Genomic DNA, 41,389 nt, shown 5'->3' on the forward strand with positions numbered 1-41,389 from the left:
AGCTATTTTAGGTAATTGGTAATTGGTAATTGGTAATTGGTAATTTTTAAAGACGCTTTCCTAGCAACTATCAACTGTCCCCAGTCACCAGTCACCAGTCCCCAGTCACCAGTCACCAGTCCCCATCAAGTGCTTTGAGTTGCAAGGGTAGAACGCGGATTGGTAAATCTCTCTTTCGTTAACTTAGGTTGTGCAGGTGGAACAGTAGCGTTTAAAATTTCCATGTTAAATCTGTAGCCAACGTTACGAATGGTTTGGATTAAACTGGGTTGACGCGGATCAAGTTCCACCTTTTTCCGCAATGATAAAACGTGAGTATCAATAGTCCGGGGATTATCAATAGCATCTGGCCAAGCACGACGCAGTAACTCTGACCTACTCAAAGGTACTCCACCCGCCTGGGCTAAAACATAAAGTAAACTAAATTCCTGGGGTGTTAAATCAATAAATTCCCCTTGAAAACGGACTCGGCGCTGTACTAAATCAATTTGTAAACTGCCATAATCCAAATAAGCTGGTGCAGTTGGTATGCGTTTACGGCGAATTAGTGCTTCTACCCGCGCCAAAAATTCCTGCATTCCAAAAGGTTTGCTTAAATAATCATCTGCTCCCGCTTTTAAACCGGCGACAATATCCGCTTCATTATTGCGAGCAGATAACATGAGAATTAAAGGCTGATCCTGACGATTTAACCAATGGCAAAATTCGATACCGTCACCATCTGATAAGTCCGCATCGAGAATAACCAGGGTTGGCTGATGGCTTAAAAACACTTCCCTTGCTTGATAAATACTGGCGGCTTGATGTACTCTGTATTCCAGTTGTTGCAAGTGCCAACCTAGCAACGACCTCAGATGGGGATTCCCCTCAACAATTTCAATACAAACCGATCCCACAGTTGCAAGACCCCTTAGCGTCGATGATTTTCAAATTAACAATCTCAGGCTCAAGGTTTTGTAGTTTTTGTTACTTCAGTTGATATTATCTTTACATTTGCTCAAAGAAAACCTTGCAAGAAATTTAGATAAATTTAATTTTGGACGTGGTTATAAAGATTCTGTTTGTGCTTATGTCTGAGAATTAACCAAAATTTCCTTTGCTTGACCATCCAACTTAAAAAGTATAGTAAACTGGAAAAACAAACCTGCAAAATCTATCTATTGAGTGAGAGGCTAAGTTACAAGGACAATTTTAGATAACAATCCTACAATCAAATTTTGTAAATAGGATTTGTTCATGCTTACAGCTTTGGGGGGTCTGACCCAACGTCTAAATATTAACTTTGGGTTAATACTAAAGAAGGAAGTCATACTTCTCTTTCAAGCGTGAATCATATACAATTCTCATTTTTTAGAGATTAACACAGCAGTTATGCTCCAAGACACACAAACCATTCGCTATTACCAAAAACTGACTGACGCCTTCGTCGAGTTATGGAATCGCGGTTATCGTATGGATGATATGCGGATGTATTTGGATGGATTTTTAGCCGCACTGCGACAAAGTAACGCTATAGAACCCTATCTGATCCACCGTTTAGAGGAAGAAGCAAACCGTTACTTATACGATGGCTCAAACTTTGCAATGGTGCAACCAGAACCAGAGCGGCAGCACGGATATTACTAAACCACCCTAGAGGGTTTTTAGTTACTTACCTCCATTATCGTCGCTGATCATAGCATAATTTTTGCCTTGGTCAACTGTATCCGATGGTATGATATTTGTTGTAAATAATTTATTGACTGTATTGAAAAAGTTTATCCCCTTGGCATTATGCGGCTAAGGGGATTTTTGGTAAGAGGCAGGGGGTAGGGGATCAGAGGGGTAGGTTTTTAATATTATCTGTTGAGGCAGGATCTGGAAGACAAGGAGGGAAAGTAGACAAGGAAGATTTTATGCGAGTTAATTTTTATAATTTTTTTGTCAGAAAATTAAACAATCATAATTCTGAACTTCTGAACTCCTTAAAAAAATGGGCAATGAGTTAATCACCCATCACCCATTAATCAAACTACAATTTCTCTGCTGCCTCAGTAACAATTACGCTTGCTTGTGTATTCGCAACTTTTGCTGCTTGCAAAATCGGAGTATTCGCAACAGAATTATTAGCTAAAGTAAACAAAGGATTTGACAAAATACCGGATATAGTTGTAGCAATTAAAGTTGCTATCAACCCAACTTGTAAAGGTCTAAAACCAGGTAAATTCCAACGTACTTGAGGATAATTCTTCACTACGTCAGACATTTCTTGTGGTTCTTTGACTACCATCATTTTCACTACACGAATGTAGTAATAAATGGAAACAACGCTAGTCACTAAACCTAGCAATACTAACCAATAAAGGCCAGCTTGCCAACCTGCCCAAAATAGGTAAATCTTCCCGAAAAACCCTGCTAATGGGGGAATACCACCCAAGGATAAGAGAGAAATACTTAAACCTAGTGTAAGCAGTGGGTCTTTTTGATACAAACCTGAATATTCGGTAATTTGATCTGTACCTGTCCGCAGGGAGAAGAGAATAACGCAGATAAAACCGCACAGGTTCATAAACAGGTAAACTAGCAAGTAAAAAATCATGCTGGAATAACCTGCATCTGTACCAGCGATTAAGCCAATCATCACAAAGCCAGCTTGGGCAATGGATGAATAAGCTAACATCCGTTTCATGCTGGTTTGAGCCAGGGCAACCACGTTACCCAAAATCATACTCAAGACTGCCAGGGCGGTGAAAACAAATCTCCACTCGTCTGCAACGACGGGGAAAACTACGGTTAACAAGCGGATAGCTAAAGCAAAACCGGCTGCTTTAGAACCGACGGATAGAAAAGCGATTACTGGGGTGGGAGCGCCTTCATAAACGTCTGGTGTCCACTGGTGGAAGGGTGCAGCGGAGATTTTAAAACCCACACCAGCAATAACGAAAACAAGAGCAATGACTAACCCTAGAGATTGACCTACATTTGCTGTAGCGATACCGTTAGCGATCGCACTCAGTTCCGTTTGTCCACCGGATAAACCATACAACAATGATACACCGTATAAAAATACGGCTGTGCTGGAAGCTCCAATTAACAAGTATTTCAGCGCCGCTTCATTAGAACGGGGGTCACGCTTGGTATAACCTGTTAACAAATAAGAGGAAATACTCAGGGTTTCTAGGGAGATGAAAATCATCACCAACTCACTAGCACCGGAGACAAACATTCCTCCCAAGGTAGCTGTTAATAAAATAGCGATAAATTCGGCTAGAGCAGTACCACTTTGCTCTACATAGCGAATAGACATCAAGACGGTGACAGCGGCAGATAGAGCAATGATACCGCGAAAGACAATACTCAAATCATCAGCGTTAAAGCCACCAGTAAAACCGATAGGATTGGTAGAATCCCATTGAAAGTATAGGGCGACAATCGCGGCGAATAAACCAGCGATCGCCAGATATCCGATCCAGCGAGAAGATGTGCGCCCCAAAATCAAATCCACAATCAAAACCCCCAAGAGGGTGAGAATCACAATTCCCTCTGGTAGAATAGTTCCCGCATTCAACTGGGATGCAATATTAGCAAAATCCATGAGATGTATAGGTTTTGGTGATTAGAGATTAAGGCTAACTGAGTTCATTCTATCTATAGTTCTTCACCAAAATTGCATTTATCAATTGATAATTGACAATTGACAATTGACAATTGTTTTATTCCAGGTTTAAAACCTCTCCCCTTACCCGGTAAAAAAAAGAAAAAAATGTCAGTCCTAACCAATAAAAACAAACAGTCCAGTAATCTACTGAACTGCCAAAATTGTGATAAATATATAACAGTTAACAGTTAACGGTTAACAGTTAACTGTTAATAGCCACCGCTATTTTTGCCCCAATTACCACCACTACGACCACCTTTCTCCTCTTTTGGTCGAGCCTTATTAACTTTCATTACACGCCCCATCCATTCAGCACCGTCTAAAGCTTGAATAGCTGCTTCTTCCTCGGCAGCGGTTTCCATTTCTACAAAACCAAAGCCTCGTACACGGTCAGTTTCCCGATCTGTGGGTAACTGAACTCGTTTAACAGTACCGTAGTCAGCAAATACTTTACTCAGGTCTTCTTGTGTGACCTTGTAGGATAGGTTCCCTACGTAGATTGACATGAAACTCTCCAGAATCCATTGATGCAGAGATGTCTATCCGCCGAGCCGCTTGAACTTGAAATTATTGCTAACCGCAAGCACCGTATCGTCGAATTTATTTCTCTAATTCTCCCCTATGCTAACATATTTGCCAGATAGGCAAGGCTTAATCTGGTTATTATGGTTATTTATGATGAAATATGGTAAATATCACAAGCACTTATGATAATCAATAAAGTTTGTAACAGACTGGGGTGAATTGATGGTACTGATTCGCCAATTATGCCTCAGATAAGTTAAAGATGGAAATACCAGGTAATTGATTTTTGGCAGTTGCTTGTTTAAATCTCCAAAGCAGCACTGCACCTGAAGTTGAGAGCAATTTTCCCCTTTTGGGGCAATTTGTGTCAGGATAAAATCACTGCTTAGGCGTGATATTTGATCTTGACATCTCGCCAAAATTATCTCAACTTGACTGTTTAGCTTCACAGCTATTCTTTTTTTTTGAAATTTCCATGTCAACTCTCGTCATCGTCGAATCTCCAACCAAAGCTCGCACCATTCGCAACTACCTGCCAAAAGACTATCAGGTAGAAGCTTCAATGGGTCACGTCCGTGACCTACCCCAGTCAGCTAGTGAAATTCCTGCTGCTGTCAAAGGGGAAAAATGGGCGCAGCTTGGGGTAAATATAGAAGCCGACTTTGAACCGGTGTATGTTGTCCCCAAAGATAAAAAGAAAGTTGTCACCCAGTTAAAAGATGCCCTAAAAAATGCCGATGAATTAATATTGGCAACTGACGAAGACCGGGAAGGCGAAAGCATCAGTTGGCACTTATACCAATTGCTGAAACCCAAAGTGCCGACAAAGCGCATGGTGTTTCATGAAATTACCCAGGACGCGATTAAAAAAGCTTTAAAACAATGCCGCGAAATTGATGAACAAGTAGTTCGCGCCCAAGAAACCAGACGCATTTTAGATCGACTGGTCGGATATACCCTATCACCTTTGCTGTGGAAAAAAATCGCCTGGGGACTTTCTGCGGGTCGAGTGCAGTCTGTGGCGGTGCGGTTGTTGGTAAATAAGGAACGTCAACGCCGAGCTTTTCATGAAGGTACATATTGGGATTTAAAAGCCAGTCTCTTATATGAAAAAACATCATTTAGCGCCCAATTAATTACCCTGGGAGGCACGAAAATTGCCACAGGTAGCGATTTTGACCCCGCAACCGGACAAATAGCTGCTGGACGCAATGTGGTGCTATTAAATGAGGAACAAGCTTTAGCACTTCAGGAGCGTTGGCAGGGCAAAACCTGGACTGTGGCCGATATGGAAGAACGTCCAGTCACTCGTAAACCCGCACCACCCTTTACCACTTCGACACTGCAACAAGAATCTAACCGTAAACTGCGTCTTTCCGCACGGGATACAATGCGAATTGCTCAAAATTTGTACGAGCAAGGGTATATTACCTATATGCGGACTGATTCGGTGCATTTGTCAGATCAGGCGATCGCCGCTGCTCGCAGTTGTGTAGAACAAAAGTACGGTAAGGAATATCTCAGCCCCCAACCCCGACAATACACTACCAAATCTAAAGGCGCACAAGAAGCACACGAAGCCATCCGCCCTGCTGGTAGCACTTTCCGCACTCCCCAAGAAACTGGTTTAAGCGGACGAGAATTTGCAGTTTATGATTTAATTTGGAAGCGTACCGTTGCTTCACAAATGGCTGACTCTCGCCAAACTCAAATTACTGTACAATTGCAAGTTGAAGATGCGGGTTTTCGTTCCTCTGGTAAGCGGATAGATTTTCCTGGTTATCTCCGCGCCTACGTCGAAGGGTCCGATGATCCAGAAGCAGCATTAGAAGACCAAGAGGTAATTTTACCAGCCCTGAAAGTTGGCGATCATCCTACCTGTGCAGAACTAGAAGCAATAGGACATGAAACCCAACCCCCCGCTAGATATACTGAAGCAAGTTTGGTAAAAACCTTGGAAAGTGAAGGTATTGGTCGTCCTAGTACCTACGCCAGCATTATTGGTACAATCATCGACAAAGGTTATGCTCAGTTGGTGAATAATGCTTTAATTCCTACTTTTACAGCCTTTGCTGTCACCGACTTACTAGAAAAACACTTCCCCGATATTGTTGACCCAGGCTTCACCTCGAAAATGGAGCAAACCCTGGATGATATTGCTACAGGTGAAGCTCAATGGCTACCCTATCTCCAGAAATTTTATCTCGGAGAACAAGGTTTAGAAACCTTGGTGAAAGAACAGGAAAATCAAATTGATCCCACTAAAGCTAAAACTGTAGAATTAGAAAACTTAGATGCAAAAGTCCGCATTGGTAAATTTGGTCCTTACATTGAAGTAGATAATGGTGATGGAGTGGTGACAGCTTCCATTCCTAAAGACCTCACACCCGCTGATTTAGATCCCAAACAGGTAGAAGTCCTGCTCAGACAAAAAACAGTAGGACCTGATCAAGTGGGAAGACATCCCGAAACAGGTGAACCAATTTATGTGAAGATTGGCACCTATGGACCTTATTTACAGTTGGGTGACAAAACCGAGGAAAACCCCAAACCTAAACAAGCTTCCCTTCCCAAAGGAGTCACACCAGAAAATCTGACTTTAGAGATGGCTGTGGGTGTGTTGGCACTCCCCCGACTCTTGGGCGAACATCCACAAACAGGGGCAAAAATTAAAGCTAGTTTAGGAAGATTTGGACCTTATGTAGTTCATGATCAGGGTAAAGAAGGTAAAGATTACCGTTCTTTAAAAGCAACTGATGATGTATTGACAATTTCCCTGGAACGTGCATTAGAGTTATTCGCAGAACCAAAAAAGGGGCGCAGTTCTAGCAGCAGTAAATCTAAAGCCGCTTTAAGAGAATTGGGGATACATCCCGATGATGATGCACCTGTAAATATTTACGAAGGTCCCTATGGTCATTATATTAAGCACGGCAAAACTAATGTAGGTCTACCGGAAGGTAAGACAGTAGAAAATATTACCCTGTCAGAAGCATTAGAATTGTTGCAAGCTAAAGCATCTACTAAATCTACACGCAAAACCACTAGCAAAACCAGTAAAACAACTACTGCTAAAACTAAATCAACTACCACTAAATCATCTACCAGTAGCAGCAAGAAAAAACAAGCATCAAATTAGAGACTAAAGGGATGGGAAATTACGAAATTTTACCTCTTACCCATTCCCTGATCATTGTGATAATCTAATAAGTAAGGAAGGACACAAAACCAAATTTTCACTTGGTTTAAGTCTGGAAACACAGGAATCTATCAACTTGATAAGAAACGAAAAAAGCTACAAATAGCCAGTTTCTATGATTCTGTTAGTTAAATTTGAGGTAGTATCTCAGGAGCGTTCAGTTAAATGGACTATATAGACAAGGTACTGGAAAAGCTGAAAGAATTAGCGCGGAAGCTAGTTGAAGCGTTACTGGGTCCCGAAGCTGAACCCGAACCGGAACTAATTCCGATTCCTGTGAATGAACGCTCCCGTCGTCGCTAATGACCTGAAGATATTGGAGTGAACTTTGCTGCCTTTAAGTATTTTAGTGCTGCACGGTCCAAACCTCAACTTGTTAGGACAGCGAGAGCCGGATATTTACGGTTCTCTCACCCTAGAGGAAATTAACCGCCTGTTAGCAGCAGAAGCTATAAAATTAGAGGCGAAAGTTGCGCCTTTGCAGTCCAATCATGAAGGTGTTTTGCTAGATGCCATTCACGGAGCATTAGGACAACACCAGGGAATTGTGATTAATGCCGGGGCATATACCCATACGAGTGTAGCTTTACGAGATGCGATCGCTGCTGTAAATTTACCCACAGTAGAGGTACATCTAAGCAACATTTACCGCCGAGAGGATTTTCGTCATCATTCTTATATTGCCCCAGTGGTAATAGGCCAAATTAGTGGCTTTGGTGTCCAAAGTTATTTGTTGGGTTTACAGGCATTGGTGAATCATTTAAGACTCAAAAATTAACAGGAGTCAGCAGCGGAATTTCTGTTTTTATCTTCCCAATCACCAATCACCAGTCACCAGTCACCAATTATGCGTTATTCTCTCGTCAATCGGGTTAGAGGTATTTTCCTGGGAGCATTGTTAGGAGAAATTTTAGCTACTCAGAATGTTAGTGATTTAGGGGAAATTGCGGTTCTGGGTAGTAAAAGTTTAATTAAATTAGGTAAATTAGATGCAGAAGACTGGTTAAAGTGTTACAAACAAGCATCCTTGGATGTAGAAAATACTGATGATGCTTGGGGAAAAATAATTTTAGCCACCTTGCCAGTAGCAATTTTTTTTCACGAAGATACTGTTAAACTTAAATATAACCTGCTGCAATTATTACAAATTTGGGATGCCAACCCAGTAGTGAGAGATGCAGCTTTAGTTTTAGGATATGCGATCGCCAAATCTCTGACAGAAAAACTTGATCCTGTCACACTCATTCCCGAAACGATGGATTTTTTGGGAGAAAGCAAAACATTATTACTACAAAATTTATTAAAAGTCAATACTTTATTAGAGCAAGGAGCAGGATTAGCACAAGCGCAAACTGAATTTAGTAAGCAAGACAAACTCAGTAACAATATTGCCTTAGCCTTTTACTGCTTTTTAAGTACCTTAGAAGATTTCCGATTGACAGTTTTGCGAGCTAAGAGCAATTTAAGAGAGCAAAACTCTTGGTGTTGTGCTTTGGCAGGAGCTTTATCAGGGGCATATAACAGTACAGAAGGGATTCCTGTGAATTGGCAAGTCCTATTATCCAACTTTAATCAGCCAATATGGGGAATGAGTAGCTGTTATGTGATGTTAGAATTAGCTGATACTCTTGTAGCAGTCTGGTCAGGTGTGTATAATATTAGTCCAAATATCCAGGAGTTGACAAAAGAAGGATGTCAGATAAATTGGGAATTGGCTTCACTTTCCGTTTTTGCAGCACCTGGTGTAATTCGCCCGCGTTGAAAAATCAAAAGTAAAAGGTATTGGGTTTTATTTGTCAAAAAATCACTCACAATGAAAACGCAGCGATTTTTGCAGTCCTTGGCCAAGCAATTGAGACAATGGCGGCGACAGTACAAAGTGTTATGCCGGAAAAGAAAGTGGCTTGGTTCGGTGAGCAGTTCCCAAAATCAAAGCCGTCATCAAAAACTTTTCAGGACTATTATCAAAAATCTACTGCTGTATTTATTACCTACCAGTGAAGAAGGTGGACATCTACAAGGTAGAAAAGCTCCTCAATCAACACCAAAATCCTGGAAACGTAATCATGGTATTTATGCCGTTGTTTTCAACTGGGTACACCAACAGCGTTATACGGTGATTTTATTCATTGCTGTGGTATCTTTAACAGGTGTTATAGGTCATGAATTATACAACCAGCCCCAGATGAAAATCGGGACTTTTGCCCCACAAACATTTATTGCTCCCTATTCTGCCAGTATTGAAGACCGAGAACAAACAGAAGCAGAACGCAAAGCAGCACAGGAAAAATCTCACCCTGTGTTGATGATCAATACCCAGAAAAATGAGCAAATTAAAGAAAATTTGCGCCAACTGCTGGAAGATGGCGATGAAATTCGTGATATCACTGAACCTTTTCCTTTTTTCGATGTTTCTATCTTGCCTATTCCCACCCAGCAATATCTTCGTTCTTGTTTAGAATCGGAATGGGAACAGCTAAAACAAGCTTTAGAAAAGCATCAAAAAGAAAATAAGTCAATGCCTAAGTTCAGGACAGCAGACAGACATCAATTTTCTCGGTCTGTGCCTAGTCCTGGATCAACATTATCAACAAATGCAACTACTAAGGAAAGCAAAACTAGCAAAAATAATTTTGACCAGACACTAGCAGAACTAAAAGCTTACAGTGTCACTAACTCAGAAAAAAATCTGTCTTTACTGTTTGCCCAAATATCTCAAGTGAGAGAAAAATATGGTCAAGCTATTGCCAAACTGTTACAGATGGAGGCGGAACGAAAAAAACCAGTATATGGGCAAACTGGGTTTTTGGATCTGTCAGATGACGACTGGAAAATAGCAAAAACGGGAATCGGACAAAGTGCAGAAAGGATACTTGCTCAAGGCATAGCTCCAGGATTACCCCCTAGTATCTTACAGGATGCAGTGAGTCTACAAGTACAAATTTCTGTACCAGGTGAAGGAGAATCCTTAGCCACTAAAGTATTGTTGGTTGTATTACGACCAAATCTGCAAACAGATGCAGAAAAAACCCAACAACAGGCAAAACTGGCCGCAGAGCAAGTTCCATCTGTGATCAAAAAGGTGAGACGAGGAGAAGTGATTGTCAAGAAAGGTGAAAAGATTACACAATGGACATTTGATGTCCTGGATTATTATCACCTGAATCGCCGAGAGGTGAATTGGCTGGGTTTGATGGGTTTAGCCAGTTTGGTGAGTGCGGCTATAGGTGTTTTTGTTTGGGCTGAAAGGCGGGTTGGTAGTCATTTGCGAGCCAGCGATCGCCTGTTGATATTATTACTCACTTTGAGTATTCCTAGTGTCTTGGCAATTGGTATACCCTATGCTACCTGGATCGCCATTGGTTTATTGTTAGGAAGCTTTTACGGCGCTGCTTTGGGAGTGACAGTTGTGGGCTTATTGTCGCTAATATTACCAATCAGCATAGAAATTAGTAAGATTGGTCTGGTAGCTGGTGCTTCTGGCGGAATTTTAAGTAGTTATTTAGCTCAAAGGTTCAAATCCCGCGAAGAATTGGCATTATTAGGTATTGTTATTGCTTTAACTCAAGGTAGTATTTATTTAATCCTGAATTTACTGGCTGGTGCTGCATTCGTTTCTGCTTGGTATACGGTTCTGCAAGATGCGCTGTTATTCGGTTTATCTGGTTTGGCTTGGAGTATTATCGCCTTGGGTTTAAGTCCGTATTTAGAAAAGTTGTTTGATTTAATTACACCCATCCGCTTGGCAGAACTAGCTAACCCTAACCGTCTTTTGTTAAAGCGCCTGGCTACGGAAACTCCGGGAACTTTCCAACATACTTTATTTGTGGCCACTTTGGCGGAAACTGCCGCAAAAAAACTACGCTGTAATGTTGAATTGGTTAGGGCTGGTACATTATACCATGATATTGGCAAAATGCACGACCCTTTAGGATTTATTGAAAATCAAATGGGTGGACCAAATAAACATGAAACAGAAATTAAAGATCCTTGGAAAAGTGCAGCAATTATTAAAAAGCACGTAACTGAGGGTTTAATGATGGCGAAAAAGCATAGTTTACCGACTGCAATTCAAGCTTTTATTCCTGAACATCAAGGAACAATGGCGATCGCCTATTTTTATCACCAAGCCCAACAAATTGCTAAAGATAACCCTAGTATTATAGTAGATAAAGCTGATTTTTGCTATGATGGACCAATTCCTCAATCTAGAGAAACAGGAATTGTCATGTTAGCGGATTCCTGTGAAGCAGCGTTGCGAAGTTTGAAAGATGCCACAGCAGAACAAGCATTAAATATGTTGAATAATATTATTCGTGGTAAATGGCAAGAAGGGCAATTAGTAGATTCTGGTTTGACTAGAGAGGAAATGTCAAAGATTGCTTTAATCTTTGTGGAAGTTTGGCAACAATTTCATCATAAACGGATTGCATATCCTAAGTCAAAAGCTAGTAATGATAATTGATAATTGATAATTGATAATTGATAATTGGTAATAAAAATCTATCAAAAGAAAGACATAAAAAATAAAAAAAAACAGATAATTTCTTATCAAAAGAAAGATGCAGAAATAATGCGTCAGAGGTTGAAATAAAGATATAGCCGTTGACAGGATGGTTAGGACATCAATTGATAATGATAATAATGAAACTCCCACTACAAGATGACAACCACAGGGGGTTTCCCCCTACTGACTGACTCCTGCTATACATTCTCAAAACCTACTTATTGACGTGGAATGAATAATAATATGGCATTTTTATCTATTGATGAACTCAAAATATTAGTAGAAAATCCCCAATCTCCATCTGTATCTATATATATGCCTACGCAAAAAGCAGGGGCAGAAATTCGCCAAAATCCTATTCGCTTCAGAAATTTAATGCGGTCAGCAGAAGAACGTTTAGAAGCAATGGGTATCAGACATACCGAAGTTCTTGATTTTCTGCAACCTGCTAGAGAATTAGATAGGGGTGATTTTTGGGAACACCAAAATCAAGGATTAGTAATTTTTATTTCCCAAAATTTCTTGCGCTACTATTGTTTACCAATTGAATTTCCGGAATTAGTTGTAGTTGATGAACAATTTCACCTCAAGCCATTACTGCATTTTATTAACAATGATGGAAAATTTTATGTTTTGGCTTTGAGTCAAAAAGATGTAAAATTGTTTGCAGGTACAGGGCATAGTTTGAAAGAAGTGGAAGTAGAAAATATGCCACATCGTCTAGAAGAAACTCTTCTAGAAGACGAGTTACAAAAAGGTGTTCAGCACAGAATTGGTACACCCAGAGGAAGAACCTCTGCTGCTCAACATCCAGGTTCATTTCATGGACAAGGTAGCCCTGATCGAGAGAAACATGAAGATGATATTTTACAATTTTTTTACGCTGTTGATGAAGCATTACATGAAAAATTAAGGGATGAAAAAGCGCCCTTAGTGTTAGCAGGAGTAGAATATTTATTCCCGATTTACCAAGCGGCAAATACCTATCCCTATTTCCTAGACGAAAGCATTAATGGCAATCCAGAACTTCTCAATTTACAACAATTACATGATGAAGCTTGGCGAATTGTTGCACCTTCATTTCAACAAAATAAAAAAGCAGCAATAGAACTTTATGAACAATTAGCTGGTGAAGAAACAGGAAAAGCTGTTAGTGATATTAAAGAAATTATTCCGGCGGCTTTTTATCACCGAGTTGATTCTTTATTAGTATCTATAGATGAGCAGAAATGGGGAAAATTTGACCCTGAAAATACGACTGTGGATTTGCACACCGAACCAGAACCAGATGATCAAGATATGTTAGATTTTGCGGCTGTGCATACACTATTAAATGGTGGCAAAGTTTATACTCTTGAATCAGAAGAAATGCCAAATGGGGCAAAAGTGGCGGCAATTTTGAGATATTAAAGTGTAAGCATTCAGCCGTCAGCAAGAAAGAAGAAAACCATCAAAAACCATCAATTGTCCATTGATAAATTGCCGTCATTAACACTGGTGTAATTTGACAAAAATAATACCCAATACTTAGATCCCCGACTTCTTTAAGAAGTCAGGGATCTATATTGTTTATCGGTACAAATACAGGTAATCTAAGAAAGGTTGAATTTACCTTAATAGCTATCCTATGACAGCAAAATCTCCTCGCACGGGCAAAATAACCGCAGCCACACATAAAACTCTCTGAAACTCTCTTTCCTTCGTGTACTTTGCGTTCTTTGCGGTTCAATCATAGAGCAATTTCCGGTGTAATGAGGTAGACTATGGGCAGACTGCCACAAAAGTTTTATTATGATGATTTGTACCTCATAACAATGAAATCTGCTGTATCAAGCAATAGGATAATTTTCTATTTTGATATAAAAATCAACTTACACATTTTGGATAATCCCGATAATTACCATGATAAACGAATATTCAATTAGTGAACTTGTCAAACAACAACGTACCTATTTTGCTACAAATCAAACTCAAGAAATTGATTTTCGTCAGCAACAACTTGTCGTCCTGAAACAATTAATAATTAATCATGAACCAGAAATTATTCAAGCATTACAAGCAGATTTACATAAACCAGAATTAGAAGCTATTACTTCAGAAATTATTTTAACAACTAAAGAAATTGAATTTGCTATCAAGAACTTAAAAAAATGGACTAAACCCAAAAAAGTAGGAGTTCCTTGGCAACTATTACCAGCTTCAGCCAAAATTCAACCAGAACCCCTGGGAATAGTGTTAATTATTGGTGCTTGGAATTATCCATTTCAGTTAGTAATTGTACCGTTAATTGGTGCGATCGCAGCGGGAAATTGTGCCATTCTCAAACCTTCAGAAATTGCCACCCATACCTCTAAACTCATAGCTGAACTGATTCCTAAATATTTTCCTGAAGAATATATTGCTGTAGTGGAAGGAGGTATAGAAACCAGTCAAAAACTACTCACAGAAAAATTCGATCATATCTTTTTTACAGGTAGCACTCATGTAGGTAAAATCATCATGGCTGCTGCTGCCAAAAATCTCACACCCGTAACATTAGAATTAGGTGGAAAAAACCCCTGCATTGTTGATGTTGATATTCATTTAGAACATACAGCTAGAAGAATTATTTGGGGTAAATTTATCAATGCTGGACAAACTTGTATTGCTCCAAATTATATCTTAGTCGATAAAAGAATCAAAGATAAATTATTAGTTAATTTAGAAAAATGCCTCAAAGAATTTTATGGTGAGCATCCAGAAACCAGCCCAGATTATGCCAGGATAATTAATCAAAACAACTTTGATAGATTGGTTAATTTATTGCAAGATGGTGAAATTATCATTGGTGGAAAAACCAAAGCAAGTGAATTATATATTGCTCCCACAATTATTAATAATGTTTCCTTTACAGATCCGATCATGCAGGAAGAAATTTTTGGTCCCATCCTGCCAATAATTGAATATACAGATATTGAAGAAGCTATCACTGGGATTAATTCTCAACCAAAACCCTTAACTTTATACTTATTTTCTCAAAACAAAAATCTACAACAGAAAATTTTACAAACAACATCCTCTGGTGCAGTTTGTCTTAATGAAACAGTCATTCATTTTACTGTCCCATCCTTACCATTTGGTGGTGTAGGTAATAGTGGGATTGGTAGTTATCATGGTAAAGCTAGTTTTGATACTTTTTCCCATTACAAAAGTGTTCTTAAAAATCCCTTTTGGTTAGACATAAAATTAAGATATCCTCCCTACAAAGGCAAATTGTCAATATTAAAGCAACTTCTTAAATTCTGAACTATAGCAGGAGTCAGAAGAATTTTAGATTTTAGATTTTAGATTGGATTCATGAAATACAATCCAAAATCCAAAATCCAAAATCCAAAATTGTATCCCCAGTCACCAGTCACCCCTAATTACTATACCTTTCTTGCGCCCAAGGTTCACCCCGACGGTGATAACCGTTTTGTTCCCAAAAACCTAATTCTTCCTGTTCTAAAAACTCTAAACCATTGATCCACTTTGCACTTTTCCAAGCATAAAGATGGGGAACAACTAGCCGCATCGGTCCACCATGTTCTGCGGGTAATGGTTCATCAAATAATTTAATAGCAAAGAAATTTTCTTCTCTGACAAAATCTTGAATACTAATATTTGTGGTGTAACCACCATAGCAATGTTCCATAATATGAGCAGCTTTGGGATCTACTTCCAGCAAACTCATAAAATCTGTCACTTTAATCCCAGTCCATTTAACATCAAGTTTTGTCCAATGGGTGACACAATGAAAATCGGCTGTAAATTCATATTGGGGTAATGCTAGAAAATCTGACCATTTAAACACAGTCGGTTTTACCAAACCCCAAACGCGAAACTCCCATTCCTCAATACTGACTTGGGGAGTTGCACCATAAGTTAAAACCGGAAAACCTTTAGCTAAATGTTGGCCAGGAGGAACTTTTGCACTTTCTTCTGGACTTGGTTTCTGAAAAAATTTCATTAGACATCTCCAGAAAAGAAATTATGGAACCTATTTATGGGGGCAGGTCGAAGCATTTGAGATATTTAGATGTCTGATTTTTCCGTTAAATTATCGCCCAAATGCTTCGCCCCTACAACTTATGACAAATTAATACATTCTATTTTGGAGAGCTTGTCCTAAGTTGACAATTTACTAGACAAACCTATACAAGTACATACAAAACTACAAGTATTTGACGTATACATGGAATAAGTTGACTAAAAAATTAGGCAAAATGTGTCAGAATTAAATAATAAAGTATAGTGTTGACATCAGCAAATGCTTTTATCCATCAAAACACAACTCAAGTTAAATAAAACTCAAGAAATATTAATGGCTAAACACGCTGGTATAGCAAGGTTTACCTATAATTGGGGTTTAGCTACTTGGGCTTCTTTGCATAAAGATGGATTAAAGCCAAACAAATACATCCTCAAAAAATTCTTTAATAATCATGTAAAACCTGAATTGGCATGGATTAAAGAAAAGGGTATTTGCCAGAAAATCACTCAATACGCCTTTGATAGTTTAGGTGAGGCTTTCCAGAGATTTTTTAAAGGACAGTCTAAATATCCTAACTTCAAAAAGAAAGGGAAAAATGATAGTTTTACAATTGATGCTGGTGGTAAACCAATTCCTGTAGGTGGTATATCAATAAAACTACCAACAATTGGATGGGTAAAAACTTATGAAGGATTACCTCATACTACTTGCAAAAGCATTACTATTTCTAGAACTGCCGATAGTTGGTATATAGCCTTTTCTTATGAACAAGAATGTCAGCCAACTATTAAAAAACATGATGCTGTTGGTGTTGATTTGGGAATAAAGGAACTAGCTACACTAAGCACTGGTGTTACTTTCCCTAACCCTAAACACTATAAACAGAATTTAGCTAAACTGCAAAGATTATCCAAAGTCTATTGCAGAAAGGCTTCATGTTCAAATAATAAACATAAAGCTAAAATTAAACTAGCTAGACATCACGCAAGAATAGCAAACCTGAGAAAAGACACTCTTCATAAACTTACTACTTACTTATGCAAAAACCACGCCAAGATAGTAGTAGAAGATTTAAATGTTTCAGGGATGTTGTCAAATCATAAATTAGCTCAAGCAATAGCTGATTGTGGATTTTATGAGTTTAAGCGTCAGCTAGAATATAAAGCTAAAAAATTTGGGTGTGATAGCCTGCGTGGCGAAGCCATAATTATAATTGCTGATAGATTTTATCCATCAAGTAAAACCTGTTCTCGTTGTGGGCATAAAAAAGAAAATCTTTCTTTATCCGAAAGAATTTATTACTGCGAGAACTGCGGTTTTGAAATAGATAGGGATCTAAACGCTGCAATTAATTTATCGCGTCTGGCTAAGGCGTGAAAGTCTACTGAGGGATAACTGCTCCCATGCTCCCGTTGAAGTAGAAAGTAAAGTCTAGTTTTGTCTAGGTTTTATATAGCAGGTTAACCGCCGCAACTATGACTGTTATCAAGAAGGTTTAGCTGGTATTCCTGGGGTGTCCTTGTTTCCTGTGAATCAGGCTGAAAAGCATAATTATCAGTATATTGTTTTGGAGATAGAGGAGGAACAAAGCAAAGTTAGCCGAGATTTGTTAGTTAAAATTCTCCATGCTGAGAATGTGATTGCGAGGAGGTATTTTTATCCTGGTTGTCATCGTATGGAACCTTATAGATCGTATTTCCCCCATGGGGGTTGTCTATAAAATCTTTAAGTCAATTATCCCCAATGAATCGAAAAAAGTTTTTGCTTGTGACTAGTACTTTGCCGGGTAATTTTGGTGTTGGACCAATAATATTACGTGATCTTCTCAGAGAAATTAAAAATTGTGACTTCTCTATTTTGGGACTGATGCTGCCAAATTTTAGTCCAGAGACTAATGAAGAAAGTTTTGTTGAGCAACCTGAGTTAAAAATCTTCACCTGGAAAGTGCCACGAAATGATTTTTGGCATAGATTTGTACTTATCAGAGTAATTAGGAAAATACTAAACTTCATATCTAATATTCTCGCGACGAGACAGTGCTTAGTTCAAGCTAATCACTACTACTCATCTCACCAATTCAATGGAGTTATTGTTGTTCTAGATGACTACAAAACAATCCTGACAGGATGGAGATTGAGTCGTAGATGGAGAGTGCCTTTATATGTCTATATTTGGGACGATCCCGATTGTGTTTTGAGTTCATCCCAGGTGAACCAGTGGTTAAAGCGCTATGCTTTGTATAATTTTGCAGTGACTCTCAAAATGGCTGGCAAAGGAGCCGTTGTCTCTGAAAATATGCAAAAAGATTATCATAGAGTTTATGGTTTAGACAGCCTAATTGTTCGTCATGGAATTAGTTTGAAGTATTATAATCTTCCAGAAAACAGGGGAGTTACTCAAAAGACTGCTGATGGCGAAATTGTGATTGGGTTTGCTGGTACTCTTTACGCTATTTCCGCATGGGAAGCTCTCATAGAAGCATTAAATCATCTTAACTGGAAAGTGGACAATCATGATGTCCGAATTCGAGTTTTAGGATATTCATTCAAGTTTACGGCTACATTTCCTCAAAGAATTGAGTTTTTGGGCTACCATAGTCCTGAAAATACAATAGAAATTTTGAGAAAATCGACGATCAATTATCTCCCATATCCCTTTGAGCCAAGTTTATATAAGTTTTCGCGGTATTCCTTTCCCACTAAACTGAGCAGTTATGTTGCTTCTGGTGCGCCAATTATGGTTCATGCACCAGAATACTCTGAACTCTTCTCATTCTCACAAAAGAATTCCATGGGGATTACAACATCTAGCCTAGACAGTTCAATTTTAGCAGAATTGGTCTATGGATTTTTAACATCCAACACTGCTGTTGCAAAAGCCCGGGAGGTTGTTAATCAAGTTGCCAAAGATGAACTAAGTTACAATAAGTTTATTGATAATTTTAGACAATTTCTAGATTAATTTATTAATTAAATTAAGCGATATTTATATGTGTGGCATATCTGGAATCTTAACATTTAATTCAACTCCAGTTGAAAGAGGCGAAATTGAACTGCTCAATTCTGCACAGTCCCATAGAGGTCCAGATGGGGAAGGAATATTTATACTTGGAAACATAGCTCTTGGACACCGCCGGCTCTCAATTATTGACCCTAAACATGGTACTCAACCCATGTGCAATGAAAATCGCTCAGTTTGGTTAGTAGCTAATGGTGAGATATATAACTTTTATCATTTAAAAAAACAACTTGAACAATGTGGACATAAATTCAAGTCAGAATGCGATGTAGAAGTCATTTTGCATGGTTATGAAGAATGGGGAAAATCCGTAGTAGAAAAATTACGAGGAATGTTTGCTTTCGCTATTTGGGATAGCTCAACACAAGAGATTTTTCTGGCCAGAGATAGGCTGGGTATCAAGCCCCTATGTTATTCTTTAAGCAAGAATAGACTAGTTTTTGCTTCAGAACTACAAGCTTTAAGACAATTAAATACTTTTAATTCTGAAATTGATTTAGAAGCACTTGATTTATATTTACACTTGCAGTATATTCCCCCTCCTCAATCAATTTATAAATCAATTAAAAAGTTGCCTCCAGCTCATACTTTAACTGTTTCTGCTAATGGGGAAATATCTGATTTTCACTGCTATTGGCAAATGCAATGGCAACCTGACCACTCCAAAACTGAGGATGAATGGATTGAAATTTTGGATTCCGCGTTAAATGATGCGGTTAAATCTCATCTTGTATCTGATGTTCCCTTTGGTGCATTTCTTTCGGGGGGGGTTGACTCTAGTACTATTGTTGGCTACATGAGTCGCAACTTAAATCAACCAGTACGTTCATTCACCATTGGATTTAACACTGGTGATTGTGATGAGCGAGAGTTTGCCCGAAAAGCAGCCCACACCATTGGGTCTCAAAACTTTGAGACAGTGCTTGAACTAAATGTACTAAACCTGTTACCTCAAGTAGTGAAGCACTTTGGTGAACCCTTTGGAGATAGCTCATCAGTTTGTGCATGGATGGTAGCGCAAATTGCATCTGAGAAAGTCCCCATGATTTTATCTGGTGATGGAGGAGATGAAATATTTGCTGGCTACTCATATTTCCCCAAACTGGTGGCTAATTTTCCTGAATTGAGTAGATTTAACAGATTCAAACGTTATTTTGGTAATCAACTCCGCTCTTTTGGCTTTCTAACCCCACTTCCAGATTTGGCAACCGAATGGTACTCACGGTCACCATTTTTCAATGATGCTCGACGTTTAAGAATATGGAAGCCTGATTATCGATATTTAATAGAGTCAACTAGGAATTGGAACCAAACCAACTTTAATCGATCACAAAGTTCCAACACTTTAGATCGAGTTCAAGAAATGGATATTAATACTTACTTGACTGCTGATAACTTAACCAAAGTTGATATAACAAGTATGGCACATGGGTTAGAAGTTCGCGTTCCCTTGCTAGACCATTTGTTAGTTGAGACAGTTACCAAAATTCCTTGGTACTATCGATTGGGTTGGTTAGCCAATACTGGGGATAGTGATTCAATAACTAATTCATCAATTGTTGCCAAGAAAATGACTTCCTGCCCTCCCAAAAATGCGAGTTCTGCTTCCTGGTGCGGCAAATATATTCTCAAGAAAGCGTCCATGAGGTTTTATGATTGGAATTTTTTAAATAGGCCCAAAAAAGGATTTTCCATTCCTATAGATCAATGGTTTTTAGACCGTAACACAAGAGAAATGTTGCGTGAAGTTCTCTTGTCTCAGGAAACTGGGTTGAGTGAGTGGTTTAATACACAAGAAATTGAGCTACTAATTAATGAACACGGAACCTTAGAGAATCACGGTCACCGCTTGTGGTCTTTATTATTTTTATCTGAATGGAAACGGTCACATTAATCGGGGGTTATCAGGACTTACGCAAAAAGGAACGAAAGTAGGGGTAATTCATGAATTACCCCTACGCAAGAATAAGGTTTTTAGTCATATCTTGCGTAAGTCCTAGTTAGGGCTTGCTGAATAAACTCAAAACCTTGATAAATCAAGGGTTTCAGGTGGAAAATCAGGAAATCAGTGCAGGATTTTTCAGGGGTATACTCCTAAAAGCGTGCATTTTCCGGGTGAAATTTCAAAGAATTGGTTACTAACAGATCACCCAAACTCTTGCCTATTCCCTATTCCCTATTCCCTGCCTTAACGAACAGAATTTTTCAGCAAACCCTAGTTATGTTAAAAGGCGTTATGTTAAAAATTGCCATTATTCACGCATCCGATTTTGGGGGGGGGGCTGAACGAAGTGTTGTTTCACTCCATCGTAACCTCCAGAGACTAAATCACAAATCTCAATTATATGTGGGTTATCAGTTAACCTCAGAACCCTCGACAATTCAAATTCCCTATGTGCGAGGTGTATGGGGAGGGCGTCGATTGGCTCGCTCCCTGGAAAAGCATTATGGTTGGCAAGATATTTACAATCCGAGTTTTCGTAATTTAGTGAACTTGATTGATTTAGACACAGATGTTGTTCACTTCAATTCTTTGTGGGGATCAGGAGGCTTTGCTGACTTAGGAGCATTGCCTTCTATTACCCGAAAATGGACTGGTATTATCACTCTGCGAGAAAATTGGTTATTGACAGGACATTGTGCTTATTTTTTTGAATGCAACCGGTGGAGGATAGGTTGTGGAAATTGCCCAGATCTTTCTTTGCAACCAGCAATACCTGTTGACGGAACAAGATTTAACTGGCAACGAAAACAAAGGATAATTAAAAACTCAAATGTAAATATTGTTGTTATTTCAGATTGGCTGAAACGGCAAGCTGAAGCTAGTCCGATTTTAAATAATAAGCCCATTCATCGGATTTATAATGGTATTGATCTAAAAGTCTTTAAACCAGTAACTAGTGCAGAAAAAACCAGCTTGCGTGACCAATTGCAAATTCCAAATTCTAAATTTGCCATTTTACTAGCTGGTCAAACAGTAGAAGGTATCAATCAAGGTATTGCAACCCGATATGCAGTTGATGCTTTAAACCAATTATCATCTGACTTAGTTTTTCCTGTCGTTTTAGGACGCTCTGCTAATCGGGTGTTAAACATGATTCATCATCCAGGAATTGCCGTCCCATTCCAAGATGAACCCCAAAATATGGCACAGTATTTCCAGGCATGTGATTTAACCTTAGTTACTTCGGAAGTAGAGGCATTCGGTAGAATTGCCGCTGAGTCTCAAGCCTGCGGAACACCAGTAGTTAGTTTTGATTCCGGTGGATTACCGGAGGTGGTGTTGGATAAAATTGGAGGCAGAATTGTACCCAGAAGCGATGTCAAGGGATTGATACGGGCAATTGATTATTTTTACTCCAACCCTTCAGTCCGTGATCAGTGCAGCATACAAGGTATTGCTCACGTTAGAGCTAATTTTGATGAATTGGATATAGCAAACCAGTATGCAAATCTTTATCAACAGATCAAAAATGGAGAATTTGGATGATGGAGTCACCTACCTCTAATCTTCCCAGGGTTGCCGTAATTATCCCCGCCTTTAATGCTGCTAAGTACTTGCGTCGCGCAGTGGAATCAGTCTGGCGCACTGGTTATCCATCCATTGAAGTTGCCATTGTCGATGACGGGTCTACTGATGAAACTTCTAAAATTGCTGAAGAGATTTGCGCTGAAGCTCCAAAGCAATGTACCTTGTATCGGCATCCAAACGGTGGAAACCATGGGGTGTCGGCTTCAAGGAATCTAGGTATTGCTAGAACAACTGGAGAGTGGGTTGCTTTCTTAGATGCCGATGACACTTATACAAATACCCGGTTTGACTGTTTACACGTTGACAAACCAAACAATCAGACAAATCATTTATCTAACCATCACCTATCCAATGTGGATGGTTTTTACGGAGTAGCCGCAATCGTTTTAGATGAGGACTCTTACCCCCCAGATGAGAATTTCTGGCGTCAGAATAATTTGTTTGGTATTTCTACACCTTTATGTGGCATCCAATTATTAAAACATCTACTTACTGGAGTTACCTGGCCCATAAGTGCCATTACTGTGCGTCGTAGTCTTTTGGAAAAAACTGGAGGATTTGACATCAGTAAGAATATTGCAGAAGACTGTGATTTATGGTTCAGAGTGGTAACAGTTGGTAAAATCATGCCAGACAATTTATCTAGCCCTATCAGCTACTATCATCGCCATTCATCCAATACCTACCACTACAAGATAGAACACCGTCTAGCCATGGTGAATGCGATGTTAGACTCATGGCATTGGGCTAAGTCTATTGGTGTCCACCCGGACTATGTTCGAGTTTTTTCTGATTGTGTGCCTGATTATGCTTACAATTCTATTGTGGCGGCACGAGAAGCGGATCGACCAGACGTGGCTTGGTCAATTTTGGGTCTCATGGCAATGTCTAGGAAACTAGGTTTTTTCCTAAAAATTAGAACCCTAAAACAATGGCGAGCTTTAATCTTGAGTACCCAGGTAGGTGATTTTTTCGCAAGCCGGAAATGAGGCTGGTTTTAGAGAAGGAAAATAGGTAAAACTGTTACTGCATAAGGCTTGCTTTCTAGTAATTCAAGCCTAAAGTGTACAACAAAATACAAGCTACTGAAAGATCGCAAGAGAGCTAAAGTTTTGTATAAAAATCAGTTTATTGTTTCTAACAAAGAATATAGGATATCATAAAAAAATGAATCGCCTACCCAAGTCTTTAAAAGACTACTTAGAGTTATCTATATTTGCAAGATACTATAAAACTGCTTTATCTAAGTATTTTTCAAATAAAGAAATACCTAAGATTGCTTTCGTTAAGCAAGACGTACAAGACGATCTTTACTGTTGTGCCTCTAATTCTTCCGTAGCGCAATTAATTAGCTCTACACTTTTAAGATCAGGACCAGTTGCTCTATTTTCAAAATTTAATGCTGATTTTTACATTGTTCACACTGAGCCAGAACAAGAATGTAATATCTGGAAAGAAAAATGCACTATTCTTGAATGGTGCCCCATAGAGTATTTCGAGTACTTTCGCCATCATGTTCCTGGAAGAGGCTATGGACAAAAGAATTTCTCAATATCAGTTTATGATATAAAATGGGAAGACTATGATATAGTAATAAGTCTGGATATATGTATTCCCACTCAGTTAATTAAAAAATATCCCGCCATAGTTTGGTGCTGCTATATAAAAGAAATTAAAACTCCCTCTTATGCAAAATCACTAATAAAGCCGATTGCAGGATATGATCTATTCCTAAATCATTCTTTTTGTTTAGAGTTGGATCGATTAAGATATCCATCGCATGTCATCGAGTTTCCTTATCACTTGCAATATTTTGGTTGCTTTCATGAAATTTTCTCTTTACCTGACATAGGTCAAAAGCGCTCTGGTATTTTTTTGGATCATCATTCTGCTGTTGCTTTTTCCGATGAAGAATTAGAAAAACTGGCTCAGTTTGGTTCCTTGTCCAGCACCGGGTTGATAAAAGCTCAAAAAATCAATTCGATGCACACCATTCCAAATCGTACCATGGATAAGAAATTCTTATCTAAATTAGTGCGGAGTAAGTTCTTCATAAAGTGTGGAGGAAGAAATGTATTAGGGACTGCATCTGTAGAAGCTATTTCTGCCGGCTGTATAGCACTTAGTATAACCGGACAGCATGGACAAAATTCAATCTTCAATGAGTATACTAGTGCCACCTCCTTGAATGAGCTTGTGAAAAAAATCAAGGATTTAGAGAATAACCCTCACTTGTATCAACGTGAAGTTGAGCGACAACGAAAATTAATCGATTATTTATGTTATTATCGCCCATCATTTCACCTCTTTAAGATGGCAAAAAAAATCATTAAGAACAGACACGGTTATAATTGATATTGACCATGTAGTGCCGGCAGTTACCCATTAGGAAACATTATAGTCCTTGCACCACAAGTGTTGAATGTTAATTTGGGTTTCGCTGTAACACTATCATTTATGTTAGTCTACCCCAACCACAAAAACCATGAAAATCCTACCTAACCTAAAAAAACTAAGCACTAAATATCGATATCTCAAAAGAAAATTTGATATTTTTCTTGAAAAGAATGTTAGTTATCGTCATGACTATAATTTGAAAGTTATTCGACAAGAACTTAACTCAATATCTTCCTTTAATGAACTGTATAACTTCTCCCAAAAACATTTTGGTTTAATTCAAATAAAGTCTGAAATTGGAAGCTTTCTAGATTTTGCTTTGCAGAGACAGCCGAAAATCGTCTTAGAAATAGGACTTAAAAATGCAGGAAACTCATTCCTTTTTTTACATTACCTTGATAATGTTGAAGACTTAATCTGTATCGACATAAAATTAAATAACCTTGGAAAATTGAATTGTCTCAAGAAGAACAGTCAGAAAATTTTATTTATAGAAGGTAGTTCTCAATCAGATTTTTCGATAAAAAAAGTTGTTCAAAAATTGAACGGTCGGTTTATTGATCTGCTTTTTATAGATGGAGACCACTCATATGACGGGGTAAAAAATGACTTTTATGCCTATCAACACTTGGTTAAAGATGGCGGTATAATAGTATTTCATGATATTGTCTCTGACAAAAATGAGAGTGAATATGAACAATCTTCTTTTCGTGAGTCCTTGATTTACTCTGGTGGTGTGCCTAAATTTTGGAATGAAATCAAGGATCATTATCAACATAAGGAGTTTATTGAGAATCCTGAACAGCGTGGTTTTGGGATTGGTGCCCTTATTAAAGATAGACTTTTAACTCCTTAGAAGTTCCCTGAAAATTATTTCAATCGATAAATTCAAAGAAAACTCGCAGGCTTTACTTACTTTGATTTTAAGTTTATGTACTTTTTGGTTAATGTTTTATTTTCGTCTTGAGTATGAACAATTTTTTCGTAATTATTACTACTATTCAGTCTCCTACTTCTGCAATGCGCTGTCTTAACCAGAAATTAACAGTAGAAGGTGCGCAACTTATCGTTATCGGTGACCAAAAAGGACCTTCTGAGTACAATTTGCCAGCTACTCAGTTTTGGAATCTAGATTTACAACTTAGCTCACCTTATACCTTGGCCCAACAACTTCCAACAGGTCACTATACCCGTAAAAATCTTGGTTATTTGGAGGCAATTCGTCAAGGAGCAGACTGTATCTATGAAACCGATGACGACAATGCGCCCTTACCCTCTTGGGATCTTCGCAGTCAACAGGTAGAAGCCCACACAGTTAACCAATCGGGCTGGGTGAATGTCTACCGTTACTTTAGTAATGACCGCATTTGGCCTAGAGGTTTTCCCCTAGATTGTTTAATTGAGTCTTTCGCTAACCATATTCCACTACAGATACAGCCTAAACTGGTTCAAGCCCCAATTCAACAAGGCCTAGCCAATGGCTCCCCAGATGTAGACGCAATCTGGCGATTGGTGCTAGATCAGCCTTTTACATTTGAAAACAAACCGAGTATTTATCTTCCACCTAGTTCCTGGTGTCCATTCAATAGTCAGAGTACATGGTGGTGGCCAGTTGCTTACCCCTTAATGTACCTTCCCAGTTATTGCTCTTTTCGCATGACCGATATCTGGCGAAGCTTTATTGCTCAACGTTGCCTCTGGGAGTTGGGATATGGTATTGTTTTCCATCCTCCTGAAGTTGAGCAAGAGCGTAATGCTCATAATTTAATGAAAGATTTTGAAGATGAGGTTTCAGGTTATTTAAATAACGCAAGTCTGGTAAATACTTTAAAAAAAGTTGAATTACGACCTGGTGAGTATAATGTTACAAACAACTTAATAAAATGCTACGATTCCTTAGTAAAAGAAAATATTCTGCATCAAAAAGAACTAATGTTATTAAATGCTTGGGTAGCGGATTTGAATGCTATTCAATACTAAAAAATTAGACCAAAAATATAATTTTTTTATCCATGAGCAAACGATTAACTTACCTTCCAGAACTAGATGGACTTAGAGGTTTCGCAATCCTACTTGTTGTGTTTTATCATGCTAAGTTGGCGGGATTTGGGGGAGGATTCATAGGCGTTGATATATTTTTTGTTTTGTCAGGTTACTTAGTAACTTTTGGACTGTATCAAGAATTAGTCTCAACAAAAACTATTAATCTAGGAGAATTCTTTCAAAGAAGAATCAAAAGATTACTTCCTGTATTTTTTTTCGTAATACTCATAACACTTGCTATAGGCTATTTTGTTCTAATACCCATTGCTGGGGAACAACAAGCCCTTGGTAGATCTGCAATTGCATCAAGCTTATTTTTGTCAAACTTATATTTTATTTTCAATACTGGTGGATATTTTGACGAACCGACAGAACTGCAACCTTTACTTCACACCTGGTCACTTTCAGTAGAAGCTCAGTTTTACTTAATTTGGCCATTTATTATTGGATTTATCTATTTTCTCTCGCGAAAAAACACTAGTCTTTTCCCAAAAAACCTAACTATTGCTTTAGGATTACTGAGTATAGCTTCACTTTTCGTTTCACTATACTTTACTTATAAACAAGCTTCTGTTGCGTTTTTTTTAATGCCATCACGAATGTGGGAATTTGGCACTGGAGGGCTGTTAGTTTTATTACCAGTTCAGAAGTTTAATGCAAATCTGGGAAACTTTATATCTTCTTTGAGTCTACTTTTCAGCTTCTACACCGGAAGAGGCTATTAATTTAATTTTATTTCTTGAGAGTAACCCAAAGATTTATTGGGGTGAAGTTAAACATCAACGGAAAATTATCAACTACCTATGTTACCTCAGACCTTTGTATGATTTAATCCAGGCTTTTTCTCAAAAGCAAAAAATAAATACTCAAAATCTCTCAAACTAATAACTTAATTACTTGTTGACTAATTAAAAAGACTAATTAAAAAAATGTTTATTCCATTAGAACCTTTACCAAAACTTTGTGTTGTTTCAATTATTATACCCAGTTACAACCAGGGTAGTTTTATCAAAGAAACAATTGACTCAGTTCTGTCCCAAAACTATCGACCTTTAGAGATTATTGTCATTGATGGTGCATCCACAGATGAGACAGTTTCCATCCTAAAAATGTATGAAAATATACCAGAAGTAAAATGGATTTCTGAACCTGATCAAGGGGTAGTTGATGCTGTAAACAAGGGATTTGCCCTAGCTACAGGAGATATTATTAGTATCCAAAGCTCAGATGATTTCTACTTACCCCATGCCGTGCAAACAATGGTAAAAGCCTTTGAATCTCATCCAGATGTCGGACTAGCATTTGCTGATATCATTACTATTGATGCTAACGGTAAAGAACTGCGTCGTACCAACTTTCCACCCTATACATTAGAAGGGTTTCTCAGCAAGGAATTTTATATTCCCCAACCCTCAGCCTTTTTTCGCCAAGAACTTTTACAAGTTGTTGGGGGTTGGGATCAGGATTATTTTATTGCAGATACAGAATTTTGGTTGCGGATGGTGTTTCGCACTCAAGTATTAAAAGTTAATGACTGTATTGCCAAACGTAGAGTGCATGATGCCCAGCGTGATCACCAGGTTGATCGTATTGCTGATAGTTACTGGATGATGATTAAAAAGTCACCAGATTTGGCATCCGCTTCTTTAAGACTGCGAAGAATTGCATATGCTGGAGCTTATATAAACAATATTCGCTACTCCTCTCACAAACTGTCGATTTTTAATACCTTAAATATTTGGCGGGCCCTATTTCTTTACCCAAAAATGTGGATGTATTGGCTGAAATCTCCCTTACTTATCCCCTTTTATCTGGAAGTTATTTCTTCTCTTGCGTTTGCTAAAAGGAAAATTTATGAGTTCACGCGACCAGAAACTATTCACTAATATCACTCGGGAATTAATTGGTGTTCTTTGTAAAGATACATTCCGTTATATACCCAAGTTGTATTTTTCCGGTGATAATTCCAGTTGGGTGAGTCTGGATAGCTGGATATATCTACGCAATCGGTATGAAAGTTTGATAAGTAACCCCCATGGACCAGGTGTGATCTGCGATTGGGAGTTTTCCAGTCAACTACATGCTTGTAAGATCATTCCTCATTGGGGTAAGCAACTGATGAGGCTGGCTTTGGATGATTGGCCAATTGAATTTTCCACCACCCCTAAGATTAAGACTGCTCCCACTGTTTCTTTTATCTTTGCTCACGCTGGTTTAGATAGACTACCTCAACTGAACCAAACTATTTTTAGCTTATGGGGGCAGTTAGATTCTTGTGTTGAGTGTGTTGTGATTGATTTAACACCTGATTCAGTTCAAGAACACCTCCCAGAAGGCGTGATTTATCATCACATTCCTACTAATCATCTATCACCAGGATGGCGGAAATCTTGGGCTTATAATATTGGTGCAAGGGTTGCGTCGGGGGATATACTGGTGTTTCATGATGGAGATATTTGTGTTCCCAATAGATATGTTCACGAACTACTAAAGTGGTTATACTTTGGAGATTATCAAGTTGCTTCCATCCAGAGGTTTTTATTTTACTTAAGTGCCTATGAAACAGAAAAAATAATTCAAACCCAATCTATTGTACCTACTTTTGCAGATAATATCCTCCAGAACTGGCAGGGTGGAACAATTGCCATTCGTAAACAAGACTTTTTTGCCATTGGTGGTTTCGACGAAGGTTTTGTAAATTGGGGCGGGGAGGATCTTGAGTTTTTTGATCGCTGTAGGTTATTAAGACATTTCCGCTTTGGTTACTTACCATTTATTCACCTATTTCATCAACCACAAAAAGATCATAGACTGATAACAAACTTAAATACTGCAAAGGTTTTGCCTGTAAGATTAAGAGTTAAACCTAGCGATCGTCGTCATGAGTTGGTTCAGCGCCAATTTGGAAACTCTGAGTTTCCAGATCCCCCAGTTCCATACTTTATAGATTTTGAATAACTGATTTTCGACCAGATCAACAACCTACTTTTTAGCATGTGTGGAATCACTGGAATTATTTCTCAATCACCACTCTCACCTGAATTTTATCATCGTTTAAGATTGATGAATCAGGCAATGTCTCACCGGGGTCCCGATGGTTCAGGTGAGTTTGTTACTGATCATGTTGCCTTGGCAATGCGTCGCCTAAGCATTATTGATTTAGTCGGTGGAAAACAGCCTTTATATAATGAAGATAATTCCTTAGTTTTGGTATGTAATGGAGAAATTTATAATTATATTGAGCTTCAACAGTTTTTATCCAAGAAAGGTCATCACTTTAAAACAGCAAGTGACTGTGAGGTAATTCTTCATCTTTATGAAGAATATGGCACTAATTGCCTAAATTATCTAAGGGGTATGTTTGCATTTGCACTTTGGGATATTGGGCGCAATCGGTTGCTGATTGCACGAGACCGAATGGGTGAAAAACCCATCTATTTATTCAGGTCACCTGGTGTTTTGATTTTCGCTTCTGAGCTTAAATCACTATTAAAATCTGGACTGGTTCGATTCCAACTAGATCCTGTTTCTATTTATCAATACTTTCATTATGCTTATGTTCCTGAACCTCGGACTCCTTTAAGCGATGTGTTCAAACTCAAGCCTGGTCACTTTCTGTTAGTAGATGTCAATAAATGGGATTTTGAGCAAAAATGTTACTGGCAAATGGAAGACGTTCCACCCTTATCGGGGGATCCTACACAACTGATTCTTGAGCAATTAACTGAAATTAGTGAGCAAATTGTTCGATCTGATGTACCAATTGGTATTGCACTTAGTTCTGGTTTAGACTCAAGTGTTGCTGCTGCCATGGCAGCAAGAGCTTATAGTGGGGAAGTCCATGCATTTAGTGTGGGATATCCTGGGAATTTGCCTGGCGATGAAAGAGCAAAAGCCAGGTTGTGGGCTGAAACACTAGGTATTGTTTTTCATGATATTGAAATTCATATAGAAGATATGGTAAGTTCCTTTCCGGAATTAAATTTCTGGCGAGATGACCCCATTGCTGATATTGCGGGTTACTGTTATTTTCTAGTTATGAAACTGGCTCGTGAATGTGGTGTACCGGTTGTTATGCAAGGACAAGGAGTTGATGAGCTATTTTGGGGTTATCCCTGGCTACGTAAATCTGTAACTCAAAGTTTATTGAAGTTGAAAACACAAAATGAAGGCTGGCTAGCGCTTCCGAGTGTTGTGGGCTCATGGCTTACTCAAATCTCAAGTTTTCGAGGTTTTTTGGGGTCTGCTCGTCGAGGGTTTGGTATACCTAAAGGAAATCAAAAATTTTATGAATATCTTTGTAATGATTCCGATCAACTAGTGTTTTATGATATGCACCCTGACTTTCAGGAAGCCGTAAACGCTTCTGTTGGTCAATACCTGGAATTTGAATCAGATATTTCTTGGGTGGTATCCCTTTTTAGTCAAAGTAAGCCTTGGGATGATATTCCCGTTGTAATTACTCGTCTGATCTGTGAAACTTACCTATTGCAAAATGGACTGGCTCAGGGCGATCGCCTGAGTATGGCTTCTTCGGTTGAACTTAGACTTCCCTTTGTTGATTACAGATTAGTGGAGACCATTATTGGAATCAGAAAAAATAATGATGATCATACTATACCCCCCAAAGAATTATTCAAAAAAGCAGTATCAAACCTTGTACCTGACTACATATTAAATCAACCTAAGCGTAGTTTTTCTCCTCCGGTTAGTGCTTGGTATAACGCCTTATTTAAGTGTTATTCTGGAGATATCTTAGATGGTTATCTTGTTCAAAATAATGTTTTAAACCCTTGGGGAGCCATGGAGTTTGCTAAGGGCAAATATCCCCTTGGTACTTTTATGCCGCTTTCGTTTAAAGCTTTAGTTCTTGAAACTTGGTGTCGTCAAATGAGTGGAATTTGTTGAGCGTAATAAGCTAAGTTGATTATACCACAATTTCATTCTTTTTCATTCTTTGTTTGGAGGTGTCTAATTACATGAAGTCAATAGCTGTTATGCCTTTAACTTGAATAATTAATATAAGCAAGATGCTTGTGCTAATGTAACTTCAGTTTTTTTAATTATACAGTTTAGCTGCACATCAGCTTAAATATTTAAATGAAAAAATTCATGAATTAATCGATTGAGGTGCTTATGATCGAAGGAATGGTATCAACAATTATTCCTGTATACAATCGTCCTCAATTTCTATTAGAATCCGTTAATAGTGTACTAGCTCAAACTCATCGTCCCATTGAGATTATTATTGTCGATGATGGTTCTACCGACTCTACCCCGGAAGTTGGCCGTCATCTAGCCTTACAATACCCCGAAACCATTTGTTGGCTTCAAATCAGTAACAGTGGTCCAGGTCCAGCCCGCGAAGCAGGCAAAAAAGTTGCCCGGGGGGAGTTTATTCAATATTTAGATAGTGATGACCGCCTGTTACCCAGCAAGTTTGCCGACCAAATTCAAGTCTTACGTAGACATCCAGAATGTGGTATCGCTTATGGTTACACTCGGCTTATTGATGAGCATGGAAATGAACTTTCAGATCCCTTTAAGTGGACTGGACAGGATCTACCCTATTTATTCCCCGGTTTACTCGTAGATCGCTGGTGGTGTACCCACACTCCCCTTTATCGTCGCACAGTCACTGATGCAATTGGCTGCTGGTCAAATTTGCGCTGGTCTCAAGACTGGGAATATGATGCACGAGCAGGAGCTTTAAGAACACGATTGATCAATTGTCATACTTATGTAAGTGAACATCGCCATCACACTGGTCAACGTCAAACCTCTCAAGCCGATTGGTTTACTGACACCGCCAGGTTACAAAATCGGGCTGCCCTACTCAAAGCATTGTGGAAAAATGCTCAACAAGCAGGAATTAGCCCTAAGGATAAAGAAAGCCTCCATTTTTCTCGATGGGCTTTTTTGATTGCTCGCCATTGTGGTGCAGTGGGATTAATTAACGAATGTCAGGAATGCCTAGATTTAGCAATCGGCAGCAGCCAAGGGGTCAAGTTCCAAGATTTGACCCTTTATCGTTGGTTGTGTAGACTGATTGGTCAACAACTGGCATCTAAAATCATGGTAGAAATTGCTCGTATTAAAAACAACCCTGGACAGGCAACCCTCCCTCAATCATTTGTTAAGACTGATGGGGAAAATTAATACTTCCAATGCAGGGTTTTTAGTGCGGGACATCCTGCTAATAATTAGCACCCTCTTAGCCGCCATCAATCTATGGCAACCCCCAAATCCTTGGTTGCGCCAGGGTAAAATTTACGTCTCTCCCCAGGGATCTGACTGGAATCTAGGCAACAGTCCCCAAAGGGCTGTTAAAACTATACAACGGGCTGCGAATATGGCCACACCGGGAGAAGAGGTAGTTATTCTACCCGGTATCTATCGGGAAGACCTGCGGGTTCGCCGTGGGGGGAGGCCCAATCGCCCCATTACCTTTCGCGCCCAACAACCGGGAACAGTAACCATCACTAATGCTGTTCCACCACAGGTAACACAATATCTAACCTGGCGATCGCATGGCAATGGACTATATTCAACCCAGACCCCTTGGCCTATCTACTATGCCCTGTATAACGGCAGTGTTCTTTATGATGTTCGCTGGGGGGGAATAGAAAGACTGAAAACCTTAGTAAGTCAACCCAACTCCTACGGTGCTTTTACCTACGATAGGGAAACAAAGCGTTTTTATCTTTTTCTACCCCATGGAGAAATACCAAATAATCAAAAGCTAGTATTTCATCGAGAAATTCCGTCACCGCGAGAGTGGGGCAATAGTCGGGTGGCGAATATTTGGCTAGAGGCACAACATCTAGTTTTTGACGGTCTACGGTTAGAACTTGGCGTTGGTTCTAGCTTTTTGCTGTGGGATAGTGGTTACATTACTATTAGAAATACTCTGCTGACAGGCGCTGGCACAGGAATTAGTGCTTCACCTCACATCAATGTACCATCCCATCTGGTAGTTGAATATAACCTTTACCATAATTATCCCCAATACAACTGGCTAAAGAATTGGCTTCCCTGGAATGAAGTATACGCTCACTACTCAAACTCTACACTGATTTCTGCAAGTTTTCCTAATTTAGTGATTCGTCATAATGTGGTTAGCCACGGTGGTGATGCCTTGCAGATTTCCCCCCATCTGGATAAACCCGGGCAGAATGGGGCAAATATCTATGGTAATCTTTTAATGTATGGTACGGATGATGCGATCGAAATGGATGGACCTGCTGAAAAAGTTCATTTTCATCACAATCTAGTTTACGACTTTAAACAAAACCTAGGATTAAGTCCAGTTTTAACCGGGCCAGTTTTAGCAGAAAATAACCGATTCCTGCATCCTGCTAGTGGAGTCAATGGCTCCCAAGTCAAGTTACTCAATCCTTGGTATAAACCCGGTTCGCCTAATAATCAAAGCCCGATTCAAAATATTCAGATTCGCAATAATACTTTTGTTGGGCGTTATCTTGCCTATTGGGGACCACCTGTTAAAAATGTATGGGTGGAAGAAAATCTCTTTGCCGTGGAAGGGATGAATAATCCTCCTTGGCATCCCCAGGTCACAGTTCGCAATAATAAAATGATTACATTACCCCAGGAATATCCTCACCCCGGGAAAAATCTTCAATGGTTCCAAGGTTGGTCAATACCCCGACCTGGACCTGGTTGGCTTCAATATGAAGATCATCCAGCAACTGTGGATATCCATAAAGTCCTATCCCCGGATTTGTTTGGGAGTTATGGTAGCAAGAAAAACAAAGAGTTACGTTGAAATTGTTACTCAAGTTCTAACTGCATATGAAACTAGTAGCCTCCCTTTTATTACTATTTTTACTGCTAGTCAAGGGTTGTCAAACACCTAAAACCCTGTCATTCCAACTCAACTCTGACTCCATAATAGAAGCGATGGAGTATGTTGCCGATTGGCAGTTGGCAAATCCATCTAAACATCCTCCCACCCACTGGTCTCAGGCCGCTTATTACACTGGTATGATGGCCCTTGCGGATGTATCCAAGGATGATCGCTATCTGAAAGCCATGAAAAAAATGGCCCGCAGCAATCAATATCAACCAGGACCCAACCGACGCTTTGCCGATGACCAAGCTGTCATCCAAACCTATGCCCAGCTATATCTGCGAAACCCAGACCCAACTATTCTCGCTCCCACACTTGAACTATTTGATTGGCTCCTCACCCTCCCTTTTGACGAACCCCTAACCTGGGACGACCAGATCCATAATCGCGAATGGGCTTGGTGCGATGCATTATTTATGGCTCCTCCCGCATTAGCAATGGTCAGCCAGTCCACGGGAAATGAAAAATATTTACAACTGATGAACCGCCTATGGTGGAAGACTACTGAATATTTGTATGACCCACAAGAAAATCTCTATTTCCGCGACAGTCGATTCTTTGACCAACGCACTCCTAATGGCAGCAAAGTATTTTGGAGCCGTGGAAATGGCTGGGTTATGGCAGGTTTAGTACGGGTACTACAAGCCATGCCACAAAATTTTACTGCCCGCCCTAGTTATGAAAAACTATACCGGGAAATGGCAAAAAAGATAGCCGGTTTACAACGGTCAGATGGCTACTGGCCCTCTAGTTTACTTGATCCAAATCATCTGCCCAATCCAGAAACCAGTGGCACGGCATTCTTCGTTTATGCCTTAACTTGGGGAGTTAATCACAATTATTTAACGCTAAAAGAGTACAGTCCCTTTATTGAGCGTGGCTGGCAAGCCTTAATTCAAGCAGTTCATCCCAATGGCAAACTTGGCTATGTTCAACCCATGTCAGTTCAACCCGGGGCTGCAGAATACGAAACCACAGAAGCGTATGCAGTTGGAGGTTTTTTGCTGGCGGGCAGCGAGTTATTCAAACTCGTGGAGGGCGAACATATGAAAACCAACATAAAACTAATATAAGATGAGCAGCAAGTCAGTCCGCCAAATTGGGGTGTATATATTCATTATCCTTGTCGCCGGATTGTTTGGTGCCATCGGTGGTAGAGTGCTGGGTTACGGTTTATATCGCCTCAGCTATGATTACATTGTTATCACCCAAGAACATCAAGACTGGGGACTCCGGTTTGGTCTGTTTGTGGGCGCAATATTAACAGCATCCCACAAACTCGGCAGGAGACAGCCCTTTTCACTGGTTCAACTATTGTTAGGATTAGTATTAGTGGCTATGGTCACTGGCACCGGTATAGGTTTGGGAGGGTTAATTGCCCACACAGTATATCAAACTGGTCTATGGCAACCGAGCAACTGGCAATTACCTAACCCCAGTCGCCATGCTATATTCCTGGGAGCATTAACCGGACGTAATTGGGGGGCTGGTTTAGGAGTCATTTTCACAGTGCTATGGTTACGGTTTTCCCCCCGCTAAGAAACTCAGCCAAATCAAAATCTTTCTGTATGCCTATCATTTCCGTTGTCATGAGCGTCTATAACGATGCTCAGACGGTTAAAACCTCAGTAGACAGTATTTTGAACCAAACCTTCACAGATTTTGAATTCATTATCATCAACGACGGTTCAACAGATGAAACAGGAACAATTTTAGATCGCCTAGCCAGTCAGGACTCACGAATAAAAGTGATTCACCAAGAAAATACCGGGCTAACCCAGGCCTTAATCCGGGGGTGTAACCAAGCCCAAGGTGAATTCATTGCCCGTCAGGATGCTGATGATTACTCCTACCCGCAACGTCTGGAACTGCAATTGGCTAAAATCCAAAGTAGTCCACAGATTGGTATGGTTTCCTGCTCTACCCAATATATCGGACCCCAAGGAGAGCCACTGACTATTATTCAACGATCTGAAAGCCCTGAAATAGCCACCCAGGAATTACTTCATCGCCGCCAGGGTCCGGCTGCCCATGGTAGTGTTTTGTTTCGCAAATCAGTGTACAATGCCGTCGGTGGTTACCGCCCTGATTTCTATTTTGCTCAAGATTCAGATCTATGGTTAAGGATAGCAGAAAAAGCCCAGTTTGCCAGCTTGTCCCAGATACTATATCTTCACCGCAGGGAGATTAACTCCACCTCCGGTGTTAATCGTGCCATACAACTCCGATTTGGAGAACTGGGTCAACTGTGTAAAACCGCCCGTTTAAACAGCCAATCAGAATCTGTTTATCTAGAAGAAGCAAAACAACTACGCAGCCAACTCCTGGCCAACAAATGGCAAAAACATCCTCCCGACCCCTTGGCTGTTGCTAAAGCTACCTATTTTTTGGGATCTCAATTACTAACCAACGGCGATCGCCGAGCAGTTAACTACCTGTGGCAAACAGTACGTCTGTGTCCCTGGCACTGGAAAGGATGGTTTCGTTTGGGGCAAAGTATTCTGCAATTTCCGATACAAAAAAGCTAACTAATGCTAACAAAAGTTGGCTTTTTCTTCCTGTTTCACCAGTTCGACTACGCTCACTGAACCTATTGATGATGAACTCTCCTTTACGCATTCTGACAGTTGCCGATACTCCTTGCGATCCTAACTCTGGAGCCGCAGGAACAGTTTATTACACCAACCAAGCATTGAGAGAAATTGGTCATGAGGTAGATGAAATTTGGGCTGATGATTTAGGACCCAGGCGCATTGCTCACGGCAATCTCCATTCCTTGTTAGAACAACCTAGAGCCTACCGTCAGGCTGTTATGAAGGCGATCGCCACGAAAGATTATGATGTTATTCAAATGAGTCAACCTCAAGCTTATTTAGCCGCCAAGGCTTTAAAACAGGGGGGCTTTAAAGGATTGGTAATCAATCGCAGTCATGGGGTTGAGTTAAGAGTGGATGAAGTGTTACCTTACTGGTATCAGAAACTCGGTGTTCCAGAATCGCGTTTTCCTGGGTTCTTAACAGCAGGTTTACGTAAGTTGTTACAGCGTCAGTGGCATGAAGTGATTAAATACTGCGATGGTGTCATTGTTACTTGTGAAGATGATAGCCACTGTCTTGTAAGTAAGCTTAATATCAATGCGGATAAAATTAAAGTCATACACCATGGAGTTCCTGAAGCATTTTTCAATACACCGACTCAATCATATTCCTTAGAAAGACATCAGCAACTTCTCTATGTCGGGCAATCTGCTTTTTTTAAAGCACCACTCATCTTAGCTGCAATCATCAACAAAATATTACTTTCTAATCCCGATGTCACAATGACATGGGTTACTACTGTTAACTCCCATAATTACTTAAAATCCTTGCTTAATGCCCAGATTTTATCTCGTGTAGTATTTCTAGATTGGCAACCCCAAGAAAAACTTATTGCTTTATATGATTCATGTGGAATTTTTATTTTTCCCTCCTTCGTAGAAGGAGCAGGGAAAACCTCATTAGAGGCCTTGTCAAGGGGTCTTTGTGTAGTAGCCAGTAATCAAGGAGGAATGAAAGATTATATAAAATCTGGAGAAAATGGGTTTTTATGTGAAGTTGGTAATTCAGAGGAATTTGTTAACCGAATATCCTTACTTTTAAAAAACTTAGAATTTTCCACCAAATTGAGCAAACAGGCTGTGACTACTTCACAATCCTACACATGGAAGAAATGTGCCACCGAGGCAACTCGTTTTTACATACAAGCCCTGTTTAAATAGAACATATTTTGAATATGAACCTCATACAAATAGTAGTCAAAGAATTCAAAGATACACTGGAGCGACCGCAACGCTTAGGCAAATTATTTGATTATTCATCTCTCAAAAAATGGCTGAGATTTCAAGAGATTAGAGTTATTGCCAGGAATGACTGGAAAAACACGGGAAACATTTCTCAGAGAAATGTCCCATCCTATGACCAGTATATCAAGCTTCAAAAATCTAAGCTTGAATACCTAGACCTATCTAGCCATGAAAAAAAATTTAGGACATCTTTAAGGCAAAGATTATCAGAGTTACATTCACAGGATTATATCAAACCCTCAAACCGTACAGCATTGTGTCTTGGTGCAAGATTAGGTGCTGAAGTTGCGGCCTTTCGAGATTTAGGCTATTTTGCCGTTGGCGTTGATTTAAATCCTGGTAACAACAATCCTTATGTCATGTACGGTGATTTCCACAAATTAGAATTTTCCGATAATTCTGTTGATGTAATCTATTCAAACTCCCTTGACCATTGTTATGAGTTGAAATTAATACTTTCAGAAATCAAAAGATTACTTAAAAATGATGGTTACTTGATCATTGAAGCCGACCCTGGGTCAAATGAAGGAATTAGTCCTGATTTGTGGGCAACAATGAGCTATGAGACTGTCGATTCTCTGAAGACTGAAATTGAAACATCAGGATTGATTCTGGTTCAAGCACTACCCTTTGAATATCCTCGAAACGGAACTCAGTTAGTATTTAAGCGCTAATTTTTGCATCTCTCATGTTTAAAAACAACCCATTGTTATACTACCTTACTTACTGGCTATCTATTCAGCCTGCCTTGACACAAACAACTTCTTCTTAATTAGGGGTTGCTGAGAAAGTCTTTCCGTGAGGGCATAGGAGTCAGGAGTCAGGAGTCAGGAGTCAGGAGGAGATTTGAAAATTTCTTTGCCATCTCTTGAAATCCCAAAAAATGCACACTTTTTCCGGTATACCCTTCAAAACCCTTGCACTAATTTCTGTGTTTATCAGCCTCTAACCTTTGATATATCAAGGTTTTAGGTTTATTCAGCAAACCCTAATTAATCATTGCTTAACTAACGGTATTGGCACAATTGTATTCGGGTGGAATAAAAAACAAAAAGATAAAGCTGATCTGAGGAAACTTAATAATCAAAAGTTTGTTCAAATTCCATCAGCTAAATTAAAAACCCGTATTGAGCAATTATGCAACCAATATAAAATTTGATAGCACCGTTGAAGGTTCGTTTGTGGACTATTCAAGAATCCCCCGGCTTTTAGCCGTGGGGAGTATCAAACAGCAATTTACCTATTTTATCAAAAAATTATCAATAAAATCAGTAATTTCCTGATAAAAAACCCGCCCTTTTTCCCTACTACTACTCGCAGTTACTAATAACCTTAAAGTTTCCACCAATGAACTGATAGTAGCATCACAAACCAAATCAAACAACTGATTTAAATCATCTTGGTTTTGTTGTCCATAAGCCAAAGCATGAATATAATCATTACGAATTTGATTATTAATCACTACAATAGGATACCCGGCACGAATTAACAATAAATTCATTAATAATCTAGCCGTTCTGCCATTTCCATCTCGAAAAGGATGGATAGAAACAAAACGATAATGTGCCATGGTTGCATATTCTACAGGATGGATTGTTAAAGCAGCATCTGAATTGAGCCAGATCACAAAATCTGTCATTAATTGAGACAGTAAATAATGGGGAGGATAAATATAATTTGTCCCTGCTACCATTACATCTAATTGCCGATAAGAACCCGCTTCATTAGGGTGAATTTTCCTCAGAATTAGATTGTGAATTTGTTTAATTTCCCATTCATTAATTACTGTATCTTTTTGGGCTAAACTCTCAATATAGTCAATCGCCTCCTTATGTCCAACTACCTCTAAATGTTCATCAAGAGTCTTCCCACCAATTGTAATTCCTTTGGTTAACACTAACTCAGTTTCACTTTGAGTTAAAGTATTGCCTTCAATGGCATTAGAGTTATAAGTAAAGCGGACATCATACAGCTTTTTGAGTTCGGTGATTATTGTTTGATCAAATGGTCTAAAATCATCTAACCAGGCTTTTAACTTGTCTATTTGTTGTAATTTAAGTTGGTAATTCATGCTAATATAGTTACTGATTAAAGCAGTTAAGGAAAAATCTGTTTTTTGACTATCTGTTTTTTGACTTAAACCAATAACCTGATCAATAAACAGTTCATAAAGCTGAGAATAGGATACTAGCATAGGGTCTGTGTTCATCCTGTAAATTATCCTTTTCACCAAGCCCTATTGAGGTTGCTTAGTGCAAGAGTTAGCTTTCAAAGCCACCCATTTTTTCTATAGTCGGATCTAGAATTGTCAGCTTAATAGAACCCAGTTTAGCAGTTGTCCAGCGAATTTGTGAGGTTAAAACATAAATCCTTAAACCTTGACTGAAAACCTTATTCTTGCCTAGGGGTAATTCATGAATTACCCTGAGCGGTTAGTGAGCAGAGCGGTTAGTGAGCAGAGCGGTTAGTGAGCAGAGCGGTTAGTGAGCGGAGCGGTTAGTGAGCAGAGCGGTTAGTGAGCGGAGTCGAACTATGTCGAAGTATGCCAGCGCTACAAGGGTTTTATCATTAATATCTGTACCTCATCATCACGGAAACTGCTGTAACTTTTTCAGCAAACCCTAACTAGGGGTTGCTGAGAAAGTCTTTCCGTGAGGGCATAGGAGTCAGGAGTCAGGAGTCAGGAGTCAGGAGGAGATTTGAAAATTTCTTTGCCATCTCTTGAAATCCCCAAAAATGCACACTTTTTCCGGTATACCCTTCAAAACCCTTGCACTAATTTCTGTGTTTATCAGCCTCTAACCTTTG

General features: G+C 39.2%; 32 protein-coding genes and 1 pseudogene. 28 read left to right on the forward strand and 5 right to left on the reverse strand.

Annotated features, from left to right (window positions below; genetic code table 11):
- Window positions 1-125 precede the first annotated feature (125 nt).
- Window positions 126-896 (reverse strand): response regulator transcription factor, encoded by a 771-nt coding sequence (locus tag H5968_RS16165; protein ID WP_096570114.1) that lies wholly within the window; start codon window positions 894-896, stop codon window positions 126-128.
- Window positions 897-1,371: 475 nt separating this feature from the next.
- Here H5968_RS16165 and H5968_RS16170 point away from each other — a divergent pair, with 475 nt between their 5' ends.
- Entirely contained in the window at window positions 1,372-1,626 is a 255-nt protein-coding gene (locus H5968_RS16170) for a DUF6761 family protein (RefSeq protein ID WP_096570112.1), read from the forward strand.
- Window positions 1,627-2,011: 385 nt separating this feature from the next.
- Here the strand turns inward: H5968_RS16170 and H5968_RS16175 are convergent, their stop codons facing one another.
- Together H5968_RS16175 and H5968_RS16180 are read right to left on the reverse strand one after the other, a co-directional pair.
- The gene (locus H5968_RS16175; RefSeq protein WP_187040760.1) at window positions 2,012-3,574 is read right to left on the reverse strand and encodes an NAD(P)H-quinone oxidoreductase subunit N; all 1,563 of its coding nucleotides are present in this window, start codon (window positions 3,572-3,574) and stop codon (window positions 2,012-2,014) included.
- A gap of 272 nt (window positions 3,575-3,846) precedes the next feature.
- Window positions 3,847-4,143: an RNA-binding protein gene (locus tag H5968_RS16180; protein ID WP_187040761.1), complete on the reverse strand. Its 297-nt coding sequence runs from the start codon at window positions 4,141-4,143 to the stop codon at window positions 3,847-3,849.
- Window positions 4,144-4,637: 494 nt separating this feature from the next.
- On the opposite strand from H5968_RS16180, the gene topA reads away from it, so the two are divergent.
- The 7 genes from topA (at window position 4,638) to H5968_RS16215 (ending at window position 15,153) form a co-directional block, all read left to right on the forward strand.
- A complete protein-coding gene (topA, locus tag H5968_RS16185; RefSeq protein ID WP_187040762.1) occupies window positions 4,638-7,301 on the forward strand; it encodes a type I DNA topoisomerase in 2,664 nt (887 codons plus the stop codon).
- A gap of 225 nt (window positions 7,302-7,526) precedes the next feature.
- Window positions 7,527-7,664: a hypothetical protein gene (locus tag H5968_RS16190; protein ID WP_187040763.1), complete on the forward strand. Its 138-nt coding sequence runs from the start codon at window positions 7,527-7,529 to the stop codon at window positions 7,662-7,664.
- 25 nt (window positions 7,665-7,689) lie between these two features.
- Window positions 7,690-8,139, forward strand: coding sequence for a type II 3-dehydroquinate dehydratase (gene aroQ, locus H5968_RS16195; RefSeq protein WP_187040764.1), 450 nt, complete (start codon window positions 7,690-7,692; stop codon window positions 8,137-8,139).
- A 69-nt stretch (window positions 8,140-8,208) separates the two neighbouring features.
- Window positions 8,209-9,123, forward strand: coding sequence for an ADP-ribosylglycohydrolase family protein (locus tag H5968_RS16200; protein WP_187040765.1), 915 nt, complete (start codon window positions 8,209-8,211; stop codon window positions 9,121-9,123).
- A gap of 51 nt (window positions 9,124-9,174) precedes the next feature.
- Entirely contained in the window at window positions 9,175-11,826 is a 2,652-nt protein-coding gene (locus H5968_RS16205; RefSeq protein WP_187040766.1) for an HD family phosphohydrolase, read from the forward strand.
- Between the two features lie 285 nt (window positions 11,827-12,111).
- Complete coding sequence (locus tag H5968_RS16210; protein ID WP_187040787.1) at window positions 12,112-13,278, forward strand: hypothetical protein; 1,167 nt, start codon at window positions 12,112-12,114, stop codon at window positions 13,276-13,278.
- Window positions 13,279-13,770: 492 nt separating this feature from the next.
- Window positions 13,771-15,153, forward strand: a complete 1,383-nt coding sequence (locus H5968_RS16215) for an aldehyde dehydrogenase (RefSeq protein ID WP_187040767.1) — start codon at window positions 13,771-13,773, stop codon at window positions 15,151-15,153.
- Window positions 15,154-15,268: 115 nt separating this feature from the next.
- On the opposite strand, the gene H5968_RS16220 is transcribed toward H5968_RS16215, so the two are convergent.
- Window positions 15,269-15,856 carry a sulfite oxidase-like oxidoreductase gene (locus H5968_RS16220; RefSeq protein ID WP_096570096.1) on the reverse strand — a complete coding sequence of 196 codons (588 nt, stop codon included), beginning with the start codon at window positions 15,854-15,856 and terminating at the stop codon, window positions 15,269-15,271.
- Window positions 15,857-16,156: 300 nt separating this feature from the next.
- Between H5968_RS16220 and H5968_RS16225 the strand changes: the two genes are divergently transcribed.
- From H5968_RS16225 to H5968_RS16320, 20 genes and pseudogenes are all read left to right on the forward strand, one after another.
- Window positions 16,157-17,257: an RNA-guided endonuclease TnpB family protein gene (locus H5968_RS16225; protein WP_187040768.1), complete on the forward strand. Its 1,101-nt coding sequence runs from the start codon at window positions 16,157-16,159 to the stop codon at window positions 17,255-17,257.
- A gap of 97 nt (window positions 17,258-17,354) precedes the next feature.
- A pseudogene (locus tag H5968_RS16230) lies at window positions 17,355-17,600 on the forward strand (DegT/DnrJ/EryC1/StrS family aminotransferase); the annotation flags it as partial.
- 23 nt (window positions 17,601-17,623) lie between these two features.
- The gene (locus tag H5968_RS16235) at window positions 17,624-18,841 is read left to right on the forward strand and encodes a hypothetical protein (protein ID WP_187040769.1); all 1,218 of its coding nucleotides are present in this window, start codon (window positions 17,624-17,626) and stop codon (window positions 18,839-18,841) included.
- A 28-nt stretch (window positions 18,842-18,869) separates the two neighbouring features.
- Window positions 18,870-20,792, forward strand: a complete 1,923-nt coding sequence (gene asnB, locus H5968_RS16240) for an asparagine synthase (glutamine-hydrolyzing) (RefSeq protein WP_187040770.1) — start codon at window positions 18,870-18,872, stop codon at window positions 20,790-20,792.
- Between the two features lie 342 nt (window positions 20,793-21,134).
- Window positions 21,135-22,388 carry a glycosyltransferase gene (locus H5968_RS16245; RefSeq protein ID WP_187040771.1) on the forward strand — a complete coding sequence of 418 codons (1,254 nt, stop codon included), beginning with the start codon at window positions 21,135-21,137 and terminating at the stop codon, window positions 22,386-22,388.
- Window positions 22,385-23,419, forward strand: a complete 1,035-nt coding sequence (locus H5968_RS16250; RefSeq protein ID WP_187040772.1) for a glycosyltransferase family 2 protein — start codon at window positions 22,385-22,387, stop codon at window positions 23,417-23,419. Before H5968_RS16245 ends, H5968_RS16250 begins: the two co-directional genes overlap by 4 nt.
- A gap of 178 nt (window positions 23,420-23,597) precedes the next feature.
- A complete protein-coding gene (locus H5968_RS16255) occupies window positions 23,598-24,785 on the forward strand; it encodes a hypothetical protein (RefSeq protein WP_187040773.1) in 1,188 nt (395 codons plus the stop codon).
- Between the two features lie 130 nt (window positions 24,786-24,915).
- The gene (locus tag H5968_RS16260) at window positions 24,916-25,683 is read left to right on the forward strand and encodes a class I SAM-dependent methyltransferase (RefSeq protein ID WP_187040774.1); all 768 of its coding nucleotides are present in this window, start codon (window positions 24,916-24,918) and stop codon (window positions 25,681-25,683) included.
- 113 nt (window positions 25,684-25,796) lie between these two features.
- Complete coding sequence (locus tag H5968_RS16265; RefSeq protein WP_187040775.1) at window positions 25,797-26,807, forward strand: STELLO glycosyltransferase family protein; 1,011 nt, start codon at window positions 25,797-25,799, stop codon at window positions 26,805-26,807.
- A gap of 32 nt (window positions 26,808-26,839) precedes the next feature.
- A complete protein-coding gene (locus tag H5968_RS16270) occupies window positions 26,840-27,595 on the forward strand; it encodes an acyltransferase (protein WP_187040776.1) in 756 nt (251 codons plus the stop codon).
- 204 nt (window positions 27,596-27,799) lie between these two features.
- Window positions 27,800-28,756, forward strand: coding sequence for a glycosyltransferase family 2 protein (locus H5968_RS16275; RefSeq protein WP_187040777.1), 957 nt, complete (start codon window positions 27,800-27,802; stop codon window positions 28,754-28,756).
- On the forward strand, window positions 28,725-29,828 hold the full coding sequence (locus tag H5968_RS16280; protein ID WP_187040778.1) for a glycosyltransferase family 2 protein: 1,104 nt from the start codon (window positions 28,725-28,727) through the stop codon (window positions 29,826-29,828). The genes H5968_RS16275 and H5968_RS16280 overlap by 32 nt, the downstream gene beginning before the upstream one ends.
- Before the next feature lie 36 nt (window positions 29,829-29,864).
- Window positions 29,865-31,778: an asparagine synthase (glutamine-hydrolyzing) gene (gene asnB / locus H5968_RS16285; RefSeq protein WP_187040779.1), complete on the forward strand. Its 1,914-nt coding sequence runs from the start codon at window positions 29,865-29,867 to the stop codon at window positions 31,776-31,778.
- Window positions 31,779-32,018: 240 nt separating this feature from the next.
- On the forward strand, window positions 32,019-33,029 hold the full coding sequence (locus H5968_RS16290; RefSeq protein WP_222620701.1) for a glycosyltransferase family A protein: 1,011 nt from the start codon (window positions 32,019-32,021) through the stop codon (window positions 33,027-33,029).
- Window positions 33,016-34,656: a hypothetical protein gene (locus H5968_RS16295; RefSeq protein WP_187040781.1), complete on the forward strand. Its 1,641-nt coding sequence runs from the start codon at window positions 33,016-33,018 to the stop codon at window positions 34,654-34,656. Before H5968_RS16290 ends, H5968_RS16295 begins: the two co-directional genes overlap by 14 nt.
- A 26-nt stretch (window positions 34,657-34,682) precedes the next feature.
- Window positions 34,683-35,813, forward strand: coding sequence for a glycoside hydrolase family 105 protein (locus H5968_RS16300; RefSeq protein ID WP_187040782.1), 1,131 nt, complete (start codon window positions 34,683-34,685; stop codon window positions 35,811-35,813).
- Between the two features lies 1 nt (window position 35,814).
- Complete coding sequence (locus H5968_RS16305; RefSeq protein ID WP_187040783.1) at window positions 35,815-36,279, forward strand: hypothetical protein; 465 nt, start codon at window positions 35,815-35,817, stop codon at window positions 36,277-36,279.
- A 29-nt stretch (window positions 36,280-36,308) separates the two neighbouring features.
- Window positions 36,309-37,268, forward strand: a complete 960-nt coding sequence (locus tag H5968_RS16310; RefSeq protein ID WP_187040784.1) for a glycosyltransferase family A protein — start codon at window positions 36,309-36,311, stop codon at window positions 37,266-37,268.
- 68 nt (window positions 37,269-37,336) lie between these two features.
- Window positions 37,337-38,497, forward strand: a complete 1,161-nt coding sequence (locus H5968_RS16315) for a glycosyltransferase family 4 protein (RefSeq protein WP_187040785.1) — start codon at window positions 37,337-37,339, stop codon at window positions 38,495-38,497.
- A 14-nt stretch (window positions 38,498-38,511) separates the two neighbouring features.
- Window positions 38,512-39,255, forward strand: coding sequence for a class I SAM-dependent methyltransferase (locus H5968_RS16320; RefSeq protein ID WP_187040786.1), 744 nt, complete (start codon window positions 38,512-38,514; stop codon window positions 39,253-39,255).
- A gap of 566 nt (window positions 39,256-39,821) precedes the next feature.
- On the opposite strand, the gene H5968_RS16325 is transcribed toward H5968_RS16320, so the two are convergent.
- On the reverse strand, window positions 39,822-40,790 hold the full coding sequence (locus tag H5968_RS16325; RefSeq protein ID WP_255427160.1) for a Fic family protein: 969 nt from the start codon (window positions 40,788-40,790) through the stop codon (window positions 39,822-39,824).
- Window positions 40,791-41,389 lie beyond the last annotated feature (599 nt).

The organism is Sphaerospermopsis sp. LEGE 00249 (assembly GCF_014299995.1).
Lineage (GTDB): Bacteria > Cyanobacteriota > Cyanobacteriia > Cyanobacteriales > Nostocaceae > Sphaerospermopsis > Sphaerospermopsis kisseleviana.

Bases quoted from the DNA above. Each gene is read 5' to 3' on its own strand.
- H5968_RS16225 (WP_187040768.1), top strand. From the start codon at position 16,157: ATGCTTTTATCCATCAAAACACAACTCAAGTTAAATAAAACTCAAGAA.
- H5968_RS16220 (WP_096570096.1), bottom strand. From the start codon at position 15,856: ATGAAATTTTTTCAGAAACCAAGTCCAGAAGAAAGTGCAAAAGTTCCT.
- H5968_RS16250 (WP_187040772.1), top strand. From the start codon at position 22,385: ATGATGGAGTCACCTACCTCTAATCTTCCCAGGGTTGCCGTAATTATC.
- H5968_RS16180 (WP_187040761.1), bottom strand. From the start codon at position 4,143: ATGTCAATCTACGTAGGGAACCTATCCTACAAGGTCACACAAGAAGAC.
- H5968_RS16260 (WP_187040774.1), top strand. From the start codon at position 24,916: ATGAAAATCCTACCTAACCTAAAAAAACTAAGCACTAAATATCGATAT.
- H5968_RS16325 (WP_255427160.1), bottom strand. From the start codon at position 40,790: ATGAACACAGACCCTATGCTAGTATCCTATTCTCAGCTTTATGAACTG.
- topA (WP_187040762.1), top strand. From the start codon at position 4,638: ATGTCAACTCTCGTCATCGTCGAATCTCCAACCAAAGCTCGCACCATT.
- H5968_RS16280 (WP_187040778.1), top strand. From the start codon at position 28,725: ATGAGTTCACGCGACCAGAAACTATTCACTAATATCACTCGGGAATTA.
- H5968_RS16270 (WP_187040776.1), top strand. From the start codon at position 26,840: ATGAGCAAACGATTAACTTACCTTCCAGAACTAGATGGACTTAGAGGT.
- H5968_RS16290 (WP_222620701.1), top strand. From the start codon at position 32,019: ATGGTATCAACAATTATTCCTGTATACAATCGTCCTCAATTTCTATTA.
- H5968_RS16235 (WP_187040769.1), top strand. From the start codon at position 17,624: ATGAATCGAAAAAAGTTTTTGCTTGTGACTAGTACTTTGCCGGGTAAT.
- H5968_RS16305 (WP_187040783.1), top strand. From the start codon at position 35,815: ATGAGCAGCAAGTCAGTCCGCCAAATTGGGGTGTATATATTCATTATC.
- H5968_RS16320 (WP_187040786.1), top strand. From the start codon at position 38,512: ATGAACCTCATACAAATAGTAGTCAAAGAATTCAAAGATACACTGGAG.
- H5968_RS16200 (WP_187040765.1), top strand. From the start codon at position 8,209: ATGCGTTATTCTCTCGTCAATCGGGTTAGAGGTATTTTCCTGGGAGCA.
- H5968_RS16310 (WP_187040784.1), top strand. From the start codon at position 36,309: ATGCCTATCATTTCCGTTGTCATGAGCGTCTATAACGATGCTCAGACG.
- H5968_RS16265 (WP_187040775.1), top strand. From the start codon at position 25,797: ATGAACAATTTTTTCGTAATTATTACTACTATTCAGTCTCCTACTTCT.
- H5968_RS16190 (WP_187040763.1), top strand. From the start codon at position 7,527: ATGGACTATATAGACAAGGTACTGGAAAAGCTGAAAGAATTAGCGCGG.
- H5968_RS16210 (WP_187040787.1), top strand. From the start codon at position 12,112: ATGGCATTTTTATCTATTGATGAACTCAAAATATTAGTAGAAAATCCC.
- H5968_RS16255 (WP_187040773.1), top strand. From the start codon at position 23,598: ATGAATCGCCTACCCAAGTCTTTAAAAGACTACTTAGAGTTATCTATA.
- asnB (WP_187040779.1), top strand. From the start codon at position 29,865: ATGTGTGGAATCACTGGAATTATTTCTCAATCACCACTCTCACCTGAA.
- H5968_RS16315 (WP_187040785.1), top strand. From the start codon at position 37,337: ATGATGAACTCTCCTTTACGCATTCTGACAGTTGCCGATACTCCTTGC.
- H5968_RS16205 (WP_187040766.1), top strand. From the start codon at position 9,175: ATGAAAACGCAGCGATTTTTGCAGTCCTTGGCCAAGCAATTGAGACAA.
- H5968_RS16300 (WP_187040782.1), top strand. From the start codon at position 34,683: ATGAAACTAGTAGCCTCCCTTTTATTACTATTTTTACTGCTAGTCAAG.
- H5968_RS16245 (WP_187040771.1), top strand. From the start codon at position 21,135: ATGTTAAAAATTGCCATTATTCACGCATCCGATTTTGGGGGGGGGGCT.
- H5968_RS16175 (WP_187040760.1), bottom strand. From the start codon at position 3,574: ATGGATTTTGCTAATATTGCATCCCAGTTGAATGCGGGAACTATTCTA.
- asnB (WP_187040770.1), top strand. From the start codon at position 18,870: ATGTGTGGCATATCTGGAATCTTAACATTTAATTCAACTCCAGTTGAA.
- H5968_RS16170 (WP_096570112.1), top strand. From the start codon at position 1,372: ATGCTCCAAGACACACAAACCATTCGCTATTACCAAAAACTGACTGAC.
- H5968_RS16215 (WP_187040767.1), top strand. From the start codon at position 13,771: ATGATAAACGAATATTCAATTAGTGAACTTGTCAAACAACAACGTACC.
- H5968_RS16295 (WP_187040781.1), top strand. From the start codon at position 33,016: ATGGGGAAAATTAATACTTCCAATGCAGGGTTTTTAGTGCGGGACATC.
- H5968_RS16275 (WP_187040777.1), top strand. From the start codon at position 27,800: ATGTTTATTCCATTAGAACCTTTACCAAAACTTTGTGTTGTTTCAATT.